Source organism: Pseudonocardia sp. N23, from assembly GCF_002583555.1.
Taxonomy (GTDB): Bacteria; Actinomycetota; Actinomycetes; order Mycobacteriales; family Pseudonocardiaceae; genus Pseudonocardia.
The window spans coordinates 104,065-160,811 of record NZ_BEGX01000061.1 but is presented as its reverse complement, the minus strand read 5'-3'; the positions used below and the strand labels follow the sequence as shown (position 1 = coordinate 160,811).

Below are 56,747 nucleotides of genomic sequence, written 5' to 3'. Positions count from 1 at the left end.
GGAGGCAGGCTCACGTCGAGCTCGGCGGAGTTCTTCGTGCCTACCGGTCAGGTCAGGGCGCCGGTCAGGTCAGGGCGCCGGTCAGGTCAGGGCGTAGGCCGCGTCGGGCTCGACGACCCGGAAGGAGAAGCTCTCCTCCAGGTAGAGGTGGACGGTGTCGGCGTCGTGGTGGGAGTAGCCGATCGACAGGTCCTGCCCCATGTCGAGGCGGAAGTCCCCACCCCGGGTGCTGACGACGATCGCGCCCTCGGCGCCCGGTGCCCAGATGATCGAGCCGCCCAGGATGCGGGCGAGATGGTCGAACAGCAGGTAGCCGCCGTGCTCGGTGGTCTCGATGATCCGCGTGTAGCCCTCGGGGCCGATCACCAGCGAGTAAGGGCCCTCGATGCCGTTGCGGCGCAAGGTGTCGACGGCGCGGGCGACGGTGCCCGGGTAGGTGTTGCAGTCCACACCCAACGCGATCGACGGGTACGGCGACACGGCGCCGATCCCCTCGATGCCGGCCGCGGCCCAGCCGTGCAGGATCGCACGGTTCTCGATCTCGGCGGCGGCACGGGCGGCGCGGGCGAGGTCGTCGAACTCGGGGTCGGCGGCACCACGCTGGATGTCGTCGATCTCGGCACGCGCGACCGTGAACGGCACCCGCACCTCGGCCAGGGGCAGGACACGGCGGCGGCGGGTCCGGACACCGTCGGCGGAGACACCCTCGGGCGGGCCGAGGAGGTCCTCGGTGCGGCCCAGGCTGGTGGCGGAGTGGAACCAGCCGCCGGGGCCGTCGAAGTCGGCGATGCGACGTCCGGCCAGCAGCGGCGTGAGGCGCTCGCGGGCCTCGTCGTCGATCCGGGTCCAGGCCTCGGCGGGGACGGGAGCGAGTCCCCGCAGGAGGTGGTCGGCGGGTGTGGTCATGGGCGTGCTCACTTCCCCTTCAGGCTGCCGATGCCGAGCGACCCGTCGAGGCGCCCGGCCTCGTCGACGTCGCCCGGGGTGTCCTTGTTGCGTTCCTCGACCTGCGCGACGTAGGTCTCGGGGTCCTTGTCGGCGACGTCGACCCCGCGCGCGCCCTTGTGGCGGGCCATGAACGCGGTGAACTGCCGCCCCAGCGACTCGCGCAGCCCGAAGGCCGAGTGCAGCCGGAAGTCGGGCAGGCCCTCGTTCTCCTCCTCGGACATGTGCTCGTCGTTGGCGTCGCGTGCCGTCTGCACGGCCTCCCACCAGGCGTCGGTGCCGATCGGGTGGCGGGCGGCGGCGTGCACACCGTCGCGGATGTCGTTGTGGTCGCCGATGGCATCGAGGGTCTCGTCCTCGGCCTCGCCGCCGCCGCGGCGCAGCAGCTGCGGGTAGAAGATCTCCTCCTCGGCCACGGCATGGACGTCGAGGTGGTCGGCCAGCGGCTGCCACACGTCGCGCAGTGCGGTGGAGTCGACGGGTGTCGACCTGCGCAGCTCGTCGAGAGCAGCGAACTGGCGACGGAACCAATCGTGGTCGTCGAGTATCAGTTCGGTGATGTCGGGCACGGCCCGCGACGCTACGCCGGATCGGCGCCGCGGTCGCGCCGGGACACCACTGTGGTCGGTCGCGGTCCCGCGGTCGGCCGTCATCCACCCGTGGCCCGGTGCAGCGCCCGCCGGCGGTGGTGCACGTGTACCCCCGGGTGGCGCAGGGGCAGCGCGATCGGGTCCCACGGCCGCATCCGGCTCGTCGACGGGGCCAGCACGACGTCGCCGGCGAGCCGGGACGGGTGCGGCAGCGGCTCACCCGTGCGGTGTGCGGCGAGGACGTCGTGCATGCGCCGGCCCACGCGCCGGTAGAAGTCGAGCTGGGTACGGCGCCCGAACACCCGGAACCCGGTGCGCAGCAGCGGGTTGCCGATCGGGGCGCGCCGGGAGTAGGCGTCGATGCAGAAGGTGACGACGCCCGTCGTGACGTCCTTCGCCACCTCGTAGGTGAGTTTTCCCTGCTCCAGGTGGCCGTCGAGGGTCTGGTAGGTCCAGCCCCAGACCCGTTCCGGCCCACCGGGGCCCTCCCGGGTGCCCTCGACGACGGAGGTGATCCGCACGCCGAGGTAGAAACGCAGGAACAGGAACCGCCCCTCGAGGAGCATGTTCCGGCCCAGCAGCTCGTCGGCGGGGCGGAACACCCCCCGGACGAGCCGGTGGTCGGAGAACTCGTAGTCGCGTACGAGCGTGCACGCCGACTCGAAGATCCCTCCGGGGACGGGGTCGCCGGGCGGCTCGGCGCCGAGCTCGGCAGCGGCGACGTCGACGTGCCAGCCCGGGTGCTCGGGGCCGTTCGGGGCCTCGGACTCGTCGTAGTTCACGCCCAGCGCGGGCAGCCGGTCGAGCTCTGCGACGAGCCCCCGGGCTCTCATGCCCGGGGCCCCCGCAGCAACGAGCGGTCCTCGTTCTGACGCACCGACTCCCCGATGAGCCAGAACATGGGCGGCCAGAGTCCGACGAACAGGGCACGCCGCTCGGCGTTGCCGCGTTCCTCCTGGTCGACGGTCTTCGCGCGCAGCCACAGCGCGATGCACAGCACGATCGAGCCGAGCGACGCGATCTGCAGGTGCAGGGCCTGAAGTCCGATGCGGTGGAGCAGACGTCCGATGGTCACGACGAGCACGTTCCCCGGTGGACGTGTTCTCATGCGTCATGGCCCAGCTCAGTCGTAAGGCCGCCACCGGGGCGTACAGCCATCGTCGGGTCGCGGCCCTGGTGCGCTGGCCGATCGGGCTGGCGGCCGTGTCGTGGCGGTACATGTGGCGGACGATCCCGGTGCACCGTGACGAGGTCGCAGGCGACGCCTCCGACGAGCCCCCGGCGCTGGCCGGGCAGTTCCGCGACGACCGCGTCCAGGAGGCCGCGGACGGGCACGGCGACCTGCTGCACCGAAACTACAGTGTGCGTATCGGCGGGTCCGGGCTCGACGCGCGCCGGCTCGTCGCGTCGCTGGTCGACGACCTCAACGGCTGGTTCCCGACCGGGGTGGCGGTGTTCCTGCGCACCAGGGGACGGACCGGCGGCGTCCGCGAGGGCGACGAGTTCCTGATCCGGCTGCCGGGGCCGTGGGACGGCCCGGTCCGGGTCGTGCACGTCGACGACACCGGGTTCCGGTTCGCGACGCTGCGCGGGCACCTCGAGGCCGGCCAGATCGAGTTCCGCGCCCACGACGTCGACGGTGGGCTCGTGATGAGCATCGAGTCGTGGGCGCGCCCGGGAGACGCGTTCTCCCATCTGCTCTACGACAGGCTCCGCGCGGCCAAGGAGATCCAGTTCAACCTGTGGACCGAGGTGCTGCTGCGGATCACCACGCTCGCCGGTGGGCGTCCGGTCGGCGGGCTCACCGTCCACACCCGCAGGGTCGCGGCATGACCGCAGGCCCCGAGAGGAGCCCGATGTCCGTCTTCGCCCGTGTGCTCGGCGCGCTGACCACCGCCTACGGGGTGGCGGTGGTCGTCCGCCCGTCCGTCCTCACCGGCCCGACCGGGCTCGGTCCGCGTCACGGCGACCCGTCACCTCCGGTCGCGACGCTGGCCAGGGCCGTCGGTGTCCGCGACGCGGTGTCAGGGCTCGCGGTGGCGTTCGCGCCGCGGGGCGCGGCGATGCAGGTGGCGCTGGCGGTGCGGGTCGCGGCCGACATCGGCGACGCCGTCACACTCGGCGTCGCACTGTCGGACCGCGACGCCGCCCGCAGGACGATCGCCGTCGCGGGCGGCTGGGCGGCGCTCAACGCACTCGCCCTGGCCACCGCGTAGGGCCCTGCCTACCCCTTGATCTCGTAGACCGGGGTGGTTGTCGCCCGGGCCAGGGTGTGGGAGAACAGGGTGAAGCCGAGGAAGGCGTTGGTCGCCTCGGCGGGGATCTCCAGCGACGGCACGTCGACGGCGTGCACGACGAAGATGTAGCGGTGCGGGCCGTGCCCGGCCGGCGGGGCGGCGCCGAGGTAGTTCTTCAGGCCGGCGTCGTTGGCCAGGGTGAACGCGCCCCCGGGCAGCGGCCCGTCGCCGGCCCCGGCGTCGAGCGAGGTCACCGACGCGGGGAGGTCGACGACCGCCCAGTGCCAGAAGCCCGAGCCCGTGGGGGCGTCGGGGTCGAAGCAGGTGACCACGTAGGACCGGGTGCCCTCGGGCGCGCCGCTCCACGACAGCTGCGGCGAGCGGTCCTCACCGCCGGCGCCGAAGATGCCGCTGACCTGCGGCGTCGCCAGCGTACCGCCGTCGGTGAAGTCGGTGCTGGTGACGTCGAACGACGGCACCTGGGGAAGATCGGCATAAGGGTCGTGCGCCATCGCTGCTCCTCCGGGTCGACGCCCGCCGCGTCGCGGGCGCAGTCATGGACGGTCGGCGCCCCGGGGCCGGCGGGACCGGTCCGGGCGACGCCTGAGGATCTCCGGCCACCGTAACCACCCGGGCCGGTCGTCCGCAGCGTGCACCCGCGCGGCAGGCTGTCGCCGTGGAGCTGCTGCTGCTCGTCGTCGGTCTCATGCTGGCCGCGGTCGTGCTCGTCGGCATCGGCGACCGGCTGCACCTGCCGTGGCCGGCGCTCATGGTCGTGCTGGGCGCGGGCGTCGCGTTCGTCCCGGGGCTGCCCGACAGGTTCGAGCTCGAACCGGACCTGATCCTGCCGCTGTTCCTGCCACCGCTGCTGTTCGCGACGGCGCAGCGCACCTCCTGGGCGTTGTTCCGGGCGCGGTGGCGCAGCATCCTGGCCCTCGCGATCGCGCTGGTCGGGGTCACGATCGCGGTCGTCGCCGGGACCGCGATGGCGCTGGTCCCGGGCATCGGGCTGTCGGCGGCGGTGGCGCTGGGCGCGATGGTCGCCCCGCCCGACCCGGTCGCGGTCGAGGCCGTCGCCGGCCCGGTGCGGATGCCGCGGCGGCTGCTGGCGGTGCTGCAGAGCGAGGGCCTGTTCAACGACGCCACCGCGCTCGTCGTGTTCCAGGCGGCGGTGTTCGCGACGGTCAGCGGCGACGACCTGAGCCTTCCCCTCGTCGCGGGGCGGTTCCTGCTGGGTGCGGTGCTGGCCGTCGTGATCGGGATCGTCGTCGCGAAGATCGCCCGCTGGGTGTCGACGAAGGTCACCGACACCACCGGCCGCAGCGCGCTGACGGTCGTGCTGCCGTTCGCGGTGTACCTGCTGGCCGAGGAGGTGCACGCCTCCGGTGTCGTCGCCGTCGTGGTGGTGGCGCTGCAGCTGCGCGCGCACGCCGACGCCGACGAGGCCGCCGAGCGCCTCGTGCAGCGGTCGTTCTGGGACGTGGTCGAGCTGCTCGTCACCGGTGTGGCGTTCGGGCTGATCGGGCTGGACCTGCGCCAGGTCGTCACCGACGCCGGGGCCGAGCTGCCCGGGATGCTCGTGCACGCGACGATCGTCTGCGGCGTCGTGATCGCGTTGCGGGTCCTCTGGATGAGCGGGGCGCTGCTGGCCGTGCGCCGCCGCGACGACCCGGCCGGTGCCCCGCGCACCGGGCGCGAGGCGGTCGTCCTGGCGTGGTGCGGTATGCGCGGCCTCGCGACCCTCGCGCTCGCACTGGCGCTGCCCACGGTCACCTCGACGGGTGCGGCGTTCCCGGGGCGGACCGAGCTCGTCGTCATCGCCTGCTCGGTGCTGGTCGTGACCCTGCTGCTCCCGGGGTTCACCCTGCCGATCGTCGTGCGGATGCTGGGGGTGTCCGAGGACGCCGACGCCGAGCGCGCCGCCGAGCGGGTGCTGGCCCGGCGCGCGTGGCACGCGGCGCTGACCCGGCTCGTCGAACGCGAGCGTGCCGACGACCTTCCCGACGAGGTGTCCGCGATGCTGCACCAGAGCATCGGGCGGCTCGAGGCGGTCCTCGCCGGTGACACCTTCACCGACGAGGAGCGCGACCGGTTCGCCACGCTGCGTGCCAGCCGTGCCACGCTCGGTGCGGTGCAGGCAGAGGCCCTGGCGGCGGCCCGTGCGGAGATCCTCACCGCCCGCCGCGAACCCGGCGTCGACCCGGAGGCGGCCGACCGGGTGCTGCACCGGCTCGATCTGCGTACGGTCCTCCTCGACTGATCTTGCAGGTCAGCGCGGTGGAAGTGGCTCCGGCGAACCGTTGACGTGACATGGGTCACCGGGTAGCGTTCGGGCCCGACAAGCTCCGGGACAGAGCTTCCCGAGCAGGGCGCGCACCGGCGCTCGCCACCGTCTTCGTCACCCATCCGGCGCCGTCGGCTCACTCGTGAGCCGGCGGCGCCGTGCCGCGTCCGGGTGCCCGTCCGACCGCCGGGTCGTTGTGACGTCACGCCGCCCCGGGAGACCGGTACGCCGCCCGGATGCGACGATCCCCGTGGCACGAAGTGGTGACAGCAGCGAAGGGACATCTGGCATGGCTGAGGCGCGCGTCGCGATCGTCACGGGATCGGCACGGGGGATCGGGGCGGCCACCGCCACCCGGCTCGCGGCCGACGGGTTCGCCGTCGCGGTCCTCGACCTCGACGAGGCCGCGTGCAAGGCCACCGTCGACGCCATCGACGCCGCCGGCGGCCGGGCGATCGCCGTCGGCGCCGACGTGTCCGACGCCGACGCCGTGACCGCCGCGGTCGAGCGGGTCGCCGCCGAGCTCGGCGCCCCGACCGTCCTGGTCAACAACGCCGGTGTCACCCGCGACAACCTGCTGTTCAAGATGAGCGAGCTCGACTGGGACACCGTCATGAACGTGCACCTGCGTGGCTCGTTCCTGATGGCCCGCGCCGTGCAGAAGCACATGGTCGACGCGAGGTACGGGCGCATCGTCAACCTGTCGAGCACCTCGGCGCTGGGCAACCGCGGCCAGTCCAACTACTCCACCGCGAAGGCCGGGCTGCAGGGCTTCACCAAGACCCTCGCGATCGAGCTCGGCAAGTTCGGCGTCACCGCCAACTGCATCGCGCCCGGGTTCATCGTCTCCGACATGACGAAGGCGACCGCCGAGCGCATCGGCGAGGACTGGGAGTCCTACGTCGCGGCCCGCGCCGCTGCCATCCCCGTCGCCCGCGCCGGGCAGGTCGAGGACATCGCCCACACGGTGTCGTTCCTCGTCAGCGAGGGTGCCGGGTTCGTGTCCGGGCAGGTCATCTACGTCGCCGGCGGCCCCAAGGCGTGACCGCCGCCGCGGGGGTGCCGGGTAACCTGCGCCGATGACCTCCGCAGCGAGGCCCGACGGGGGCGCGGCCGACGGGCGCGACACCCGGTCGCGGCTGCTCACCGCGGCCGAGGAGCTGTTCGCCGAGCGTGGCAGCGACGCGGTGTCGCTGCGCGAGATCGGCCGGGCCGCGGGCGCGCGCAACGTCATCGCCGCCCAGTACTGGTTCACCGACCGCGACGGGCTCGTGCAGGCGCTGCTCGACCGGCACGCCCCGGAGGTCGAGGCGCACCGCCACCGGCTGCTCGACGCGTTCGCCGCGGGCGAGCTGGCCGGCGCGGTCGTCGGTGGGCCGGATGCCGGTGAGGCGGTGCACGAGCTGGCCGCCGCCCTGGTCGAGCCGCTCGCGGTGAAGCTCGGTCAGGGCGCGGCGGGCGCCGGCTACCTGCGCACGGTCGCCGACCTGCTCACCCGGCCCGTGCCGTCGATGGCCCCGCTCGCCCTGGACCGGCCCGACGGCAGCATCACCCGCTGGCGCGCGCTGCTCGAACCCCTGCTGGAGCCCGACGCGGTGGAGCTGCACCGCCGGTTCCTCACGGTCCGGTTCGTCGCCGTCGAGATGGCGCAGCGGGCCCGGTCGGGCCGCGACGACCAGCGGTTGTTCGTCAGCCAGCTCGTCGACGCCGCCGCGGGCCTGCTCGGCTCGCGGGTGTCCACCCGCACCCGCGCCCTGCGGGCCGAACGCCGCGGTTCCTAGCTGCCGGGCACCGTGGCCGCGAGCGGGGCGAGCCGGTGCGCCGACCGGTACCAGCCGTCGCGGGCGAGCAGATCCGCGTGCGTGCCGTGCTGCACGACCCGCCCGCCGACGACGACGTGGATCGCGTCCATCGTCTCGAGCCGGTCGAGGTCGTGGGTCACCAGCAGCACCGCCCGCCCGCCTGCGGCGGCCAGCAGGTCGGCGAGCACCGCGTCGCGGGTGTCGGGGTCCAGGTGCGTCGTCGGCTCGTCGAGGACCAGCAGCGACGCGTCGGTGAGCAGCGCCCGGGCCAGCGCGAGCCGTTGGCGCATCCCACCCGACAGTCGTATCCCGTGCTCGCCGACGTCGGCGTCGAGCCTCCCGGGCATGGCAGCGACGTCGTCGGCGAGCCGGACCCGGCCCAGCACGTCCCACAGCGCGTCGTCGGTGGCGTCGGGGCGGGCCAGCCGCAGGTTCGCCGCGACCGAGCCGGTGAACATGTGCGGCTGCTGCGGCACCCCGCTCACGACGCCGCGGGCCGTGTCGGCCGACACCTCGGTGAGCGCGGTGCCGCCGATGGCGACGGTCCCGGAGTCGGCGTCGAGGAACCGGAACAGCACCGCGGCGAGTGTGCTCTTGCCCGACCCGCTGGGGCCGACGACGGCGACCCTCGTCCCCGGTGCGACGTCGAGGTCGAGGCCGTCGAGCGCCCACGGCTCGCCGGGGGCGTAGCGGACCCGCAGGTCGCGGACCTGCAACGCCCCCGGCGCGAGCACCCCCGCACCCCCGGGGTCGCGCACCGCGGGTGGGGTGTCCAGGACGTCGAAGAGCCGCTCGCCCGACGCCCGCACCGCGCCGAGCCGGGCGGCCGCGGCGGGCAGCGGGGCGACGATCTCGAACGAGGCGAGCGCGGTCAGCACGAGCACCGCGAGCGGCACGGTGCCGAGGCTGCCGTCGGTCACCGCGGCCACGCCCAGCAGCAGCGTGCCCCACAGCGTCAGGCCGGCGACCAGCGCCGATGCGCCCGCGCCGAGCCCGAGCAGCCCGGCGTCGCGACGGGCCGTCGCGGTCAGCACCGCGTCGGCGGCCTCGACGCGGGCCACCGCCCGCCCGGTCGCGCCGTAGGCGGCGAGGTCCTGGGCGCCGTGCAGCGCATCGACCAGCGCGGTGCTCAGCTCGGCCCGCGCCTCGGCCTGCCGCGACCCCGAGGCCCGGCTCAGTGCCGCTGCCACGACCGGGACGACGAGCCCGCCGACGAGCAGCCCCGCCGCGAGCAGCAGCCCGCCCGGCACGAGCAGCGCCGTCGCCAGGGTGACCGCGCCCGCGCCGGCGACGACCGCGGCGAGCGGCGGGGTCAGCCCGCGCACGAGCAGGTCCTGGGTGGCGTCGGTGTCGCTGACGAGGCGCGTGACGAGGTCGGGGGAGCGGAACCGGCGGACGGGTTCGGTCCGGGCGAGCCGCTCGTAGACGCGGACGCGCACGTCGGCGAGCGTGCGCAGAGCGGCGTCGTGGGTGACGAGCCGTTCGAGGTAGCGGGTCACGCCGCGGGTGACGCCGAGGGCGCGGGTGAGCACGACCGCGACCGACAGCGCGGTCACCGACGGGTGGGTCGCCGCGGTGGCGATGAGCCAGGCCGCGAGGCTGAGCAGGCCGGCCCCGGACGCGGTGGCAGCGGCCCCGGCGAGCACCCCCAGTGCGAACCGCGCGCCTCGCGGCCGTGCCAGCCCGACCATGCGGCGCAGCGGCCCCCTCACGTCGCCACCCCCTGTGAGCGGCGATGGTCGCTGGGGCGGCAATCGCGACCCACGAGCGCCGCAGGCGTGCCCTTCGTGGTCCCGGCCGGAGACGCGCCGGCGCAGCCGTCGGTGAGAACGACCGTCTCGTCGACCACGTCGGACCAGCCCCTGTCGTGGGCGACGACGATCCCGGTGCGGCCCTGCAGGAGCCGTGCCGTCGAGGCGCGGACGGCGCGGGCGTTGTCGGGGTCGAGATGGGCGGTCGGCTCGTCGAGCAGGACGAGGTCGGGGTCGCGCAGGAACGCCCTGGCCAGGGCGACGCGCTGGCGCTGCCCGGCCGAGAGCCGGGCGCCGCGCTCACCGACCCGCGTGGCCAGGCCGTCGGGCAGGGCCTCGACCACGTCGGTCAGCTCCGCGGCCGCGACGGCGGCGGCGATCTGCACGGCGTCGGCGTCGGGGGCACCGAGCGCGATGTTGGCGGCGACGGTGTCGTCGAACAGGTGCGGGTGCTGCGGCACCCAAGCGACGCGGGCGCGCCAGGCGTCGGCGTCGAGCTCGTGCAGGGGCACGCCGTCGGCACGGATCGACCCGGCCTGCGGTTCGGCGAAGCGCAGCAGCAGTGCCAGCAGCGTCGACTTGCCCGCGCCGCTGCGCCCGGTCAGCAGCACACTGCGGCCGTCGGACACGGTGACGGTGAGGCCGTCGAGGACCGGGACGTCGCGACCCGGCCAGGTGAACCGCACGTCGTCGACCTCGAGCGAGACGCTGCCGCGGCGGGCCGTGGCGCCGGTGCCGGGCACCTGTGGCCGGGGAGCCTCCAGCACCGCGAACGCCGACTCGGCCGCGGCGATGCCTTCCATGCTCGCGTGGAAACGGGCGCCCACCTCGCGCAGCGGCAGGTAGGCCTCGGGGGCGAGGACGAGCACGAGCAGCGCCGTCGTCAGGTCGAGCTGTCCGTAGAGCAGCCGGAACCCGACCTCGACGGCGACGAGCGCCACGGCGAGGGTGGCGAGCAGCTCCAGCACGAACGCCGAGAGGAACGCGACCCGCAGGGTGCCCATCGTCGCGTCGCGGTGCTCGTCGGTGACCCGGCGGACCAGTGCGGCCTCGGCCTTGGCCCGGCGGAACAGCGCGAGCGTCGGCAGGCCTTCGACGACGTCGAGGAAGTGTCCGCCGAGGCGCTGCAGCAGCGTCCACTGCCGGCGGGTGCGGGCCTGGGTGTGCATCCCGACGAGCGCCATGAACAGCGGGATCAGCGGCAGGGTCACGGCGATGACGACGGCGGAGACCCAGTCGGCGGAGGCGACGACGACCAGCACCGCGATCGGCACGAGCGCGGCGAGGACGAGCTGGGGCAGGTAGCGGGCGAGGTAGTCGTCGAGGGCGTCGAGCCCGCGGGTGGTGAGGGTGGCGAGCTCACCGGCGGTGGCGGGGCCGCGGCCGGGACCGTCACTCACGTGCGCGACGATGCGGCGCCGCAGCTGCGACTTGGCCGCAGCGGCACTGCGCAGGGCCGCGGCCTCGGCGCCGTAGGCCAGCACGGCCCGGCCGATCGCCACCCCCGCGACGGCGGCGACGAGTGGGCCGAGCTCGTCGAGCCCCTGTCCGTCGGTGGCGCCGCCGACGATGTGCGCGACGAGCCAGGCCTGGGTGAGGATCAGCCCGGTGAGCGCGAACCCGCAGGCCACGGTGACGGCGAGGTGCGTCCGCACGGCGCGCGCCGCCCGCAGCAGCCGCGGGTCGAGGGGTTTCACGGTGCTTCCGATGGTCCCGTGCTCAGTGTGCCGGTGCGATGTGTGCGCGGGTGACGCGGCGCCGGAACACCCAGTACGACCAGGCCTGGTAGCTGATGACCAGCGGCAGCAGCACCAGCGCGATCCAGCTCATGACCTCGAGGGTGTAGGCGCCGGAGGCCGCACCGGCGACGGTCAGCGAGAGCGCGGCGTCGGTCGTCGACGGGATGAGCACCGGGAACATCGACCCGAAGATCGTCACCGAGGTGCCCAGCACCGACACCGCCGTCGCCGCGAACGCCCAGCCCTCGCGCCCGCGCCCGGCGAGCCCGGCCCCGGCGACGAGTGCGACGACGGTGAGGACCGCGACCGGCAGGGTCCAGCCGGTCGGGCGGTGAACGAGCGTCCAGCCGAGGAAGCCGACGAGCGCGGGGACGGCGACGAGTGCGGTGCGCAGCGCGACCGCGCGGGCCAGCACCCGGACGGGGCCGTCGGTCTTGAGTGAGAGGAACACAGCGCCGTGCAGTAGGAACAGGCTGCCGGTGACGAGCGCGCCGAGCAGGGCGAAGGGGTTGAGCAGGTCGCCGATCCCGGCGTCGACGACGTGTCCGGCACCCATCGGCAGCCCGCGCAGCAGGTTCGCGAAGATCAGCCCCCACATCAGTGCGGGCACGGTGCTGCCGACGACGATCGCGACGTCCCAGCGTCGCCGCCAGCGGTCGTCGTCGACCTTGCCGCGGTACTCGAACGCGACGCCGCGCACGATCAGCGCGAGCACGATCGCGAGGACGGGAAGGTAGAAGCCTGAGAGCATCGACCCGTACCAGGCGGGGAACGCGGCGAACGTCGCGCCGATCGCGGTGATCAGCCAGACCTCGTTGCCGTCCCAGACCGGGCCGATGGAGTTGATCATGACGCGGCGGTCGGTGTCGTCGCGGCCGACGACGGGCAGCAGCATGCCGACGCCGAAGTCGAAACCCTCCAGGACGAAGTAGCCGGTCCACAGCACGGCGATGGCGAGGAACCAGATGGTCTGCAGGTCCATGTCGCGCTCCTCAGTAGACGAACGCGGGGACGCGCTCGTCGGCCGGTTCGGGTGTGGCGGCACCGGTGTCGTCGGTGTCCGGCTCGTCGGGCGGGTACGGCATGACCGCGGCGGGACCGGCGAGGACGTAGCGGAACAGGAGCTTCGCCTCGACGACGGCCAGCGCAGCGTAGAGCAGGGTGAACGCGGTCAGCGAGATCGCGACCTCGGTGAGGCTGACCCCGGGCGAGACGCTGGCGGCGGTGAGCAGCTCGCCGACGACGGTCCAGGGCTGGCGGCCCATCTCGGTCAGGATCCAGCCGAAGACGTTGGCGGCCAGCGCCGCGGGCAGTCCGAGGATCGCGACGCGGTACATCCAGCGCTTGCCGGGCAGCCGGCCGCGGCGGGTGAGCCAGAGCCCGAGGACGCCGATCCCGACCCCAGCCATCCCGAGGCCCATCATCAGCCGGAACGACCAGTAGAGGACGGCGATGTCCGGCCGGTAGTCGCCGGGGCCGAACTGCTGCTCGAGCCGCTGCTGGACGTTGTTGATGCCCTGGACGTCGCCGGAGAAGTCACCGGTGGCGAGGAAGGACAGCACGTTCGGGACCTGGACGTTGATGTGGTTGCGGCCCTCGCGGATGTCACCGACGGCGAACAGCGAGAACCCGGCGCCGTGCTCGTCGGTCCACAGCGCCTCGGCGCCCGCGAGCTTCATCGGCTCGTACTGGGCCATGAGCTTGGCCTGGTGGTCGCCGGAGAAGACGACGAGCGCGCCGGCGATCGCCGTGACGGCGAGGCCGAGCCGCAGCGTCTTGCGGAACAGCCCGTCCTCCGACGGATGCGGTGCGACGGCGTCGGCCCGCTTCGGCCATCGGGCGCGCATGAGCTTGAAGGCGCTCACGGCGACGACGAACAGTCCGGCGGCGATGAACGCTCCCGACACGACGTGCAGGTAGGTGGACCATGCCTGCGAGTTGGTCAGCACGGCCCAGATGTCGGTGAGCCGGGCGCGGCCCGTGGACTCGTCGACGGTGAAGCCGACGGGATGGCGCATCCAGGCGTTCGCGGCGATGATGAAGTAGGCCGAGAAGTTGGTGCCGATCGCGACGATCCAGATGCAGGCCAGGTGGATGCGGCGGGGGAGCCGGTCCCAGCCGAAGATCCACAGGCCGATGAACGTCGATTCCAGGAAGAACGCGAGCAGCGCCTCCATCGCCAGCGGGGCGCCGAAGACGTCACCGACGAACGTCGAGTAGCTGCTCCAGTTCATGCCGAACTGGAACTCCTGGACGATCCCGGTGACGACGCCCATGGCGAAGTTGATCAGGAAGAGCTTGCCGAGGAACCGGGTGGCGCGCAGGTACTCGACCTTGCCGGTGCGGTGCCACGCCGTCTGCAGGATCGCGACGATCGCGGACAGTCCGATCGTCAACGGGACGAACAGGAAGTGGTAGACGGTGGTGATCCCGAACTGCCAACGGGCGAGGTCGAGCGCGTCCATGTGGGCCTCCGGCCGGATCTTCTACGTTCTGTAGTAGTTCTACACCACGTAGAAAGTCGCGAGTGGACGTTGTGCTGTGCGACACCGGGTCCGGCGCGTGAGCCCGGTGACACACACCGTGCCGGGGTCACGCGAACCGACCTAGACTCCGCCCATCGCGGACACGGCCATTGGCGGCCGGTGAGGAGAGCTGATGAGTTCGCCGCAGGTGGACCCCGATGTTCTGGATCGGGACGCCCCCGAGGAACCCGACGAGCTCGTGCTGGCGGGGGAGTTCCCGCAGGCCTCCCGCGAGGAGTGGGCCGCACTCGTCGACGGGGTGCTGCGCAAGGCGCGCCGCCTCGCCGAGGACGCCCCCACCGGGTCGGGCGTCGACACGCTCGTCCGTGACACCCTCGACGGCATCGGTGTCCACCCGCTCTACACCGCCGACGACGCCCCCGCCGCCCAGGCCGGTGTCCCCGGCGCCGCCCCCTTCGTCCGCGGCAGCCGCGCCGCCGGTCACGTGCCCGACGGCTGGGACGTCCGCGCCCGGCACACCGCCGCCGACCCGGCCGCGGTCGCGGCTGCCGCCGCCGAGGACCTCGACAACGGGGTGACCTCGCTGTGGCTCGGGGCCGGCGTGAACGGGGTCGCCGTCGCCGACCTGCCCGCCGCCCTCGACGGCGTGCTGCTCGACCTCGCCCCCGTCGTCCTCGACGCCGGTGTCGACGCCGAGGCCGCCGCCGAGGCGTTCCTCGCCCACGTCGACGCATCCGACGTCGCCGCCTCCGAGGTCCGCGCCAACCTCGGGCTCGACCCGATCGGCCTGCGCGCCGCCACCGGCGACGGCCCGCCCGCCGACTCGGTCCTGCCGCTGGCCCGCCGCGTCGCCCAGGACTACCCGGGCATGCGCGCGATCGTCGTCGACGCGCTGCCCGTGCACGGCGCCGGCGCCTCCGACGCCCAGCAGCTCGGCTGGTCGCTCGCCGCGGGGGTCGCCTACCTGCGCGCGCTCACCGACGGCGGCCTCGACATCGCCACCGCTGCCCGGCTGCTCGAGTTCCGCTACGCCGCCACCGGCGACCAGTTCGCGACGATCGCGCTGCTGCGTTCGGCGCGGCGGCTGTGGTCGCGGGTCATGGAGGCCTGCGGCGCCGCCGACGCCCCCGGGCAGGCCCAGCACGCCGTCAGCTCACCGGTCACCGCCACGCGGCGCGACCCCTGGGTGAACATGCTGCGCGGCACCGTCGCCGGATTCGCCGCCGGCGTCGGTGGCGCCGACGCGGTCACGATCGCCCCGTTCGACGAGGCCGTCGGCATCGCCGAGCCGTTCTCACGGCGCATCGCCCGCAACACCCAGTCGCTGCTGATCATGGAGTCCCACCTCGCACGGGTCGTCGACCCCGCGGGCGGGTCCTGGTACGTCGAGAACCGCACCGACGCCCTCGCCCACGCCGCGTGGACGTTCTTCCAGGGGATCGAGGCCGCCGGCGGCGCCGTCGCCGCACTCGACTCCGGCTTCGTCGCCGACGCCACCGCCGCGGTGCGGGAGCGCCGCGAACGCGATGTCGCGACCCGCCGCACCCCGCTCACCGGGGTGAGCGAGTTCCCCGACCTCGACGAGAAGCCCGTCGAGCGCGCACCGCACCCCGCCCCGACGGCTGCGGGCGGGCTACCGGTGTACCGCGCCGCGGCGCCCTTCGAGGACCGCCGCGACCGCTCCGACGTGCTCCTCGCCGAGACCGGTGCCCGGCCCGCGGCGTTCCTGGCCACGCTGGGCCCCGTCGCCGCGCACAGCGCCCGTGCCGGGTTCGCGCGCAACCTGCTCGGCGCGGGCGGCATCGCGACCCCCGAGGCCGGGCCGACGGAGTCCGCGGCCGACGTCGCCGCCGCCTTCGCCGAGACCGGCACCCCGGTCGCGGTGCTGTGCGGCACCGACAAGGCCTACGCCGACCGCGCCGCCGAGACCGTCGCCGCCCTGCGCGCCGCCGGCGCCACCCGCGTCCTGCTCGCGGGCCGCGCCGAGGTCGACGGCGTCGACGCGACGCTCCACGCCGGCTGCGACGCGCTGGCCGTCATCGACGACGTGTACGCCGCGCTCGACGCCGCGAAGGGACAGGACGCCCGATGACCGTTCCCGACTTCACCCGGATCGACCTGGACGGCGGCGCCGCCCCGTCGACCGACTGGTCCGCCGCCCTCGGCGGGGCCGCGCCGGAGCCGTGGGAGTCGCCCGAGGGCATCCCGGTCAAGGCGCTCTACACCGCGGGCGACCTCGACGACGTCGACTTCCTCGGCACCTACCCGGGCATCGCGCCCTACCTGCGCGGCCCCTACCCGACGATGTACGTCACCCAGCCCTGGACGGTGCGTCAGTACGCCGGGTTCTCCACCGCCGCGGCGTCCAACGCCTTCTACCGCCGCAACCTCGCCGCCGGCCAGAAGGGCCTGTCGATCGCGTTCGACCTGGCCACCCACCGCGGCTACGACTCCGACCACCCGCGCGTCTCCGGTGACGTCGGCATGGCGGGCGTCGCGATCGACTCGATCTACGACATGCGCCAGCTCTTCGACGGCATCCCGCTGGACAAGATGTCGGTGTCGATGACCATGAACGGCGCCGTTCTGCCCGTACTCGCCCTCTTCATCGTGGCGGCGGAGGAGCAGGGGGTGGCGCCGGAGCAGCTCACGGGGACGATCCAGAACGACATCCTCAAGGAGTTCATGGTCCGCAACACCTACATCTACCCGCCGCAGCCGTCGATGCAGATCATCTCCGACATCTTCCGCTTCACGTCGGAGAAGATGCCGAAGTTCAACTCGATCTCGATCTCCGGCTACCACATCCAGGAGGCCGGGGCCACCAACGACCTCGAGCTGGCCTACACGCTCGCGGACGGTGTGGAGTACCTGCGGGCCGGGATCGACGCGGGTCTCGACGTCGACAGGTTCGCGCCGCGGCTGAGCTTCTTCTGGGCGATCGGCATGAACTTCTTCATGGAGGTCGCCAAGATGCGGGCCGCGCGCCTGCTCTGGGCGAAGCTGGTGTCGCAGTTCGACCCGACGAACACCAAGTCGCTGTCGCTGCGGACGCACTCCCAGACCTCGGGCTGGTCGCTGACGGCCCAGGACGTCTACAACAACGTCGTCCGCACCTGCGTGGAGGCGATGGCCGCCACCCAGGGCCACACCCAGAGCCTGCACACCAACGCCCTGGACGAGGCCCTCGCGCTGCCGACGGACTTCTCCGCCCGGATCGCCCGCAACACCCAGCTCCTGCTGCAGCAGGAGTCGGGCACGACGAACGTCATCGACCCCTGGGGCGGCAGCTACTACGTCGAACGCCTCACCTACGACCTCGCCCGCCGCGCCTGGGCACACATCAGCGAGGTCGAGAAGGCCGGCGGCATGGCCCAGGCCATCGACGCCGGCATCCCGAAGCTGCGCGTCGAGGAGGCCGCCGCCCGCACCCAGGCGCGCATCGACTCCGGCCGCCAGCCCGTCATCGGCGTCAACAAGTACCTCACCGAGACCGACGAGCAGATCGACGTGCTCAAGGTCGACAACGCCGACGTCCGCCGCGAGCAGCTGGAGAAGCTGGAGCGGCTGCGCCGCGAGCGCGACTCCCGCGAGGTCGACGCCGCGCTGGACAGGCTCACCGGCGCCGCCGCCGCCATCGCGGAGGGCACCGCCCGCGACGCGTCGCAGAACCTGCTGGCCCTCGCCGTCGACGCCGCCCGCGCGAAGGCCACCGTCGGGGAGATCTCCGACGCGTTGGAGAAGGTGTTCGGGCGGCACTCCGGCCAGATCAGGATCATCTCCGGCGTGTACTCCGAGGAAGCCGGGCGCAACCCGGCGATCGCCCGTGCCCGCGAGCTCGTCGACGAGTTCGCCGAGGAGGAGGGCCGCCGGCCCCGCATCCTGGTCGCCAAGATGGGCCAGGACGGCCACGACCGCGGCCAGAAGGTCATCGCGACCGCGTTCGCCGACCTCGGGTTCGACGTCGACGTGGGCCCGCTGTTCCAGACCCCCGGCGAGGTCGCCCGCCAGGCCGTCGAGGCCGACGTGCACGTCGTCGGCGTCAGCTCCCTCGCCGCGGGGCACCTCACGCTGGTGCCGGAGCTGCGCTCGGCGCTGGCCGAGCTCGACCGCGAGGACATCATGGTCGTCGTCGGCGGCGTCATCCCGCCCGCCGACGTCCCCGAGCTGCTGGAGATGGGCGCCGCTGCGGTGTTCGGGCCCGGCACCGTCATCGCGGAGGCGGCGATCGACCTCGTCGGGAAGCTGACGGCCGCCCTGCACGGGGAGCCCACCGACGAGCCGGGGACCCCGCCGAGCTCGACCTGAGACCGCCGGGGAGCATGATCGAAACAGTCCGACGTCGAGCCCGGCGCGGATCCCGCGTCGACAGGGGAGGAACGCACGTGGCCCGGCGGATCGACGTCGACGCGCTCACCGACGGCGTGCTCGGCGGCTCACGCTCACTGCTGGCCCGGGCGATCACCCTCGTCGAGTCGACCCGGCCCGACCACCGCGTCGCGGCCCAGGACCTGCTCTCACGGCTGCAGCCGCACGCGGGCGCCGCCGTGCGGGTCGGCATCAGCGGGGTCCCCGGTGTCGGCAAGTCGACGTTCATCGAGGCGCTCGGCACCCGGCTCACCGGCGACGGGCACCGGGTCGCCGTCCTCGCCGTGGACCCGTCCTCGACCCGCACCAAGGGTTCCATCCTGGGCGACAAGACGCGCATGGCCCGCCTCGCCACCGACGACCACGCGTTCGTCCGGCCCTCGCCGAGCGCCGGCACGCTCGGCGGCGTCGCCCGCGCCACCCGCGAGACCATCGTGCTGATGGAGGCGGCGGGCTTCGACGTCGTCCTCGTCGAGACCGTCGGGGTGGGGCAGTCCGAGGTCGCCGTCTCGGAGATGGTCGACACCTTCCTGTTCCTCACGATCGCGCGCACCGGCGACTCGTTGCAGGGCATCAAGAAGGGCATCCTCGAGATCGCCGACGTCGTCGCCGTCAACAAGGCCGACGGCCCGCACGAGAAGGAGGCCCGCGCCGCCGCCGCCGAGCTGCGGTCCGCGCTGCGACTCATGACCCCGGCCAGCGAGGCGTGGCGCCCGCCCGTCCTGCCGTGCTCCGCGCAGACCGGTGCGGGGCTCGACGACGTCTGGGATGCCGTCGAGAAGCACCGGGCCACCCTCGACGGGACCGGTGAGCTCGCCGGTCGGCGCGCGACCCAGCAGGTCGAGTGGATGTGGGCGATGGTGCGCGACCAGCTCATGGACCGGCTGCGGTCCGACCCCGGCGTGCGGGAGAAGCTCCCGGCCCTGGAACGCGAGGTCCGCGACGGCGAGGTGCCGCCCAGCGTCGCCGCCCGGACGGTCCTCGATCTCCTCGGCTGAGCCCCGCGGTACGGGCGGTTCACCCGTTCCGGCCGGTCACGGCCCGGCCACGGAACCGGCGCGACCCGCTGCGGGAGAGCATCCTGGACCCGTGACCGAGCTGCATCCGGGGAAGGACGGGGCCACGACCCCGCCCGAGCCGTCGACGGCACCGGTCGGGCAGGACGTCGACGCGACCGAGGATCTCCCGCCCGGCGCCGAGGTGGAGGACGGGAGACGCCGCCGCGAGCCCGGGGCGCGACGGCTGCTCACCCGCACCGTCGGCGGCGCCTGGGACGACAACATCTTCTCCGAGTCCGCGTCGGCGGCGTTCTGGCAGACGCTGTCGCTGCCCCCGCTGCTGCTGGGGCTGCTCGGCGCCCTCGGCTACATCGGCGGCTGGTTCGGCCCCGACACCGCCGAGGTCGTCGAGAACCGGATCGTCACCGCCACCAGCGGCATCTTCAGCCGCAACGCCGTCGACGAGATCATCGCCCCGACCGTCTCCCAGATCCTCACGACCGGCCGCAGCGAGCTGATCTCGCTCGGCTTCGTCATCTCGCTGTGGTCGGGGTCGTCGGCGATGTCGTCGTTCGTCGACGCCATCACCCGCGCCCACGGCCAGTACGGCATCCGCAACCCGGTGTGGCAGCGCATCCTCGCGCTGCTGCTGTACCTGGTGGGCCTCGTCGGCGGCATCATCTCGCTGCCACTGCTCGCGCTCGGCCCCGACCGGCTGCCCGGCATCCTGCCCGAGTCGTGGCGGCCGACGGCGATGACGCTGATCTCCAACCTGTACTACCCGGTCATCGGGATCATCCTCGTGTTCGCGCTCACGACGCTCTACAAGGTCGCGCTGCCGGCCAAACCGCCCTGGTGGCGGGGGCTGCCCGGGGCGCTGCTCGCCGCCGTCGTGTTCCTGGTCGGGGTGACCGGGCTGCGCGTCTACATCGACTGGCTGACCGGCACCGGCTACACCTACGGCGCGCTGGCCGCGCCGATCGCGTTCCTGCTCGCCGCGTTCTTCATCGGCTTCGCGATCGTGCTCGGCGCGCACCTCAACGCCGCCATCCAGGAGCTGTGGCCGGCCCGGCTCAACGACCGCCGGGGCGCGCTGACGACGCGGGAGCCCATCGACGGCCCCGACGGCCCCGACGGCCCCGACGGCCCCGACGGCCCCGACGGCCCGACCGAGGATCCCGAGCCCGGGAAGGGCGGGGGAGCGGTCATCCGCGCCTGAGCGGCTCCGCGCCGCCGGGCCGGCTCGCCGCCAGCTCCGCCGCCGCCATCTCGGCGAGCAGCGCCCCGTCGCCACGCACGAAGAAGTACGTGAACCCCAGCTCCCGGAACCGCTGCACGTGCCCCGCCGACGCGCAGAAGATGCCGACGGGCATCTCGCGGGCCTTGCACGCCCCGAGCACGGTGGCGAGCAGCGCGTCGTACTCGTCGTCGCCGTCCTGCGCCGATGTCGGCCTGCCCATGCTCAGCGCCAGGTCCGACGGGCCGACGAAGACCGCGTCCACCCCGTCGACCGCCACGATGTCGGCCACCGCGTCGACGGCGGCGACCGTCTCCACCATGACCGCACACACCGGGTCGCCGGGCGGCGACGACATGAACCCGTGCCGCGTCGGCCCGTAGCTGCGGGTGCCGTTCGGGGGCCACCGGCACGCCGCCGCCGCCGCGGCGGCCTCCTCGGCGGAGTTCACCATGGGGACGACGACACCGGCCGCGCCACGGTCGAGCGCCGCCGTGATCGGGGTGGGGGTGTTCCACGGGACCCGCACCATCGACGGGGTGCCGGTCGCGGCGAGGGCCTGCAGCATCGGGAGCAGCGCGTCGTCACCGATCAGGCCGTGCTGGGTGTCGACGCACACGACGTCGAACCCCACCGAGCCGATCACCTCGGCCGTGGCCGACCCGGGAAGCTGCAGCCAACCCCCGACGGCGTCGCCGCGCAGCACGTCCACCAATCCGCTGTCGCTCATGATCCCCACCCTGCCGCACGCCCGTCCCGGCGCGCCTGACGATCCGTGCACAGCTGCCCGAATAGAGTTTCCCCGACCGTCCGCGCGCAAGGCCGGGCGCGGTGGGAAGTGGTGGGGCGCAAGGTGCTTGGGGTCAGTCATGCCCTCTCCGGGGCGGCGTTGGGACTCGCCGTCGCCGGGTTCGCGGCGGGATGGTCGGGGGCGCCGCTCGACGCCGGCGGAGTGCTCACGTTCGCCGCGGTCTGCGCGGGCGCGGCGCTGCTGCCCGACCTCGACCATCCGTCGTCCATGGCGACGACCCGGTTCTCCTGGGCGTCGGCGGTGGCCTCGAAGGTCGTGCGCCCGCTGTCCGGGCTGGTGTACCGGCTCACCCGCGCACCGCGCGACACCGGCCGCGGCACTCACCGCGGGCTCACCCACACCGCGCTGTTCGCCGCCGGCCTGGGCGTCGCGCTCAACGCCGCCTCGGTGGCCTGGGGCGCACCGGTGCTGCTCGCCACCCTGTTCGTCTGCATCGCGCTGGCCATCAAGGGCCTCGACGCGCTCGTTCCCGGCCCGCCGTCGCTGCTGATCGCCGCGGGCCTGACCTACGCGATCGACGCCTGGATGCCCGGTGGGGTCGACGGCACCGCCGGCTGGCTGGGGACCGCCGTCACCCTCGGGGTGCTCGTGCACTCGGTCGGCGACGCGGTGACCGAGTCCGGGGCGCCGCTGCTGTGGCCACTGCCCATCAGGCGACGGCGCTGGTATCCCGTCGGCGGGCCGCGGCCGCTGCGGATGCGCACCGGCGGGCGGGTCGAGACCCTGCTGGTCGCGCCCGCGCTGGCCGTCGCGGTCGTCGTGCTGGTGCTGCTCGTCGTGCCCGGGGCGGGCGCCGTGGTGCTGGACCTGCGGGACCGGGTCGGTGACCTCCTGGCGGTCCGCGAGCCGGGCTGACGGCGACACCGGGCATGGGTGATGATGCCGGGGTGAGCAACGCAGCCGCTCTGCCCGACCGGCCCGTCGTCGGCATCCTGCATCCCGGCGCCATGGGCTCCGCCCTCGGCTCGGCGCTCAAGCCCCGCGCGAGCGCAGTGGTGTGGGCGGCCGCCGGCCGCAGCGACGTCACCTCCAAGCGTGCCGAGATCGCCGACCTCGTCGGGGTGCCCGACGTCGCCGAGCTCGCCCGGCGCAGCGACGTCGTCATCTCGATCTGCCCGCCGCACGCGGCGCTCGACGTCGCCGGCCAGGTCGCCGACGCCGTCCGGGGCCGCGACCAGGCACCCCTCTACGTCGACGCCAACGCGGTCTCGCCCGCGACCGTGGAGAAGATCGCGACGCTGTTCGACCAGGACCGGGTCGTCGACGGGGCCGTCATCGGTCCCGCGGCGTGGGAGGCCGGCCGGACAGTGCTGTGGCTCTCCGGGACGGCCGCGCCCGCGGTCGCCTCGCTGTTCGACGGGTCGCCGTTCGCGGCGAAGGTCCTCGACGGCGAGCTCGGCGCGGCGAGCGCCCTCAAGGCGTGCTTCGCGCTGCACACCAAGGCGTTGCCGACGATCTGGGCGGTGATGACGGCCGCCGCTCGCGGCTACGGCGTGCTCGACGACCTGCGTGCCGAGGTGTCGCGGATGGGAGGTGACCTCGACGCGTCCCTGGCGGCGCTGGCCGGGAAGTCGGGCGACCGCGCGTGGCGGTGGGCGGGGGAGATGGACGAGGCCGCCGACACGATCGCCGCGCAGGGCCTGCCCGACGGGATGTCGCGCGCGGCGGCGGAGGTCTACCGCCGGCTCGCCGACGGCAGCCTGGAGCTCGGCTAGCCGTCCGCGCTCATCCGGGACGTCTCGAAGGCGTGCCCGGCGTCCCAGCCACGGTTCGCCGCCGCCGGGTCCGTGGACGCGACCCAGCCGGCCGCGAGCGTCGCCACCAGGGCACCCATCGCGACCGCCGACGTCGCCCGCCGGGGATCCGGCCGGCGCCGTTCCTGCCCGTCCGAGTGTTCTCCGTCCGGGTGATCGTCGGCCCGACGCGTCCGCAAGCGCATGTGCCCAGCGTGGCCACATCGCCCGCCGGAGTCGCGTCCGGCGCGCGGAACTCACCCGAAAGTGTGGGCTGTGCTCACGTGGGCTGGGGGCTCGGCGTCAGCCGGACGGGCCGAACCGCTCCACCCGCACCCGGGTCGCGGGGACCCCGAGGCCGGCCAGCAGATCGGTGACCGCGTCGCAGAACGGCGGCGACCCGCACACGAACACCGTCCGGCCCTCGTCGCCCTGTCCGCCGAGCACCGCCGCCAGGTCGGTGGCGCGCAGCCGCCCCGGCTCCCGGGTGGTGCCCGGCGGCGCCTCCCGGGTCCAGACGACCGTCACCTCCGGGCCGGGCAGCTCGCCCGCGTAGTACAGGTCCTCGGGCCGGCGCGCCGACACCAGCAGCCGCACCAGCTCCGGACGACCCGCTGCCCGGGCCTGGCGCAGCATCGCCATCAGCGGCACCGTGCCCGAACCCCCGCCGACGCACACGACCGGCTCGTCGCCCTGCCACACGAACCAGCGCCCGATCGGGCCCCGGACCTCCAGCTCGTCACCGACCCGCACCTCGTCGCAGAGGAACTCCGAGACCTCCCCACCCGGCAGCCGCTCGACGGTCAGCTCGACGACCCGCGAGCCACCGGGCACCGCCGTGGCCGGCGGGGACGACGGGGCCGGCGCAGGGGAGGGGGCCGATGCGATCGAGTACGACCGCTGGGCGGTGTAGCCGTCGGGCGCGGTGAGTCGCAGCAGCACGTGTTGCCCGGCGAGGAACGCGACGCCGCCACCGAGGTCGCCGACGTCGAGGCGCAGCGTCCGCGCCCGCGGCGTCTCCCACCGCGTGTCGACGACGGTCGCGATCCGCCACCGCCCGGGCCGGCCCACCCCGACGGGCACCGACGCGCCCTGCCCCGGCATCAGTCGTCGCCCTGGTAGCGCTGCTCCCGCCACGGGTCGCCGCGGTCGTGGTAGCCGTTGCGCTCCCAGAACCCCTGCTCGTCCTCCGCGGACAGGCGCAGCCCCGACACCCACTTGGCGCTCTTCCAGAAGTACAGGTGCGGCACCAGCAGCCGTGCCGGCCCGCCGTGCTCAGGCGTCAGCGCGCTGCCCTGCGCCTCCCACACCACCCACGCCTTGCCGTAGCGGACGTCGGCCAGCGGCAGGTTCGTCGTGTAGCCGGTGTGCGACACCGCCGTCACGAAGGCCGCCGCCGGATCCGGCACCGCCGCCTCCAGCAGCACGTCCACCGACACCCCGGTGAAGGTCATGCCCAGCTTCGACCAGCTCGTCACGCAGTGGATGTCGCCCTCGTAGCGCGACGTCGGCAGCGAGCGGATCTCGTCCCACGTCCACGTCGTCTCGCGAGCGACGAGCCCCTCGACGGTGAACGTCCAGCGGTCGGTGCCCAGCCTCGGTGTCGGCTCGGCGTTGAGCACCGGCCAGTCGTCGCGGGCGTCGTACTGACCGGGCGGCAGCCGTGGGTCGCGGCCCGCGCGGCCGCGTCCGGTGAATCCACGGGTCACGTGCATGGGCACCTCACCAGAGGTCGAGGGGGCATCGGGGAGCCCGATCATCCCCGCCGGGCGCCGGCCTGCCCAGCGCCGGGGGGAGTGGATCAGGACGTGACCGCCGGGGATCGGCGGCATACGGTGCGGCAGTGACCCACGACGTGCCCGCACCCCGTCCCCGAACCGGCGCGCACCGAGGGGAGGGGTGCTGAGCATGCCGCTGGACCCTCAGTTCCGGACCCTGCTGGACACCCTCGCCACGAACGGCGCGGTGCCGCTCGTGCGTGGCTCGGCCGTCGACACCCGGGAGCACTACCGGACCCTGTCGCTGGCCCGCCGCGGAGCCGACTACGTGCCGTTCCCCGTCGCCGGCGTGGAGGACGACGAGATCGACGGCCCCGCCGGGCCGATCCGCATCCGCGTCTACCGGCCGCTCGAGGACCGCGGCGGCGCGGTCACCTACCTGCACGGTGGCGGCTGGGTCCTCGGTGACCTCGACACCCACGACCCGGTGTGCCGCAAGGTCGCGGGGGAGACCGGTGCGGTCGTCGTCGCCGTCGACTACAGGCTCGCGCCCGAGCACCCGCACCCCGTCCCGCTGGGCGACGCCATGGCGGGGCTGCGCTGGACCCACGACGCCTTCCCCGACCGGCCGCTCGCCGTCGCCGGGGACAGTGCCGGGGCAAGCCTCGCCGCCGGAGCGGCGATCGTGGCCCGCGACGACGCCGTCCCGCTCACCGCGCAGCTCCTGTGGTACCCCTCGACCGACCCGACGCAGAGCTCGCAGTCGGTGCGCGACAACGCCGAGGGCTACTTCCTGACCGCGTCGGACATGCGCTGGTTCTACGAGCAGTACCTGCCCGATGGGTCCACCGACCCGCTGGTCGACCTGCAGCACGCCGACGTCGCGGGGGTCGCGCCGGCCGTCGTCGCCACCGCGGAGTTCGACCCGTTGCGCGACGAGGGCGACGCCTACGCCGACCGGCTGCGTGCGGCCGGCGTCACGGTCACGCACGTCCCCGGTCCGGGCCTGATCCACGGGTACGCGGCGTTCATCGGGCTCGTCGACGCCGCCGACGCGGCCGGTGCCACCGCCCTGGGTGCGCTGGCCGATCTCCTGGCGCAGGCCCGAACGCCCTGACGCCGAACGCCCTGACGCCCAACGCCCTGACGCCGGCCCTGGTCCCACCCCGCGGACTCAGGACCGGGGCAGGGTGTCGCGCCAGGCGATCCAGTCGCGCAACAGCGTGAGGTCGTAGTCCGGGCCGCCGACGCCGATCGTGAACAGGGTGACCCCCGCGGCGAGCAGGTCGTCGGCGACCTTCTCCGGTGCCGACTGCACCCCCGCCGACCGCTGGATCGCGGCCGGGTCCCGGCCCACGTCGGCGCAGTGCCCGTCGAGGACCCGGCCCTTGTGCGCGATGGTCTCGGCGTCGCCGAACCCGTGCCAGATGTCGGCGTGCTCGGCGGTGTAGCGCAGCGTCTTCCGCTCGCCGCCGCCACCGACGAGGATCGGGATCGTCCGGGTCGGCGGCGGGTTGAGCTGTTCCCAGCGGGCCTGGATGCGTGGCAGCGCATCGGCCAGGGTCGCCAGCCGCGACCCCGGGGTGCCGAAGTCGTAGCCGTACTCGTCGTAGTCGCGGCGGAACCAGCCCGCCCCGATGCCCAGGATCAGCCGGCCGCCGCTGATGTGGTCGACCGTGCGGGCCATGTCCGCCAGCAGCTCCGGGTTGCGGTACCCGGCGCACGTCACCAGCGCGCCGATCTCGACGCGCGACGTCGCCTCCGCCCAGGCGCCCAGCATCGTCCAGCACTCGAAGTGCTTGCCGTCGGCCTCACCGCGCAGCGGGAAGAAGTGGTCCCAGTTGAAGACGACGTCGACCCCCGCCTCCTCCGCCTCGGCGACGGCGTCGCGGATACGCGCGTAGTCGGCGTGCTGCGGCTGCAGTTGCACCCCGATCCGCACGGATGGGCGGGCAGCCTCGCCCACGCCGGCCGCGGCGGAGGGATCGGTGCGCGGCGTCGCGCTGCCGCCCGTCCTCCCGGCCGGGAGTGCGGCAGCGGCGTCGGGATGGAAGCGCCGGGTCAGGAACCGGTCGAGTGCGAGTGCCCCGAACGCGAGCCCGAGGAACAGCAGCGCGATCACCACGCAGTTGATCGCGACGCGGCCGTAGCCGAGGGCGGCGACGTCGACGAACGGGTACGGATACCACGGCGGGTTCGGGCTCCAGTCGGTCACCGCCCCGCGGACCAGCGTGAACGCGAGCCAGGCGACCGGGTAGATCGTCGACAGCAGGACCGTCGTGGTGTCGACGAGACCGCGCGGCCCGAACACCAGCCAGCCCAGCACCGCCATGATCGGCACGACGACGTGCAGCAGCAGGTTCGCGAGCCACGCGGCGCCGGTGAGGGAGTAGAGCTGGGCGAGCACGAGGTTGTAGACGATGCCCGTCACCGCGATGCCCAGCACCGCGTCGAGGTGCAGGACACGCAGCAGCCGCGGGTGGGGGCCCTGCCGCACCGCGAACGCGGTGAACGTGACGCCGACGAGCACGTTCGACAGGATCGTGAAGAACGCGAAGATGTTGGCGAGCCGCTCACCGGGAGTGTCGAACACCGAGTACGGCGCGCCCCCGACCGCCACGACCGCCTGCACGACGATCGCGACCACCACCACGAGCGCCGTAGCGGCGAACCAGAGGCGTCCGACGGTCGAGGTGCGGATCATGCGCGCAAACTACTTGGCCCACGCCGTCGCGGACAGTGTGGCGCCCGGTGCGCCGGAGCCGGTCTCCGCCCGACCTCCCGGCACGCCCGGCACCCGCCCCCCGCCCGCGCCGGGGGAATCGTCATGGCGGCGGAACACCGTCGTCACGGCCGCGCAGCACCCGTCACGTCCGATGGCGTGAGGAGGTGGGTTGTGGCGGAGGCGGAACCGGGCGACGCCGGGGAACCGGTCGTCGGGCGCACCGGCGCACGGTTCGGCGGGGCGCCCCGGCGCCGCAGACCGGCCCGCGAGTCCCCGGCGCAGCGCGGGGACGAGCCGGCCGTCGAATCCGTGACGGACGTGATCCCCATTGCCGCCCCGCCGGCGGCCGCCTTCCCCGCGGCGGAGCCGAAGCTGACGGTTCGGCCCTACGTGCTCACCGGCGGCCGGACCCGGTCGGCGGTCGACCTGGGCCTGGAGACCCTGGTCAGTGCCCGGCCCGGTACCGATGCCGAGACCTCCTCGCCCGCACATCGCGCCGTCCTCGCCCGGTGCGCCGTCGCCTGCTCGGTCGCCGAGGTGGCCGCGACGGCCGGGGTGCCGTCGGGGGTGGCACGGGTGCTGATCGGGGACCTCGTCGCCACCGGGGCCGTGCAGGTCCACGGCTCGGCGACGGCGGGAGCGCCCGACCAGGCGTTGCTGGCCCGGGTCCTCGACGGCCTGCGCAAGCTGTGAGGCGGGCCGTCACTCCGGTCAGGTGAGGGGACCTCCCGGGGTGCGCCGGGCGGGTGGGTGTGGCAGAACCGGCGGATGAGCGCAGCACCGACCGACGACGACGATCTGCTCCGGCCCCCGTTGCCCGACGTGCCGCCGCAGTACCGGACCGACGTCCGGGTCGAGCTGCAGGCCGCGGCGCGGCGGTTCGCGATGGAGCGGGTGCTGCCCGTCGCGAACGAGCTCGACCCGCAGAAGGGCGAGATCCCGCGGTCGCTGCTGACGGAGATGGGGGAGCTGGGGTTCTTCGGGATCACCGTCGGCCCCGAGTACGGCGGCCTCGGGCTGGGCGCCTACGAGTACTGCATGGTGGCCGAGGAGCTGGCGCGGGCGTGGATGAGCGTCGGCAGCATCATCGCCCGCGCGCAGGGGGCGGGCACCGGTGTCGACGACGCGCAGCGGCGCGCGGAGCTGCTGGCGCGCAGCGCGCGGGGGGAGTGGATCGGGGCGATCGCGCTGTCGGAGCCCGACGCCGGGTCGGACCTCGCCGCGGTCGCGACCCGGGCAGAGCGCGACGGCGACGACTTCGTGGTGACCGGGCAGAAGCGCTGGATCGGCAACGCGAAGGCAGCGGACTTCATCCAGGTGCTGGTGCGCACCGCCGACCCGGAGCCGGGGGAGAAGCGGTCGGCCGGGCTGGCCACGTTGCTGGTCGAGAAGAAGCCGGGCGAGTTCCCGGACGGTCTGACCGGGTCGCCGATCGACAAGATCGGCTACCACGGGTTCGTCACGTGGGACCTGGAGTTCGACGGGCTCCGGGTCCCGGTGGCGAACGAGATCACGGCGGGCGGGTTCGCGGAGACGCAGAAGTGGCTGACGATCGCCCGCGTGCACACCGCGGCGCGCGCCGTCGGGCTCGCGCGGGCAGCGGTCGAGGACTGCATCGTCTATCTGCAGCAGCGCCGCCAGTTCGAGCGCCCGATCGGCGACTTCCAGGCGGTGCGGTTCACCCTCGCCAGGATGGCGGCGCGGGTGGAGCAGGCGCGGGCCTTCTACCAGCACGTGGCCCACCTGATCGATCTCGGTGAGCCGTGCGGGCGTGAGGCCGCAATGGTGAAGCTGCTGGCGACGGAGATGGCCGCGGAGGTCACCGGCGACGGCATCCAGCTGCACGGCGGCAACGGCTACACGACCGAGCACCAGGTGGAGCGGCACTGGCGCGACGCCCGGCTGACGACGATCTTCGAGGGCACCAGCGAGATCCAGGCGAAGATGATCGCGGACCGGCTGCTGCCGCGTTCCGGGATCGGCTGACGGTGGGCTGTGAGCTCGGGCGGAACCGCTCATGCCCATTCTGTAAACGTATGATTGACACGACGCGTCGACCTGCGGCACAGGTGCGGCGGGGGAGTGGTCGACGGGCAGTCGTGACGAGGGTCGACCTCCTCGACGCGCTCCTCACCGCGTGCTGGTCGCACGCCCGGTGACGCGGCCCGCGCGGCGCGCGGGCCGCGACAGCCCAGCAGGGCCCTGAGGACGCACACGCCCCGCAGGGCCCGGTCACTCGCCGGGGGAGAGGGCGGGCGGGTCCTTGGGGCGGCCGCCGCGGCGCATGTCGCCGGTCGTCGTGCGGCGGCCGGGGTCGATGAGGCGCTTCCACTTGGCGTGCGCGGCCTGCCGGCTCGACAGCTGCGCCTCGACGGCGTGCGCGACCTGCGCCCAGGTCATGCCGTCTCCGCGCAGGCCGCGGATGAGGTCGCGCTCGTAGTAGTCGGCCAGCCGGCGCATCTCCTGCACCAGCGCGTACCAGACCGCGATCCCGCTGTGCGGCAACGCGTCGTCGGCGGCGAGCTCTTTGAGCCGGTCGAGCTGCTCGACCAGTGACGGCGCGCCGGAGTCGGGAAAGGGACCGGCCTTGGCCAGCCAGCGCTGGGCCTCCTCGTACTTCATCGGTAAACCATACATTGACACGTCGGACGCGAAAACTCGCCACGCCACGGCCGGGACCGCACGCTGCGGTCCCGGCCGACAAGTACAGCTACGACGCGGCCCAGTCCGCCGCGTCGGAGACGCCGGTGATCCAGACGACGGCCTCGCCGGCCTCGTCGGACGCCGCGAGGTCGACCTCGGCGGTGACGGCCCAGTCGCGGTCGCCCGCCGGGTCGTCGAGGACCTGGCGGACGCGCCAGCGTTCCGGCTCGACCTCGATCGTGACCAGCTGCGGGCCGCGGGCATCGGGACCGGTGCCGATGTCGTCGTGCAGCTCCCAGTACGGGTCGAACGCCTCCCGCCAGGCGGCGGCGTCCCAGCCGTTGTCCTTGTCCAGCTCGCCGAGGAGGTCCCAGCGGCGCAGTGCCGCCAGCTCGACGCGGCGGAACATCGCGTTGCGGACCAGCACGCGGAACGCCCGCACGTTGCGGGTGACCCCGGCCGGACCCTGGTCCAGCGACGGGGGAACGGGCTCGTCGCCCGTGCCGGCGCCGGCGGCGAGGGCCTCCCACTCGTCGAGCAGGCTCGAGTCGACCTGGCGGACCAGCTCGCCGAGCCACTCGACGATGTCGGTGAGCTCCTCGGTCTTGGCCTCGTCGGGCACGGTCTGGCGCAGGGCCCGGTAGGCGTCGGCGAGGTAGCGCAGGACGAGCCCTTCGGAGCGGGCGAGCTGGTAGTGCCCGACGTACTCGACGAACGTCATCGACCGCTCGGACATGTCGCGCACGACGGACTTGGGCGAGAGCCGGGCGTCGGCGACCCACGGGTGGCCGCGGCGGTAGGTCTCCAGCGCGGCCTCGAGGTTCTCGGCCAGCGGCTTCGGGTAGCTGACCTCCTCGAGCAGCGCCATCCGCTCCTCGTACTCGATACCGTCGGCCTTCATGGCCTGGACGGCCTCGCCGCGGGCCTTGTTCTCCTGCGCGTGCAGGATCTGGCGCGGGTCGTCGAGGGTCGACTCGATGGTCGAGAGCACGTCGAGCGCGTAGGTCGGCGACGTCCGGTCGAGCAGCTCCACGGCGGCCAACGCGAAGGGGGACAACGGCTGGTTGAGCGCGAAGTCGAGCTGCAGGTCGCCGACGACGCGTACCCGGCGGCCCTCGGCATCCGGCTCGGGCAGCTCCTCGACGACGCCGGAGTCGCGCAACGCCCGGTAGATCGCGATGGCACGCAGGATGTGCTTGCGCTGCCGGTCGCGCGGCTCGTGGTTGTCCTCCAGCAGGTGGCGCATGGCCGCGAAGGCGTCGCCGGGCCGGGAGATCACGTTGAGCAGCATCGCGTGGGTAACGGTGAAGTGGCTGGTGAGCGCCTCGGGCTGGGCGGTCTGCAGCCGTTCGAACGACTTGTCGCTCCAGCCGACGAACCCGTCGGGCGCCTGCTTGCGCACGATCCGCTTGCGCTTCTTGAGGTCGTCGCCGGCGCGGGCCAGCAGCCGGGCGTTCTCGACCTCGTGGTCGGGGGCCTCGGCGACCACGGTCCCGACGGTGTCGTACCCCGCCCGGCCGGCCCGGCCCGCGATCTGGTGGAACTCGCGCGCCTTGAGCCCGCGCACCCGGACCCCGTCGTACTTGGCCAGTGCGGTGAACAGCACGGTCCGGATCGGGACGTTGATCCCGACGCCGAGGGTGTCGGTGCCGCAGATGACCTTGAGCAGCCCGGCCTGCGCGAGCGTCTCGACGAGCCGGCGGTAGCGGGGGAGCATCCCCGCGTGGTGGACCCCGATGCCGTGGCGGACAAGACGTGAGAGCGTGCGGCCGAAGCCCGCGGTGAAGCGGAACGCGCCGATGAGGTCGGCGATCGCGGCCTTGTCCTCCTTCGACGACACGTTGACGCTCATCAGCGACTGCGCCCGTTCGACGGCGGCCTGCTGGGTGAAGTGCACGACGTAGACGGGAGCCTCGTGCGTCGCGAGCAGCTCGTCGATCGTCTCGTGCAGCGGCGTCAGGACGTAGCGGTAGTGCAGGGGCACCGGCCGCTCCGCCGAGGTGATCACCGCGGTCTGCCGGCCGGTGCGGCGGGTCAGGTCGTCGCGGAAGAACGAGACGTCGCCCAGGGTCGCGCTCATCAGCACGAACTGCGCCTGCGGCAGCTCGATCAGCGGCACCTGCCACGCCCAGCCGCGGGAGGGGTCGGCGTAGAAGTGGAACTCGTCCATGACGACCGAGCCCACCTCGGCGCCGCGGCCGCCGCGCAGCGCGATGTTGGCGAGGATCTCCGCGGTGCAGCAGATGATCGGCGCGGTCTCGTTGACGGCGGCGTCGCCGGTGAGCATCCCGACCTTGTCGGCCCCGAACACCGCGCACAGCGCGAAGAACTTCTCACTGACCAGCGCCTTGATCGGCGCGGTGTAGAACGTCCGCTCCCCGCGGGCCAGCGCGACGGCGTGCGCGGCGATGGCCACGAGCGACTTCCCGGAGCCCGTGGGCGTCGACAGGATGACGTTCGCGCCGGTGACCAGCTCCAGCAGCGCCTCCTCCTGCGCCGGGTACAGCGACAGGCCCTGCTCGTCGAACGCCCACTCGGCGAAGGTCTCGACGAGGGCGTCGGGGTCGTCGGGGGAGGGCAGCCGGTCGGCGAGTGTGCTGGTCATGATGAGTCGATCGTCCCCCGCGCAGCGTCGTGGCGTGGCGTCGGGGTGTCCGGTGACCGACGATGCGCGACGAGCGGGTGAGCGGTGGCCGCGCCGGGCGGTGTCGAGGTCGGTTGCCGCAGGTCACAGCCATCCGTCGGGTCCGCACCGTCGTCGTGGGCCGGCGGGGCCGACCGTTCGGCGCGCGCCGGGCACCTGTTGATCTCCGTTCGTCCCGTTCCGTCGCCCGCACGGCCGACGCGCGACCGTCCGGGCCGGGTCGCGAACTACGCTGGTGAGGTGATGGTCCGGGCGGGCACGGGCGGGATGCCCGACCTGGTGCCGCCCATGCAGGCGGCCACCGGGGACATGCCGAGCGGCCCGGGATGGGCCGTCGAGTTCGCGTGGGACGGGCTGCGCGCCATCGCCTACGCGAGGCCCGGCCGGGTCCGGCTGCTCACCGCTCGGGACCGGTCGGTCACGTCGGCGTTCCCGGAGCTGCACGTGCTCGCGGCCAAGGCCCCCCGGAACGGCGTGATCCTCGACGGGACCGTCGTCGCCCTCGACGACGCGGGGGTCCCGAGCAGGCGGCTGCTGATGCGTCGCACCGCGACCCAGCGGCCGGGCGCAGGGCTGGTCGCCGACGTGCCGGTCGGGTTCTTCGTCAGCGACCTGATGTGGCTCGACGGGGAGTCGACGACGTCGTTGCCCTACCAGCGGCGCCGGGAGCTGGTCGACGACCTCGGCCTGGCCGAGCAGCCCGTCGTGCTCTCGCCGTCGTGGCCCGCGGGCGACGCCGGGCACGTGCTGGCCACGGCGCGGCGGTACGGCCTCGACGGCGTGTACGCGAAGCGGCTCGACTCCGCCTACCAACCGGGCAGGCGGTCGCGGAACTGGCTGCGGGTGCCGCTGCGGCAGTCACGGCAGGTGGTCGTCGGCGGCTGGACGCCCGCCTCGCCCGACCGGCCGGACACGGTGGCGGCGCTGCTGCTCGGGGTGCCGGGCCCGGCGGGGCTGCGCTACGTCGGCCGGGTGGGGCTGGGTGCCGGTGCGCCGCGGGCGGCGGTGACCGCTCTGCTGCCCGACCTGGGTACTGCGGAGTCGGCGTTCGCGGGCGGGGTGCCGGCGAGCGTGGCGCGCGACGCCCTGTGGGCGGTGCCGCGGCTGGTGGGGCAGGTCGAGTTCACCGAGTGGACCGTGGGCGGGCGGCTCCGGCTGCCGGTGTGGCGGGGCCTGGTCGCGCCGGAGGAGGTCGAGGACGGCCTGTGGGACGACGGTTTCGCCGACGACGAGCGCTGGGACTCCGGCGAAAGCGAGGTGCGCACCGTCGACCTCGACGGCCCGGAGGAGGCTCCGGCGCCCGCGGCGCCGCAGCCGCGCGTCCCGGAGCAGGAACCCGCGCCCCGGGTCGTTCCCGAGGAGCAGCGCGTGCAGGCGCGGCGGCTGGAGCAGCACTTCGTCTACAACTCGCTCAACACGATCGCGTCGCTGGTGCGCACCGACCCCGGCCGGGCCCGGGAGCTGCTGCTGGGCTTCGCCGACCTGACCCGTGCGGCCGACCGCCCCGCCGACGACACGATCACGTTGCGCGACGAGCTCGACTCGGTGCGGGCCTACCTGCAGCTCGAGCAGGCCCGGTTCGGCAAGCGGCTCACGGCTTCGATCGTGTGCGAGCCCGGTCTCGACGAGCTGCCGGTCACCCCGCTGGAGGTGCTCGCGCAGGTCAGGGCGATCGTGCAGGAGGTCGTCGAGCCGCATCCCGAGGGTGGCGAGGTCACGGTCGACGCGGCCGCCGACGGCGGCCACTGCGTCGTCACGATCACCGAGACCGCCACGGGCCGCACCTGGACGGTCCGCCCGGCAGGCGCCACCCTCTGAGGGGGCGCCCCGCGCAGTGCAGTGTTCAACAGCCCGTCGCGCGACCGTGATGATCGAGAGATACGGTGCCGCCATGTTGGGTCTGCCGGGTGCGACGCGCGCCTGCCTGTTCGATCTGGACGGTGTCCTCACCGACACCGCCAGTGTTCACGCCGCCGCCTGGAAGCAGATGTTCGACGACTTCCTGCGCGCGCGTGCCGACCGCACGGGTGAGCCGTTCCGGCCGTTCGACCTCACGGCCGACTACGGCCCGTACGTCGACGGGCGGCCGCGGATGGAGGGCACGGACGGGTTCCTGCGTTCCCGGGGCATCGAGCTGCCGCAGGGAGGGCCGGACGACGACCCCACCGCCGACACGGTCTGGGGCTTGTCGACCCGCAAGAACGACATGGTCCAGGAGAAGATCCGGACCAACGGTGTCGACGTCTACCCCGGCTCGGTGCGCTACCTGAAGGCCGTGCGCGCGGCCGGGCTGCAGACGGCGGTGGTGTCGTCGTCGGCCAACGCCGAGCAGGTGCTGGAGGTCTCCGATCTCGCGCAGTACGTCGACCACCGCGTCGACGGTGTCGTCGCCAAGCAGCGGTCGCTGCCGGGCAAGCCCGCCCCCGACACGTTCCTCGCCGCCGCCGCGGACCTCGGGGTCGGCACCGAGGAGGCCGTCGTCTTCGAGGACGCCCTCGCCGGCGTCGAGGCGGGCCGCGCGGGCGGGTTCGTCGCGGTCGTCGGGGTGAACCGGCTCGACCAGGCCGCCGCCCTGCGCGAGCACGGCGCGACCGTCGTCGTCGACGACCTGGCCGAGCTGCTGGAGGAGGGCCGATGACCGCGTCGGACACCGGGCGGCCGTTCACGGTCGAGCCCTGGTGCGTGCGCGAGCCCGCACTGCACCTGGAGGCGATGGGGCAGACCGAGTCGGTGTTCGCGCTGTCCAACGGCCACATCGGCATGCGAGGCAACCTCGACGAGGGCGAGCCGCACGCCATCCCCGGCACCTACCTGAACTCGCTGTACGAGCGGCGGCCGCTGCCCTACGCCGAGGGCGGCTACGGCTATCCCGAGTCCGGCCAGACGATCATCAATGTCACCAACGGCAAGCTCATCCGGCTGCTGGTCGACGACGAGCCGTTCGACCTGCGCTACGGCACCCTCAACCGGCACGAGCGGGTCCTGGACCTGCAGGCCGGGACGCTCACCCGGGAGGTCGAGTGGGCCTCGCCTGCCGACCGGACGATCCGTGTGCGCAGCACCCGGCTGGTGTCGCTGACGCAACGGGCGATCGCGGCGATCTGCTACGAGGTCGAGGCGGTCGACGCCCCGACGACGCTCGTCGTGCAGTCCGAGCTCGTCGCCAACGAGCAGCTCCCGCAACGCGCCAACGGCGACCCCCGCGTCGAGGCCGCGCTGGCCGAGCCGCTGGTGTCCGAGCAGCACCGCAGCGAGAACGCCGGCGCGACGCTGGTGCACCAGACCCGGCAGTCGGGTCTGCGCCTCGCCGCGGCGATGGACCACGAGGTGTACGGGCCGGAGTCGACGAAGACGTCGTCGGAGGCCACCGAGGACATCGGCCGCACCACGGTCATCGCCCGGCTCAAGCCGGGGGAGACGCTGCGGATCGTCAAGTACCTGTCCTACGGCTGGTCGTCGCGCCGCTCGCTGCCCGCGGTGCACGACCAGGTCCGCGCGGGGCTGGCCGCGGCCAGGTTCACCGGCTGGGAGGGCCTGCTCGCCGAGCAGCGCGCCTACCTCGACGACTTCTGGGTCACCGCCGACGTCGAGATCGACGGTGACGCCGAGCTGCAGCAGGCGGTACGGCTCGCGGTGTTCCACGTCCTGCAGGCCGGTGCCCGTGCGGAGCGCCGCGCGATCGGGGCCAAGGGGCTCACCGGCGACGGTTACGACGGGCACACGTTCTGGGACACCGAGACGTTCGCACTGCCGGTCCTGTCGCACCTGGCGCCCGACGCGGCCGCCGACGCGCTGCGGTGGCGGCAGTCGATCCTGCCGCTGGCCATGGAGCGGGCCGAGCAGCTCGGACTTGCGGGTGCGGCGTTCCCGTGGCGAACGATCCGCGGCCACGAGTGCTCCGGCTACTGGCCGGCGGGGACGGCCGCGTTCCACATCAACGCCGACATCGCCGACGCCGTGCGCCGCCACGTCGCGGCGACCGGCGACCTCGTGTTCGAGCGCGAGGTCGGGCTGGACATCCTGGTGCAGACGGCCCGGCTGTGGCGGTCGCTGGGCCACCACGACTCCGCGGGCCAGTTCCGCATCGACGGGGTGACCGGCCCCGACGAGTACACCGCGATCGTCGACAACAACGTCTACACGAACCTGATGGCGCAGCTGAACCTGCGCTACGCCGCCGACGTCGCCGCCCGCAACCCGCGCGCCGCGGCGAAGCTGGGCGTCAACGCCGAGGAGATGGCCAGCTGGCGCGACGCGGCGGCGTCCATGCGGATCCCGTTCGACGAGACACTCGGGGTGCACCCGCAGGCGGAGGGCTTCACCGACCACCAGATCTGGAACTTCGAGCACACGCCGGAGAAGAAGTACCCGCTGCTGCTGCATTTCCCGTACTTCGACCTGTACCGCAAGCAGGTCATCAAGCAGGCCGACCTGGTGCTGGCCATGCAGCTGCAGCCCGATGCCTTCACCCCCGAGCAGATGGCCCGCAACTTCGCCTACTACGAGGCGATCACGGTGCGCGACTCGTCGCTGTCGGCGGCCACGCAGGCCGTCGTCGCGGCCTGGACGGGCCACCTCGACCTGGCCTACGACTACTTCGCCGAGGCCGCACTCGTCGACCTGGGGGACCTGGCGGGCAACACCGACCACGGCATGCACATCGCGTCGATGGCGGGGACGTGGAGTGCCGTCGCGTCCGGGTTCGGCGGGATGCGCACCGACCGCGACGGCATCTCGTTCGCGCCGCGGCTGCCGGCGGCGTTGCCGCGCATCTCGTTCGGGGTGCTGTGGCAGGGCCGGTCGCTGCGCGTCACGATGACCTCCGACGAGGTCGAGTACCGGCTGGTCAGCGGTCCGCCGATGAGGCTGCGCCACCACGGCGAGGCGCTCGCGCTCGCCGACGCCCCGGTCGTGCGGGACATGCCGGCGGTGCCGCCGGTGGAGCCTGTCGAGCAGCCCCACGGCCGCGGCCCGCGGCGCCGTCACCCCGGCTGAGGCCCGCGGTCCGCAGCGGTGCCGCGGGAGGCGGAGCCGGTGTGTCAGCCGCCGCCCATCCGGCGGCGCAGCCGGGCCAGGGTGCGGGACAGCAGCCGGGAGACGTGCATCTGGGAGATGCCGACCTCGTCGGCGATCTGGGTCTGCGTCATGCCCGCGAAGAACCGCAGCACGACGATGGTGCGCTCCCGGGTGGGGAGCTCGTCGAGCAGCGGGACCAGCGTCTGGCGGTAGTCGACCGTCTCCATCTCGGCGTCGGCGACCCCGAGGGTGTTGCCGAGCTGCGAGTCCGACCCGGCGACGAGCTCGTCGAGCGACGTCGACCGGTACACCTGGCGGGCGTCGAGGCCCTCGATGACCTCGTCGACGGACAAGCCGAGGTTCTCGGCGATCTCCGTGGGCCGCGGCGCCCGGCCGAGGTCCTGGGCGAGCAGCCCCACGGCCCCGTTGATGGCGCTCTGCAGCTCCTTGAGCCGGCGCGGTACCCGCATCGACCACGTGCGGTCGCGGAAGTGCCTGCGCACCTCCCCGGTGATCGTGGGGACGGCGTAGGACAGGAAGTCGACGCCGCGCTCGGGGTCGAAGCGGTCGACGGCGTTGATCAGCCCGACGGTGCCGGCCTGCTCGAGGTCGTCGACGGGTTCACCGCGGCCCGCGAATCGGCGCGCGATGTGGCGCACCACCGGCAGGTGCCCGGTGACGAGCTGCTCGCGAAGATCGGGCCGGCGGGGGTCGCCGTCGTCGAGGCCGGCGAGCTGGTCGAACAGCGGGGTGAGGTGGTCGTAGCACTCGGACCTGCCTGCGGGCCCGTCCCCGTTCGACGTTTCCGTGCGGGAGGCGGGCTCGGTGCGGGAGGCGGGCTCGGTGCGGGAGGCGGGCTCGGCGGCCGCCCCGGGGCCGTGAGGGGCCGGGGCGTCGGACGACGGTCGGTCAGGCACAGGGACCCGGGCTGGGCCGCCGGCGCGACGTCGCAAGGATGCGCACGGAGCCGCTTACCCTCGGCGCCCGTCGCGGTAAACCCGTGCGCTGGTACGTTGGACAGTCGCCCGGCCGGGCCGCGTCAACCGGCGGGTGATCCGTCACGTCGCCCGCGAAGGTAGTCGCACTGGTGTCCAACAGCGTGTCTCACGACAGCGATCCCACCCCGGACGACCGTCCGGGTATGCCCGACACCGACCCCGCCGCCGCGCTGGAGCACGAGCGGGCCTACGTCGAGATGCTCTACGGGCGGCTCGACGCCCGGCGGGCGGAGACCGCGCGCCGGCTGCACGACGTGCTGCACGGCGAGACCGTCGGCACCCCGCAGGCCCTGACGGAGCGGGACGCGGCCGCCGCCATGTACACCGACCGGCTGGCCGCGCTGCGCGCCGCCGAGCACGGACTCGCGTTCGGCCGGCTCGACACCGACTCCGGTGAGGTCCGCTACGTCGGCCGGCTCGGGCTGCTCGACGAGGAGCGCGAGTACGAGCCGCTGCTGATGGACTGGCGGGCCCCCGCGGCGCAGCCGTTCTACACGGCGACGGCGGCGTCGCCGGAAGGGATGCGGCGGCGCCGGCACCTGCGGACGCGGCGCCGCGCGGTCCTCGCCATCGACGACGAGGTGCTCGACCTGGCCGACGCCGCGGCCCGGGGGAACCAGTCGGGGCTCACCAGCGAGGCCGCGCTGATGGCTGCGGTGACGCAGGCACGGACCGGGCGGATGGGCGACATCGTCGCGACGATCCAGGCCGAGCAGGACCGCATCATCCGGTCGAAGCCGTCCGGGGTGCTGGTGGTGCAGGGCGGGCCCGGCACCGGGAAGACGGCGGTGGCGCTGCACCGCGCCGCCTACCTGCTCTACACCCACCGCGACCGGCTGGCCCGCCGCGGCGTGCTCGTCGTCGGCCCCAACCCGACGTTCCTGCGCTACATCGGGCAGGTCCTGCCGTCGCTGGGGGAGACGAGCGTCGTGCTGGCCACGGTGGCGCGGCTGTTCCCCGGCCTGCACGCGCGGCGCACCGAGTCGGTGGAGGCCGCGGAGCTCAAGGGCGGGGTCGAGATGGCGGCCGTCGTCGCGGCCGCGGTGCGTGACCGCCAGCAGGTGCCGCGCAGGCCGGTGCACCTCGTCGTCGAGCAGCAGCAGGTGCGGCTCGACCGCGACGTCGCCAACCAGGCGCGGACGCGGGCGCGGCGGTCGCGCAAGCCGCACAACGAGGCCAAGCGCATCTTCCGGTCCGAGGCGATCAGGCTGCTGGCCCAGCAGGTCATGCAGACCCTCGGGGGGCGCGGTCTGCTCGGGCGGGCCGACCTGGAGGACATCCGGGAGGAGCTGGGCGAGAGCCCGGAGCTGCTGCGCGAGCTCGACGCGCTGTGGCCGACGCTGTCGGCCGAGCAGCTGCTCACCGATCTGTTCGCCGACCGGCGCCGGCTGGGCTCGGTGGCGCGCAGGCTGTCCCCGGCCGACCGGGAGCTGCTGTACCGGCCCGTCCCGGCCGACGACGTGCCCGCCGACGAACGCTGGACACCCGCCGACGTGCCACTGCTCGACGAGGCCGCGGAGCTCCTCGGCGACGACGGCGCGGCTGCGGCGGCCGCCGCAGCCGCCGCGCTGCGCGAGGAGGTCGAGTACGCCCAGGGGGTGCTCGACGTCCTCGACCTCGAGGAGGACCTCGACCCGGAGCTGTTGCGCGCCACCGACATCGTCGACGCCGACCGGCTCGCCGAGCGGCAGCAGGTGAGCCGCTACGACACGACGGCCGACCGTGCCGAAGCAGACCGTGAATGGACCTACGGGCACGTGATCATCGACGAGGCGCAGGAGCTGTCTGCGATGGCGTGGCGGCTGGTGATGCGTCGCGTCCCGAGCCGGTCGATGACGATCGTCGGTGACATCGCCCAGACCGGGGACAGGTCCGGGGCGCGGTCGTGGGACGAGGTGCTGGGCCCGTTCGTCGCCAAGCGGTGGCGGCTGGAGCAGCTGACGGTCAACTACCGGACGCCGGCCGAGATCGCCGACATCGCCGACGACGTGCTCGCCGAGATCGAGCCGTCGCTGGCACCGCCGCGGTCGGTCCGCAGCACCGGGGTCCCGCCGCGGGCGGTGCGGGTCGCCGCGGGGTCGCTCGACGGCCTCGACGGCGTGCTCGCCGACCTCGTCGCCCAGGAGCGGGCGGCCGTGGGGGAGGGCCGCGTCGCGGTCCTGGTGCCGACGGCCCGGGTGGCGGCACTGCGCGCGGCGCTCGTCCCGCAGGCCGTGGAGGCCGCCGTGGACGACCCCGAGACGGCCGACCTCGACGCCCCCGTCGTCGTGCTGACGATCAACGCCTCGAAGGGACTGGAGTTCGACTCGGTGCTGCTCGTCGAGCCGGGTGAGGTGCTCGCGGAGTCCCCGCGCGGCGCGAACGACCTCTACGTGGCCCTGACGCGGGCGACGCAGCGGCTCGGCGTCGCGCACGCGGGCGAGCTGCCGCGGATGCTCAAGCGTCTGCAGCAGCGCTGACGGGCCCGTTGTCCGGTGCGCGGGCCGGCCGCGGACCGGGATCCGCGCGCCCGTGATCGCATCCGTGCACCGACGTCACGCCGGGCCGGCCGCGAGTGTCTCCAGGATCTGCTCGCCGTAGCGGGCGAGCTTGGCCTCGCCGACGCCGTTGACCTGCCCGAGCTCGGCGAGCGACGTCGGGGCGCCGGTGGCGATCTCGCGCAGCGTTGCGTCGTGGAAGATCACGTAGGCGGGGACGCCCTGTTCCTTCGCGGCGGCGCCGCGCCAGGCGCGCAGCCGCTCGAACACCTCGGCGGCCGCGGCGGGCAGCGCCACGGTGGCGGCGGCCGAGCGGTTGCGGGAGGCGCGGGCGGGGCGCTCGGGATCGCGGCGCAACGCCACCTCCCGGTCGCCGCGCAGCACCTCGCCGCTGGACTCGGTGAGCGACAGCGTCTGGTAGGCGCCGCCGACGGTGAGCAGCTCGCGGGCCAGCAGCTGCCGGATGACGGTGCGCCACTCGACGTCGCGCAGCTCGGTGCCGACGCCGAACACCGACAGCTCCTCGTGGCGGTGCTGGGTGATCTTCGGGGTCTGCTTGCCCACCAGGATGTCGACGATCTGGCCGGCCCCGAAGCTCTGGTTGCGCTCCTTCTTCAGGCGCCACACCGTCGACAGCACCTTCTGCGCAGCGACGGTGCCGTCCCACGTCTGCGGCGGGGTCAGGCACGTGTCGCAGTTCCCGCACGCCTCGGCGCCGGCCTGGCCGAAATATGCCAGCAGGTTCACCCGCCGGCACTCGACGGTCTCGCACAGCGCGAGCATCGCGTCGAGGTGCTGGGAGAGCCGGCGGCGATGGGCGAGGTCGCCCTCGGAGTCGTCGATCATCTTGCGCTGCTGCACGACGTCGCCCAGGCCGTAGGCCAGCCACGCCGTCGACGGGAGCCCGTCGCGACCGGCGCGGCCCGTCTCCTGGTAGTAGCCCTCGACAGACTTCGGCAGGTCGAGGTGCGCGACGAACCGCACGTCGGGCTTGTCGATGCCCATGCCGAACGCGATCGTCGCGACCATGACGATGCCGTCCTCGCGCAGGAACCGGGCCTGGTTGGCCGCGCGGACCGGTGCCTCCAGCCCCGCGTGGTAGGGGAGTGCGGTGATGCCCTGCGCGGTGAGGAACTCGGCGGTCTGCTCCACCGACCGCCGTGACAGGCAGTAGACGATCCCGGCGTCGCCCGCATGCTCGGCGCGCAGCAGGTCCAGCAGCTGACGGCGCGGCTCGGCCTTCGGCACGATCCGGTACTGGATGTTGGGCCTGTCGAAGCTCGCGACGAAGTGCTTCGCGCCGGTGAGGTCGAGCCGCTCCGCGATCTCGGCGTGCGTGGCCCGCGTCGCGGTGGCGGTGAGTGCGATGCGCGGCACGTCGGGCCAGCGCTGGTGCAGCTCAGAGAGCATCAGGTAGTCGGGCCGGAAGTCGTGGCCCCACTGGGAGACGCAGTGCGCCTCGTCGATCGCGAACAGCGCGACGGTGCCGCGTCCGAGCAGGTCGACCGTCGACGGCACCCGCAGCCGCTCCGGGGCCAGGTAGAGCATGTCGAGCTCGCCGTCGAGGAACGCCGCCTCGGTGTCGCGGCGCTCCTGCGGGCCCTGCGTCGAGTTGAGGAACCCGGCCCGCACCCCGACGGCGCGCAGCGCGTCGACCTGGTCCTGCATCAGCGCGATCAGCGGCGAGATCACCACGCCCGTCCCGTCGCGGACCAGCGAGGGAATCTGGTAGCACAGCGACTTGCCGCCACCCGTCGGCATCAGCACCAGGGCGTCGCCGCCGCCGGACACGTGCTCGACGATCTCGCTCTGGTCACCACGGAAGGCGTCGTAGCCGAAGACCTGGTGCAGCACCTGCGCGGGATCCCGGGGAGCCATGCCCCGATCCTAGGAGCCGTCCCCGTCCCCGGTTCCCCGCGTTGCCGGTACCGGTCACGGGTGCGATCGTCGCGACGTGGCACCGGACCCGCACGACGGTGACCTCTTCGGATGCCTCGACGACCTGACCGACGACGAACAGAAGGTCGTGGGCCGGGTCCGGGAGATCCCGCGCACCGACGTCGCCCCGATCACCGGCGACTTCTGGCTGCGCGGCGAGTTCCCGCACAGCGCCTCCGTGCAGCGGCGCACTATGGCGTTCGTCCGGCTGCGCCCTGCCGGGAGGCGCGGCGGTGTATCAATTTCGATGAGCGCGGCGTCACCGCTGGGGTGGATGCCGGGAAGGACACGCTGACGTGAGCCTGAAGATCGGCTACAAGGCATCGGCGGAGCAGTTCGGGCCGCGGGACCTGGTGGAGTACGCCGTACGCGCGGAGGAGGTCGGCCTCGACAGCGTCTGGACCTCCGACCACTTCCTGCCGTGGCGCGACACCGGCGGGCACGCCCCGTTCGCCCTGACCTGGATGGCCGCGGTGGGGGAGCGGACGACGCGGGTGCAGATCGGCACCAGCGTCCTCACCCCCACCTTCCGCTACAACCCGGCCGTCATCGCGCAGGCGTTCGCGTCGATGGGGCTGATGTTCGACGGCCGCGTCGCGCTCGGCGTCGGCACCGGTGAGGCGCTGAACGAGATCGCCGTGTCCGGTCGCGAGTGGCCGGAGTTCAAGGAGCGCTTCGCCCGTCTCCGCGAGGCCGTCCGGCTCATCCGGGCACTGTGGACGGAGGACTCCGTCTCCGTGGAGGGCGACTACTACACCCTCGTCGACGCCCGCATCTACGACCGGCCCGACACCCCCGTGCCCGTGTACATCGCGGCGGGCGGGCCCGTCGTCGCCAAGTACGCCGGCCGCGCGGGCGACGGATTCATCTGCACGTCGGGCAAGGGGATGGACCTCTACACCGAGAAGCTCATCCCGGCGGTGGAGGAGGGTGCTGCGGCCGCGGAGCGCGACGCCGCGGGCATCGACCGCATGATCGAGATCAAGATGTCCTACGACCGCGACGCCGACCAGGCGCTGGAGAACTGCCGCTTCTGGGCGCCGCTGTCGCTGACGGCCGAGCAGAAGCACAGCGTCGGGTCCGCCGCGGAGATGGAACGCCTCGCCGACGAGCTGCCCATCGAGCAGGTCGCCAAGCGGTGGATCGTCGCGTCGACACCCGACGAGGCGCTCGACCAGATCAAGCCCTACGTCGATGCCGGGCTCGACCACCTGGTGTTCCACGGCCCCGGTCACGACCAGGAACGCTTCCTGTCACAGTTCGCCGAGGACATCCTGCCGCGGCTGCGCGAGCTCGGCTGACGCCCGGCCCTCCGGCCCCGACCGATCGGTGCCGCCCGGCGTGACGTACACCCCGTCGGGCGACGCCGACGTTTGGGTCTGTCACATCCTGGCCACCCCGGACGAAGAACACTGCGTGGATCGGCCTACGGACGCGACGCGGTCGGCCGCACGCGGTGCCGACGGAACCGGGGCCGGGTGCTCCGGGAAGGGGCGGTTGCCGGTGGCGGACACGGTGGACGAGCAGGAGCGCAGCGTGCGGCTGCGCGCCCTGGCCGACCCCGGGCCCCGCACCGGCGCCACCGAGCTGATGCTCGAGGTCCCGTCCGACCCCGCGCGGCTGGCCCCGATGCGCCGCGCCGTCGTGGCATGGGCGCGTGCGCTGGACCTCGACGAGGAGATGATCGCCGACCTGCAACTCGCCGTCGGTGAGGCGGCCGCCAACAGCGTCGAGCACGCCTACCCCCTGAGCGCCGACGGGCGCGTCGAGATCACGCTGCGGCTGCGCCGCCGGCGTGGGCACCGGCTCGTCGACGTCCGGGTGTGCGACCACGGCCACTGGCGGCGCCCACCCGCCGATCCCGGCTACCGCGGCCGCGGGCTGGAGATGATCCGCGCGGTGGCACACGACGTCGCGATCAGTCCCGGCTCCGCCGGCACCGAGGTCACCTTCCACCTGCCTGCCGACCGGGCGAGCTGACCGACCGTTGGGCGATCCGGGTGATCCCCGACAGCGCCGGGTGTTCGGCACGCCGTGGGTGGGGTAGACCCCGGAACGATGTCGCCCGATCCGCGTGTCCCGCAGCCCTCCGACCGGTCGCCCGGCGAGCCCGTCGAGGGCGGTTCCGGCGGCCCCACACCTGAGCGCACCTTCACCGCACGGACCTGGGTGTCGACGATCGTGCTGGTGGTGCTCGTCGTCGGCGCCGGTCTGGTGTTCCTGCGGGGCTTCCCGTTCTTCGGGGTCGTGCTCGTCGTCCTGGCGGTGTTCGCGGCCGTCGACATCACCTGGGTGCTGCGCCGCAACATGCGCTCGCGTTGACCGCGGGCCGACCACACGGCGTCGACCACACGCGTCGACAGCACGGCGTCGACCACACGGCGTCGACAGCACAGCGCCCCCGGCCGACTCGGCCGAGGGCGTGTGTGGAGTGTGTGGTGCGGTCAGCGACCCGAGGGGATCGAGCCACCGGCGACGAGGCGGCGCGAGCCGGGGGTGCGCACGGCACGCAGGCCCGGCAGCGCGACGGCCGAGCGCGGCGCCATCGGGCGGAAGCCGCGGACGACCGGCCACGCCGGTGACGGCGGGAACAGCATGTCGAGGTTGGAGCCGATCGGCCCGCCGACGCTGGAGCGCAACAGCTCCTGGTAGTCGTCGTACTCGGCGACGGCGGCCGCGAGGTCGCCCTGGGCGAGGTGGGCCTCGATGAGGGCGCGGCGGGCGTTCTCCCGGCTCGGCGCAGCCTTGACGGCGACGGAGGCGAGGCCGACGGCCTGCTCGTGGTCGCCCGCGGCGCTGAACCGCAGGCTGAGGTCCTCCAGGGCGTTGAGGCGCAGCTGGCGGAAGCGCTCGCGCTCGACCGCGATCCACGGCGCCGTCCACGACGGCAGCACGTCGGCCCGCAGGAGCTCGGTGTCGGTGACCTCGGTGGCCGGGACCTCGGGGATCATGCGGACCAGCGCCATCGCCTCGTCGAGGTCGACAGCCACGGCGGAGTCGAGGACGACGGTGCCCGCAAGGGTGTCGACGACGAGGAGCCCCGGTACGTCGACGTCGGCGAGTGCCTCGTCGAGCAGCCCCAGGGCCGCACCGGACTCGACGCCGGGCCACAGGTCGGTCGCGAGCGTCGACAGCGGCTGCGAGCGGTGGTGGATCGACAGGTACGCGACGACGCGGCGGGCATCGACACGCAGCGCCACTGCCACCCCGTCATGAGTCAGGGTGAAGGATCCCAGTACACAGACCTGATGCCCGGGTCCGGTTGTACGAGATCGGCGCTGATCGTCAGACATGTCTGTCCCCGCGAAGAATGTCGATGTTGTCAACCATGGCAGGCCCTGAGGGCGCCCGGCGCGGAACCGAGTGTTCTCCCGCGCAGCGGACTTGCCAAGGGGCTTGTGTCAGTCGTTTCGTCACAGTTTCCGGCTCATGACGGACGGCCGGCACCGCAACGCATAACGATGTTAGCTCAGGGCGCTGCGTGCATCCGCACGTGGGTCCCCGAACGATCACGCCACACGTGCAGCACGTCACACAGCTGCCGCGCGATCCACACGCCCCGGCCCCGCGGATCGGCCGGATGCGGGGCCCGCAGCCCCGGCAGGGGCTCGGTGAGTGCCTCGCCGGTGTCGTGCACCTCGGCGACCAACCCGTCGCCCGCGATCCACAACGCGATCCGCGCCTCGCCGGCGCCGTGCTCGACGGCGTTGGTGGCGATCTCGTTGACCGCCAGCACGACGTCCTCGCTCCGTGACACGTCGAACGCCGTGGCCGACGCCAGGTCCGACACCGCGGCCCGCACCTCGTGCAGCTGCCAGGCGGAGAACACCATGTCGAGATCGGGCGCGCCCAGCAGCACCGGCGGGGACGCGGGCATCCCGGCCAGCACATCGCGCGGAGCCCGGTGCTCGGGGTTGACGTGCAGCCTGCCCCGCTCGAACAGCAGCGGGTGGTTGGCGATCGCGCCGTCGAGGATCTCCGAGTGCAGCGGCAGCTCCGGGTAGAAGCAGAACATGCTGACCGGCAGGTCGGTGAGCGCGACGTTGAGCGCCGCGTCCAGCTCGGTCCAGTAGCGGCCGTCGATCCCGTCGAGTGCGCTGTCGTGCTCGGAGACGGCGAGGACGGCACCGGCCTGTGAGGTCAGCTCACGGAGCTCGCGGGCCAGCCGGGCGGCGGTGGTCTGCCCGGAGCTGCGCGCGGGGGTGTCGGGGCCGAGCGCGACGACGCGCGCCGAGCCGGCCGCGTCGCGCAGCCGGGCCTCGGACTCGGGGCGCACCGACAGCACGACGGCCTCGCCGCGGCGGGAGGCGTCGGCGACCAGCGGCGTCGCCTGGGTGACCAGATCGGCCGACGAGGAGTACATCGCGCAGGCGTGCTGCAGCCGGACCGGCGCAGCGGTCCGCGTGGTCTCGATCCTCACCGTGCCTCCCGCAGATGGGGGTAGCCGTCGCCGTGGCCGTCGGTGGTCCAGGGCGGGCCGCCGCCGTTCCCGGTGGTGCCGCCGTTCCCGGTGGTGCCGCCGTTTCCGTGTCCCGGCCCGCCCCCGTGCCGGCCGGGCCCGACGACCGGGCCCGGACCCGTGCGGCCCGCATCGGTGGTGCCGTCGAACTCGTGGACGGTCAGCTGCGCCGCGAACGGCGCGCCGCACCGGTCGAGCACCCGCAGCACCCCGGGCCGGACGTCGGACAGGACGAGGCGGTGGGTGTCGGGGAAGCCCTCCGCGGCGTGCACGAGGCTGACGGCGGAGGCCACGTCGATGAAGCGGAGCGAGGCCAGGTTCAGCACGATGTCGGTGGGGGCGGAGTGCGACCGCAGCGCGTCGTCGAGCGTCGTCTCCAGGAGCCTGGCGATCGCGGGCCGGTTGCTGTGGTCGACCTCGCCGGCCAGCCGCGCGCTGGTCGGACCGGTGCGGACGACGCGCAGCAAGCCGTCGTCGTACGCCGTCGGCACGCTGAGCTCCTTCCGGTGGACGTCGCGCATCCGCTCGATCTGCTCGTCGGAGTAGCGGCGCCGGTCGTACAGGCACAACGCGGTGATGCCACGCTCGCGGACCAGGGCGTCGAGCTCACGGTCGTACTCGGCGAACGGCGCGGGCCACCGGCGGTCGACGCCGTGGCTCATCTGCCCGGTCATCCGGAAACCCGTGTAGCCGGCGGCCTTCGAGCCCTCGATGTGCTCGAGCATCATCGCCCGGGCCTCGGGCAGAGGCGTGTGGAAGACGGCGCGGGTGGCCTCGGCCGGCACGATCGCGAGCTGGCCGGTGCGCAGCGGCCGCTCGAACGCGACGTGGTCGTCGGCCAGCCGGTCCAGGACGCCCTCGGCTGTGCCGTCGTCGAAGTAGAGGACCCGCTCATGACGGTCGAGTCCGTCGGCGACGAAGTCGGCCGACACCTCCCAGAGCTGTTCCTCGCTGAGCGGGACCGCGCACACGTGATCGCCGGGCGACACGTCTCGCGTCGATCTCGTCATCTGCACCCAACCGGAAGCCTTCGGTGACCGCTCTCCACTGTATGGCGGACTACCCGCTGGTCACCGCCGTCGAACGGACTACCGCGCGCCGAAGTGGCACGCCAGGGCGTCGAACGGACCGTGAGCGGCCGATCGGCGGCAGCCACCCGGTCGAGTGGCCCCCGGATGTACCCGCCGGACGTACCAGTGACCGCGACGAACGGCCCAACTCCGGTTCCGCCGGTCAGCGCACGACCGGCGGAACCATCGCCTCGACCAGGTGCGGACCGGGCTCGGCCGCCGCGGCGCGCAGTGCGTCGGCGAACTGGTCGGCGGTTTCGGCCCGCCGCGCCGGCACACCCATGCCCTCGGCGATGCGCACGAAGTCGAGCGTCGGGTCGTCGAGGTCGAGCAGCCTGCGCGCGACCGCGCCGGACCCGTCGCCGGTGAACTCGGCACCCACCTGGGCGAGTTCCGCCCGCAGGACGGCGTACGCGGCGTTGTTGTAGACGACCGTCGTCACGTCGAGGCCCTCGCGGGCGTGGGTCCACAGCGCGGAGATCGTGTACATGGCGGCGCCGTCGGCTGCCAGGCACCACACCGGGCGGTCCGGACAGGCGACGGCCGCGCCCGCGGCGGCGGGCATGCCGTAGCCGATCGCGCCGCCGGGCAGGGTCAGCCAGTCGTGGCGCGGCCCGCCCGCCGTCGCCTGCCCGAGGCCGACACCGGAGGTGTTGGCCTCGTCGACGACGATCGCGCCGTCGGGCAGCAGCGCCCCGATCACCGCGGACGCCGACGCACCGGTCAGCTCACCCGTCGGCAGCGCGGGACGCCCGGCCGGTCCGGCCGGGGCCCGGGTGCCGGGGGCGACCAGGTCGGCCAGCGCCTGCAGCGCCGTCGACGCCGGCCCGTACTTCTCGGCGATCGTGACGACGTCGCAGCCCTCGGGCAGCAGGTCGCCGGACTGCCGGGGGTAGCCGAAGAACGCGACCGGGCTGCGGGCCCCGGCCAGCACGATGTGCGCGGCGCCGTCGAGCTGACGCCGGGCGGCCGCCGCGACGTAGCTGAGCCGGGGGACCGCGGGCAGCCCGCCACCGCGTTCGGACCGCGACGGGAACGTCTCGGCCAGCAGCGTCGCCCCGGTGGCGGCGGCGATCCGGGCGGCGGCCCGGGCTCCGTCGGCGAGGGCGGCGTCGCTGCCGATCAGCAGGACGCAGGGCTCACCGCCGGTGAGCGCCTTGGCCGCGGCCTCGAGTGTGTCGGCGTCGAGCGCACCGCGACCCGCCGCCGCTGTGGGCTCGACCCTCGCGGGTGCGGCGCCGTCGTCCCACGACGCGTCGGCGGGCAGGATCAGGGTCGCGATGCCGGCGGGTGGGCCGAGCGCGGCGGCGACCGCCGAGGCGGTGTCGGGCCCGACGTCGGCGGCGGTGGCGCTGCGGCGCACCCACCGCGACACCGTGCCTGCGACCGAGTCGATGTCGGAGTCGAGCGGGGCGTCGTGCACCTTGTGCGCCGTCGAGTGGTCACCGACGACGGTGACGACGGGGGTGCCCGCGCGTCTCGCGTTGTGCAGGTTGGCCAGGCCGTTGCCCAGCCCCGGGCCCAGGTGCAGCAGCACCGACGCCGGCCGCCCGGTCATCCGGCCCCAGCCGTCGGCGGCGCCGGTGGCGACGCCCTCGAACAGCGTCAGCACCGGGCGCATCGCGGGCACCCCGTCCAGCGCCGCGACGAAATGCATCTCCGACGTGCCGGGGTTGGCGAAGCAGACGTCGACGCCGCCGTCGACGAGCGTGTGCAGCAGTGCGTGGGCGCCCCTCATCGGCTCGCCCCCTCCGTCGTGACCTCGACGGCCGTGGTGGGGGAGGAGCGCAGCGTCTGCAGCACGACGCAGTAGCGCTCGGTCAACGTCACCAGGGTGGCGACCTTCTCGGCGTCGGCGTCGGTGACCAGCTCGAAGCGCAGCCGCACGTCGCGGAATCCGACGGGTGCCTCCTTGTCGACGCCGAGCGTCCCGCGGAAGTCGAGGTCGCCCTCGGCGTGCACGGTGCCCGTCGCCTCGATCCCCAGCGACGTCGCGACCGCCCGCAGCGTGACGCCGGCGCACGCGACCAGCGCCTCGAGCAGCATGTCGCCCGAGCACAGCTGGGTGCCGTCGCCGCCGGTCGCCGGGTGCAGCCCGGCCTCCGCGAGCGTGGTCGCGGTCCGGACACGGCAGGCGACGCCGGAGCCGTCGAGCTCGCCGTCGGCGTGCAACGTGACCAGCGCGCTACCGGGGTCGTCGCGGTAGCGCTGCTTGAGGGGGGCCTGTGTCCGGCGGAGCGTCGTCGCGTCCATGCCGCCCATCGTGCCGCGCCGGACCGACCGTCCGCAGCCCCGCCCGTCGGGAGCGACGTAGGCTCCCGGCGTGGCCGACCCCTCCTCCGCGGACCGGGTGCTCACCGTCCCCAACGCCCTGAGCCTGCTGCGCCTGCTCGGCGTACCGCTGTTCCTGTACCTGTTGCTGGGCCCGCACGCCGACGGCTGGGCGATCGTGGTGCTCGCCGTCGGCGGGTTCACCGACTGGCTCGACGGCAAGCTGGCACGGCTGCTGAACCAGTACTCGCGCCTCGGCGCGCTGCTCGACCCGGCGGTCGACCGGCTCTACATCCTCGCCGCGCTCGTCGCGCTCGGGGTGCGTGAGGTGGTGCCGTGGTGGGCGGTGATCGTCCTGGTGGCGCGCGACCTGGTGCTGGGGGTGTGCCTGGCGATCCTGCGCCGCCGCGGGTACGGGCCGTTCGTCGTCACCTACCTGGGTAAGGCCGCGACGTTCCAGCTGCTGTACGCCTTCCCGCTGCTCCTGCTGGGGCAGGGGCACAACTGGTTCGCCGATCTCGCCCGCCCGTTCGGCTACGCGTTCGCGGGCTGGGGCGTCGCCCTCTACCTGTGGACCGGGCTGCTCTACCTGGCCCAGTTCGTGGCGGCGATGCGCACTCCGGCACCCGTGCCCGGCGAGATCCGCGACGGGGCCGGCGCCGAGATCGTCGACGGGGCCCCGGCCGACGCCGCGGACGGGTCCGGCAGCGTCCGGAACCCGCGTCCGGCCGGGCCCGCCTGAGGTCTAGGCTCCGTCACGAGCCGAACGAAGCCGGCGGCGCCACCGGGACCCGATTCGGCCCGGCCCGCGTCGGTCCGGCACGGTAGGTTCCCCGCGACGCAGGCCACCTCGGTCGGCGTCCCGCACACCGCAGGAGGAGAGCCCGAGGTGACCACGAACGACGGCCCCGGTGTCCCGCCGGAGCGCGCACCGGAGACGACCTCGGTCTTCCGTGCCGACTTCCTCGCCGACGTGGAGCAGCCGGTGGCGGACCAGCCGGTCTCCGGTCTCGACGCGCTGCCCCCGGGCTCGGCGTTGCTGGTGGTCAAGCGCGGCCCGAACGCCGGGTCGCGGTTCCTGCTCGACCGGCCGACGACGAGCGCGGGCCGCCACCCCGACAGCGACATCTTCCTCGATGACGTCACGGTCTCCCGCCGGCACGCGGAGTTCCGCCGTGACGGCGAGTTCGTGGTGGTCGACGTCGGCAGCCTCAACGGCACCTACGTCAACCGCGAGCCGGTCGACACGGCAGTGCTCGCCGACGGCGACGAGGTCCAGATCGGCAAGTTCCGGCTGATCTTCCTCACGGGGTCGAGCGACCCCGGACGCGCCTGACGGCGCAGCTCGACGCATCCGAGGGGTGCCGGCCATCGCGGCCGGCACCCCTCGTCGTGTCCGCGGCGCGCGCGGCACGTCCGGCCGCTGCGGAGGTGGGGGCACCCGGACGGCGGTGCCGGGGCGGGGGGTGACGAGCCACGGAATCCGCAGGTGGACGCGACCCGACCGGCACGGGTCCGGGGATGGCCCATCCGGAGGCGCGCGGCGGCGAGGTGGCCCGTGTAGCGTCATCATGGTCAGACGCCGCGCGGTTCGACGGACGACGGAACCGGTTCCCCCGGCCCGGTCCTCCCACCGTGCGGAGTGGCGACGCACGACGGTCAGGAGGCGACGTATGAGCGAGATGCGCGTCGTGGGAGTCAGGGTCGAACTTCCCGCCAACCAGCCCATCCTCCTGCTGCGGGAGACGAGCGGCGACCGCTATCTACCGATCTGGATCGGGTCGGTCGAGGCCACGGCCATCGCGCTGGAGCAGCAGGGTGTGAAGCCGGCCCGCCCGCTCACCCATGATCTGCTCAAGGACGTGATCGGCGCGCTGGGCAGGCGGCTCGAGCAGGTGCGGATCACGGACCTGCAGGAGGGCACCTTCTACGCCGAGCTGATCTTCGACGGCGGCGTGAAGGTGTCGGCGCGGCCGAGCGACTCGGTCGCCCTCGCGCTGCGCATCGGGGTGCCCATCCATGCCGACGAGAGCGTGCTCTCCGAGGCGGGTCTGGTCATCCCCGACGAGCAGGAGGACGAGGTCGAGAAGTTCCGCGAGTTCCTCGACTCCGTCTCGCCCGAGGACTTCAGGGGCGCCCAACCCGGGTGACGGGCAGGTCACGATCCAGGCGACACGCCCATGATCGGGTGACCTGGTCGGCGCGGCGCGTTGACCCAGCGCAGGGACTTGCTTACGGTCAGCATCGTTCGGATGGGTGAAACACGGGGCTTCGCGGTCTACCGCGACCCGAGGGAAGGAGAGCCGTGGACGCGTCGCCGCCCGACGCGCCCGAGCAGGGCGAACTCTTTCCCGACCCGCTCGTCGGCGAGGGCCTCGACGGTATGCCCGACCAGCTGGTCGGCTTCCGTGGTCCCACCGCGTGCCAGGTCGTCGGCATCACCTACCGGCAGCTCGACTACTGGGCCCGTACCGGTCTCGTCGTCCCCTCCATAAGGGGTGCGGCCGGTTCCGGCAGCCAGCGGCTCTACTCCTTCAAGGACGTCCTCGTCCTGAAGGTCGTGAAGCGGCTGCTCGACGCAGGCGTCTCGCTGCAGAACATCCGCGTCGCGGTGGAGCATCTGCGCCGCCGCGGGATAAGAGATCTGGCGGGCATCACCCTGTTCAGCGACGGTACGACCGTCTACGAGTGCTCCTCGGCCGAAGAGGTCGTCGACCTGCTCCAGGGTGGCCAGGGTGTGTTCGGGATCGCCGTCTCCGGCGCGATGCGCGAGATCAGCGGCTCGATCAAGGACTTCCCGGTCGAACGCGCCGACGGCGGCACCGTCGACGACTCCCCGGAGGACGAGCTCTCGCGCCGCCGGGCCCGTCGGGCCATCAGCTGACCCGGGTCACGGCCTCGCAGCAGCCCTGGACGTCACCCTCCGGGGCCCAGGATTCTGCGGCTGGTCGCCGATCCCGCGCCGGCGCGACGCCGGGCGTGCACGACCGCTCGGTGTGGCCGCCGGTGCGGAGCCCACGGCGAACGCACCCCGATGCGGCGCCGGCCGGTCTCGGCCTACGCGTGACCGAGTGAGTGCGTCAGGGTCTCGCACAACGTGATCAGCCGTGCCCGCAGCGGGGCGGCGCGCTCAGCGAAGCACGCCTGCGCCCGCGCGTACTCGGCGCGTCCCGCCGGCGTCTCGATACGGACCGGCGCGTAGCCGTGCGCCGCCAGGTCGTAGGGGCTGGCCCGCATGTCGAGCTCGCGGACGTCGACGGCCAGCTCCAGGCAGTCGGCCAGCAGCTCCGACGGGCACGCCGGGGCGAGCTTGTACGCCCACTTGTAGAGGTCCATCGTCGCGTGCAGGCAGCCCGGCTGCTCCAGCTCGACCTGCGACTCCCGGGTCGGGGTGAGCGCGTTACGGGGCCGGGCGTCGTCGGTGAAGAAGCGGAACGCGTCGTAGTGGGTGCAGTGCACCGGCAGGGACTCGACGACGGCGTCGGTGCCGGCGGGCCCCAGCCGCAGCGGCACGGCGCCGTGGCGGGGGGCCCCGGACCGGTACACCATCGCCCACTCGTGGAGCCCGAAGCAGCCGAACCGCGCCGGCCGCGACAGGGTCGCGGACAGCAGGCCGCCGACGAACCCTGCGGTCCCGGCCAGCCGTGGCAGCGACGCCGGGTCGAGCGCGACGCCGTCGGCGGTCCCGGTGTAGCCGGGGCGACCCACGTACTCGCCCGCGTCGCGCAGCACGACACCCGGCCCCGGGTCCCAGCGTTCGAGCTGCGCGGGGCGCAACGAGTAGTAGGTGAACAGGAAGTCCAGCACCGGATGGGCCTCACCGCGGCGGCGCCGCTCCCGGTGCGGAACGGTCCAGCGGGCGACGCGGTCGCGGTGCGCCGCCGCCCGCTCCCGCCACCGGGGACCGTCGAGCACCTCCGACGCAGGCGTCGATGTCTCGGGCGGGGCGGTCACCCGGCGACGGTACCGGCCGCGTCGTCGGTGCCGGGGCGGTGGACCCGGCGCCTGCCCGGCCCGTCCTCCTCGATGCCGAGAGCGAGGACCCAGGAAGGGTGCTCCCTGAACCCGGGTCGAGTCAGTCCCCGGATCGTCCCGCCGGGCGCGGGGTGTGGGTGGAGTCGCGGACCGTGCCGACGTAGGCCTCCAGCAGGTCCTCCATCGCGACGAGCCCCACGGTGCGGCCGGCGGGGTCGACCGCCCGGGCCAGGTGCGCCCGGGAGCTGCGCAGCGCCGCGAGGGCCTCGTCGAGGCGGGCGTCGGCCGGGACCTCGGGCAGCCCCCGGAACCGGGACGCCGGGACGACCGCCGCCGGGTCGTCGACGACGTCGAGGATGTCCTTGACGTGCAGGTACCCGACGAGCCGCCCGTCGTCGCCCCGCAGCGGGAACCGGGAGAACCCGGTCTCCGCGACGGCCGCCGCGACCTCCCCGACCGTCGGCTCGGGCGACAGCGTCACCAGCTCTGCGAGCGGGACGACGACGTCGGCGACGGTGGCCTCGGCCGAGCCCAGCGTGCGCGAGAGCCGGCTGGACTCCTCGTCGTCGAGCAGGCCCTCGCGCCGTGAGTCGGAGATCATCTCGGCGATCTCGCCGCGGGTGAACGCCGACTCCAGCTCGTCGCGCGGCTCGACGCCCAGCAGCCGTAGCACCGAGTTGGCCATCCAGTTGAACATCGAGACGATCGGGCCGGCGATGCGCGTCCACACCAGGAACGGCGGCACCAGCAGCGCCGCGGTGCGCTCGGGTCCCGCGATCGCGATGTTCTTGGGCACCATCTCGCCCAGCACCATGTGCGCGACGACGACGACGGCCAACGAGATCGCGAACGCGATCGGGTGCAACAGCCCCTCGGGCAGCCCCAGGAGCTGGAACGGGCGTTCGATGAGGTGGGCGACGGCGGGTTCTCCGAGCCGGCCCAGCAGCAGCGACGCGATCGTGATGCCGAGCTGGGACGCGGCGAGCATCCGCGACAGGTCGGCGGAGGCGGCCAGCACCGTGCGCGCGGCCGCGTCCCCGCTGTGCGCCATGGCCTCCAGCCGGTCGCGGCGGGCCGAGATCAGCGCGAACTCGGCGCCGACGAAGAACGCGTTGGCCAGCAGCAGCAGGATCGCGGCGAGCAGGGAGAGCAGGTCACCGCCCATCAGGAGCCTCCCCGTCGCGACCGCTGCCGGCACGACCGAGGTCGTCGGCCAGCCGGGCGAGGCGCAGTTCGGCGATCCGGTGGCGGTCGCGGCGCATCACGGTCAGCCGCCAGCCGCCGACGACGAGGTCGTCACCCACGTCGGGGATGCGCCCGAGCCGGGACAGGACCAGCCCGGCGAGCGTCTCGTAGTCGCCCTCGGGCATCTCGAAGCCGGTGGCATCGGCGACCTCGTCGGCCCGCAGCAGCCCCGACACCACCCAGGAGTCGCGGCCCAGCGGGCGCACGGTGGGCGCCTCGGCACGGTCGTGCTCGTCGCGGACGTCGCCGACGATCTCCTCGACGAGATCCTCCAGCGTCACGATCCCCGCGGTGCCGCCGTACTCGTCGACGACGACGGCCATCTGCAGGCCCGAGTCGCGCAGGCGGGTCAGCAGGGCGTCGCCGTCGAGGGACTCCGGGACCGTCGGCGCCACCTGCACCAGCTCCCGCACCGGGGTGTGGACGCGGTCGGCGGCGGGCACGGCGAACGCCTGCTTGACGTGGACGAGCCCGAGCACCGAGTCGGGGTCGCCGTCGTGGACGGGGAAGCGGGAGAACCCGGAGGTGCGTGAGAGCAGGACGAGGTCGGCGACGGAGTCGTCGGCGGCCAGGGCCTCCATCCGGAC

At 73.7% G+C, this 56,747-nt stretch carries 51 protein-coding genes and 1 pseudogene (1 of these 52 running past the window's edge); 26 read left to right on the top strand and 26 right to left on the bottom strand.

Features of this window, described 5'->3' with window-relative positions; translation table 11 throughout:
- Nucleotides 1-81: 81 nt before the first annotated feature.
- The 4 genes from TOK_RS18860 to TOK_RS18845 all read right to left on the bottom strand — a co-directional run bounded on the left by TOK_RS18860 (nt 82) and on the right by TOK_RS18845 (nt 2,610).
- Nucleotides 82-906, bottom strand: a complete 825-nt coding sequence (locus TOK_RS18860) for a family 1 encapsulin nanocompartment shell protein (RefSeq protein ID WP_098959344.1) — start codon at nt 904-906, stop codon at nt 82-84.
- An 8-nt stretch (nt 907-914) separates the two neighbouring features.
- Complete coding sequence (locus TOK_RS18855; protein ID WP_098959278.1) at nt 915-1,514, bottom strand: hemerythrin domain-containing protein; 600 nt, start codon at nt 1,512-1,514, stop codon at nt 915-917.
- A gap of 80 nt (nt 1,515-1,594) precedes the next feature.
- Nucleotides 1,595-2,368, bottom strand: a complete 774-nt coding sequence (locus TOK_RS18850) for a DUF1990 family protein (protein WP_098959276.1) — start codon at nt 2,366-2,368, stop codon at nt 1,595-1,597.
- Nucleotides 2,365-2,610 carry a hypothetical protein gene (locus TOK_RS18845; protein WP_253258478.1) on the bottom strand — a complete coding sequence of 82 codons (246 nt, stop codon included), beginning with the start codon at nt 2,608-2,610 and terminating at the stop codon, nt 2,365-2,367. Before TOK_RS18845 ends, TOK_RS18850 begins: the two co-directional genes overlap by 4 nt.
- Before the next feature lie 38 nt (nt 2,611-2,648).
- Between TOK_RS18845 and TOK_RS18840 the strand changes: the two genes are divergently transcribed.
- Entirely contained in the window at nt 2,649-3,368 is a 720-nt protein-coding gene (locus tag TOK_RS18840; protein WP_098959273.1) for a DUF1990 family protein, read from the top strand.
- 23 nt (nt 3,369-3,391) lie between these two features.
- Nucleotides 3,392-3,751: a hypothetical protein gene (locus TOK_RS18835; protein ID WP_098959271.1), complete on the top strand. Its 360-nt coding sequence runs from the start codon at nt 3,392-3,394 to the stop codon at nt 3,749-3,751.
- Nucleotides 3,752-3,759: 8 nt separating this feature from the next.
- Here TOK_RS18835 and TOK_RS18830 read toward each other — a convergent pair whose 3' ends face one another.
- The gene (locus TOK_RS18830) at nt 3,760-4,284 is read right to left on the bottom strand and encodes a YbhB/YbcL family Raf kinase inhibitor-like protein (RefSeq protein WP_098959269.1); all 525 of its coding nucleotides are present in this window, start codon (nt 4,282-4,284) and stop codon (nt 3,760-3,762) included.
- A gap of 164 nt (nt 4,285-4,448) precedes the next feature.
- Between TOK_RS18830 and TOK_RS18825 the strand changes: the two genes are divergently transcribed.
- From TOK_RS18825 to TOK_RS18815, 3 genes are all read left to right on the top strand, one after another.
- Nucleotides 4,449-6,032, top strand: coding sequence for a Na+/H+ antiporter (locus TOK_RS18825; RefSeq protein WP_098959267.1), 1,584 nt, complete (start codon nt 4,449-4,451; stop codon nt 6,030-6,032).
- Between the two features lie 313 nt (nt 6,033-6,345).
- Nucleotides 6,346-7,101 carry an SDR family oxidoreductase gene (locus tag TOK_RS18820; protein ID WP_098959266.1) on the top strand — a complete coding sequence of 252 codons (756 nt, stop codon included), beginning with the start codon at nt 6,346-6,348 and terminating at the stop codon, nt 7,099-7,101.
- A gap of 34 nt (nt 7,102-7,135) precedes the next feature.
- Entirely contained in the window at nt 7,136-7,837 is a 702-nt protein-coding gene (locus TOK_RS18815) for a TetR/AcrR family transcriptional regulator (RefSeq protein WP_098959264.1), read from the top strand.
- Here the strand turns inward: TOK_RS18815 and cydC are convergent.
- Genes cydC through TOK_RS18795 form a run of 4 tightly spaced genes read right to left on the bottom strand, consistent with a single transcriptional unit; the run spans nt 7,834 to nt 13,813 of the window.
- Entirely contained in the window at nt 7,834-9,570 is a 1,737-nt protein-coding gene (gene cydC / locus TOK_RS18810) for a thiol reductant ABC exporter subunit CydC (RefSeq protein ID WP_216362011.1), read from the bottom strand. The two genes, TOK_RS18815 and cydC, sit on opposite strands and share 4 nt — an antisense overlap.
- Nucleotides 9,567-11,306 (bottom strand): thiol reductant ABC exporter subunit CydD, encoded by a 1,740-nt coding sequence (cydD, locus tag TOK_RS18805; protein ID WP_098959262.1) that lies wholly within the window; start codon nt 11,304-11,306, stop codon nt 9,567-9,569. Before cydD ends, cydC begins: the two co-directional genes overlap by 4 nt.
- Before the next feature lie 22 nt (nt 11,307-11,328).
- Nucleotides 11,329-12,330, bottom strand: coding sequence for a cytochrome d ubiquinol oxidase subunit II (gene cydB, locus TOK_RS18800; RefSeq protein ID WP_098959260.1), 1,002 nt, complete (start codon nt 12,328-12,330; stop codon nt 11,329-11,331).
- A gap of 10 nt (nt 12,331-12,340) precedes the next feature.
- Nucleotides 12,341-13,813: a cytochrome ubiquinol oxidase subunit I gene (locus TOK_RS18795; protein ID WP_098959258.1), complete on the bottom strand. Its 1,473-nt coding sequence runs from the start codon at nt 13,811-13,813 to the stop codon at nt 12,341-12,343.
- A 193-nt stretch (nt 13,814-14,006) separates the two neighbouring features.
- Between TOK_RS18795 and TOK_RS18790 the strand changes: the two genes are divergently transcribed.
- From TOK_RS18790 to TOK_RS18775, 4 genes are all read left to right on the top strand, one after another.
- The gene (locus TOK_RS18790; RefSeq protein ID WP_098959257.1) at nt 14,007-15,926 is read left to right on the top strand and encodes a methylmalonyl-CoA mutase family protein; all 1,920 of its coding nucleotides are present in this window, start codon (nt 14,007-14,009) and stop codon (nt 15,924-15,926) included.
- Nucleotides 15,923-18,142: a methylmalonyl-CoA mutase gene (gene scpA, locus TOK_RS18785; protein WP_098959255.1), complete on the top strand. Its 2,220-nt coding sequence runs from the start codon at nt 15,923-15,925 to the stop codon at nt 18,140-18,142. The genes TOK_RS18790 and scpA overlap by 4 nt, the downstream gene beginning before the upstream one ends.
- Before the next feature lie 77 nt (nt 18,143-18,219).
- Nucleotides 18,220-19,200, top strand: coding sequence for a methylmalonyl Co-A mutase-associated GTPase MeaB (gene meaB / locus TOK_RS18780; RefSeq protein WP_098959254.1), 981 nt, complete (start codon nt 18,220-18,222; stop codon nt 19,198-19,200).
- Nucleotides 19,201-19,402: 202 nt separating this feature from the next.
- Nucleotides 19,403-20,419, top strand: a complete 1,017-nt coding sequence (locus TOK_RS18775; RefSeq protein ID WP_253258489.1) for a YihY/virulence factor BrkB family protein — start codon at nt 19,403-19,405, stop codon at nt 20,417-20,419.
- Here TOK_RS18775 and TOK_RS18770 read toward each other — a convergent pair.
- Entirely contained in the window at nt 20,406-21,167 is a 762-nt protein-coding gene (locus tag TOK_RS18770; RefSeq protein WP_098959343.1) for an HpcH/HpaI aldolase/citrate lyase family protein, read from the bottom strand. The two genes, TOK_RS18775 and TOK_RS18770, sit on opposite strands and share 14 nt — an antisense overlap.
- A gap of 123 nt (nt 21,168-21,290) precedes the next feature.
- Between TOK_RS18770 and TOK_RS18765 the strand changes: the two genes are divergently transcribed.
- A complete protein-coding gene (locus tag TOK_RS18765; protein ID WP_172457639.1) occupies nt 21,291-22,103 on the top strand; it encodes a metal-dependent hydrolase in 813 nt (270 codons plus the stop codon).
- A 32-nt stretch (nt 22,104-22,135) separates the two neighbouring features.
- Nucleotides 22,136-22,963, top strand: coding sequence for an NAD(P)-dependent oxidoreductase (locus TOK_RS18760; RefSeq protein WP_253258477.1), 828 nt, complete (start codon nt 22,136-22,138; stop codon nt 22,961-22,963).
- 321 nt (nt 22,964-23,284) lie between these two features.
- Here the strand turns inward: TOK_RS18760 and TOK_RS18755 are convergent, their stop codons facing one another.
- Entirely contained in the window at nt 23,285-24,085 is an 801-nt protein-coding gene (locus TOK_RS18755; RefSeq protein WP_172457638.1) for an FAD-binding oxidoreductase, read from the bottom strand.
- Entirely contained in the window at nt 24,085-24,696 is a 612-nt protein-coding gene (locus TOK_RS18750; protein ID WP_098959247.1) for a sulfite oxidase-like oxidoreductase, read from the bottom strand. The genes TOK_RS18755 and TOK_RS18750 overlap by 1 nt, the downstream gene beginning before the upstream one ends.
- A 193-nt stretch (nt 24,697-24,889) precedes the next feature.
- On the opposite strand from TOK_RS18750, the gene TOK_RS18745 reads away from it, so the two are divergent.
- A complete protein-coding gene (locus tag TOK_RS18745) occupies nt 24,890-25,816 on the top strand; it encodes an alpha/beta hydrolase (protein WP_098959342.1) in 927 nt (308 codons plus the stop codon).
- 57 nt (nt 25,817-25,873) lie between these two features.
- Here TOK_RS18745 and TOK_RS18740 read toward each other — a convergent pair whose 3' ends face one another.
- Complete coding sequence (locus TOK_RS18740) at nt 25,874-26,665, bottom strand: LLM class F420-dependent oxidoreductase (RefSeq protein WP_172457645.1); 792 nt, start codon at nt 26,663-26,665, stop codon at nt 25,874-25,876.
- 114 nt (nt 26,666-26,779) lie between these two features.
- A pseudogene (locus TOK_RS32725) lies at nt 26,780-27,403 on the bottom strand (Pr6Pr family membrane protein); the annotation flags it as partial.
- A 192-nt stretch (nt 27,404-27,595) separates the two neighbouring features.
- Here TOK_RS32725 and TOK_RS18735 point away from each other — a divergent pair.
- Both TOK_RS18735 and TOK_RS18730 read left to right on the top strand, forming a co-directional pair.
- A complete protein-coding gene (locus tag TOK_RS18735; RefSeq protein WP_253258476.1) occupies nt 27,596-28,117 on the top strand; it encodes a DUF742 domain-containing protein in 522 nt (173 codons plus the stop codon).
- Nucleotides 28,118-28,192: 75 nt separating this feature from the next.
- Nucleotides 28,193-29,410, top strand: a complete 1,218-nt coding sequence (locus tag TOK_RS18730; RefSeq protein ID WP_098959340.1) for an acyl-CoA dehydrogenase family protein — start codon at nt 28,193-28,195, stop codon at nt 29,408-29,410.
- A 246-nt stretch (nt 29,411-29,656) separates the two neighbouring features.
- Here TOK_RS18730 and TOK_RS18725 read toward each other — a convergent pair whose 3' ends face one another.
- Nucleotides 29,657-30,046 carry a hypothetical protein gene (locus TOK_RS18725; RefSeq protein ID WP_098959244.1) on the bottom strand — a complete coding sequence of 130 codons (390 nt, stop codon included), beginning with the start codon at nt 30,044-30,046 and terminating at the stop codon, nt 29,657-29,659.
- 88 nt (nt 30,047-30,134) lie between these two features.
- Nucleotides 30,135-32,672 (bottom strand): RNA helicase, encoded by a 2,538-nt coding sequence (locus tag TOK_RS18720; protein WP_098959243.1) that lies wholly within the window; start codon nt 32,670-32,672, stop codon nt 30,135-30,137.
- Between the two features lie 282 nt (nt 32,673-32,954).
- Between TOK_RS18720 and TOK_RS18715 the strand changes: the two genes are divergently transcribed.
- The 3 genes from TOK_RS18715 (at nt 32,955) to TOK_RS18705 (ending at nt 37,706) form a co-directional block, all read left to right on the top strand.
- On the top strand, nt 32,955-34,529 hold the full coding sequence (locus TOK_RS18715) for a histidine kinase (RefSeq protein ID WP_253258488.1): 1,575 nt from the start codon (nt 32,955-32,957) through the stop codon (nt 34,527-34,529).
- A gap of 73 nt (nt 34,530-34,602) precedes the next feature.
- The gene (locus tag TOK_RS18710; RefSeq protein ID WP_098959339.1) at nt 34,603-35,349 is read left to right on the top strand and encodes an HAD family phosphatase; all 747 of its coding nucleotides are present in this window, start codon (nt 34,603-34,605) and stop codon (nt 35,347-35,349) included.
- Nucleotides 35,346-37,706: a glycoside hydrolase family 65 protein gene (locus TOK_RS18705; RefSeq protein ID WP_098959241.1), complete on the top strand. Its 2,361-nt coding sequence runs from the start codon at nt 35,346-35,348 to the stop codon at nt 37,704-37,706. The genes TOK_RS18710 and TOK_RS18705 overlap by 4 nt, the downstream gene beginning before the upstream one ends.
- 44 nt (nt 37,707-37,750) lie before the next feature.
- Here TOK_RS18705 and TOK_RS18700 read toward each other — a convergent pair whose 3' ends face one another.
- Nucleotides 37,751-38,473, bottom strand: a complete 723-nt coding sequence (locus tag TOK_RS18700) for a SigB/SigF/SigG family RNA polymerase sigma factor (protein WP_216362014.1) — start codon at nt 38,471-38,473, stop codon at nt 37,751-37,753.
- 395 nt (nt 38,474-38,868) lie between these two features.
- Here TOK_RS18700 and TOK_RS18695 point away from each other — a divergent pair, with 395 nt between their 5' ends.
- Nucleotides 38,869-41,184, top strand: a complete 2,316-nt coding sequence (locus TOK_RS18695) for an AAA family ATPase (RefSeq protein ID WP_172457637.1) — start codon at nt 38,869-38,871, stop codon at nt 41,182-41,184.
- A 75-nt stretch (nt 41,185-41,259) separates the two neighbouring features.
- Here the strand turns inward: TOK_RS18695 and recQ are convergent, their stop codons facing one another.
- On the bottom strand, nt 41,260-43,080 hold the full coding sequence (recQ, locus tag TOK_RS18690) for a DNA helicase RecQ (RefSeq protein WP_098959237.1): 1,821 nt from the start codon (nt 43,078-43,080) through the stop codon (nt 41,260-41,262).
- Nucleotides 43,081-43,156: 76 nt separating this feature from the next.
- Here recQ and TOK_RS18685 point away from each other — a divergent pair, with 76 nt between their 5' ends.
- The 4 genes from TOK_RS18685 (at nt 43,157) to TOK_RS18670 (ending at nt 45,462) form a co-directional block, all read left to right on the top strand.
- On the top strand, nt 43,157-43,435 hold the full coding sequence (locus tag TOK_RS18685; protein WP_098959236.1) for a hypothetical protein: 279 nt from the start codon (nt 43,157-43,159) through the stop codon (nt 43,433-43,435).
- A gap of 1 nt (nt 43,436) precedes the next feature.
- Nucleotides 43,437-44,441: a glucose-6-phosphate dehydrogenase (coenzyme-F420) gene (gene fgd, locus TOK_RS18680; RefSeq protein ID WP_098959235.1), complete on the top strand. Its 1,005-nt coding sequence runs from the start codon at nt 43,437-43,439 to the stop codon at nt 44,439-44,441.
- 202 nt (nt 44,442-44,643) lie between these two features.
- Complete coding sequence (locus tag TOK_RS32720) at nt 44,644-45,120, top strand: ATP-binding protein (protein WP_172457636.1); 477 nt, start codon at nt 44,644-44,646, stop codon at nt 45,118-45,120.
- Nucleotides 45,121-45,198: 78 nt separating this feature from the next.
- The gene (locus tag TOK_RS18670; RefSeq protein ID WP_098959232.1) at nt 45,199-45,462 is read left to right on the top strand and encodes a hypothetical protein; all 264 of its coding nucleotides are present in this window, start codon (nt 45,199-45,201) and stop codon (nt 45,460-45,462) included.
- 122 nt (nt 45,463-45,584) lie between these two features.
- Here the strand turns inward: TOK_RS18670 and TOK_RS18665 are convergent, their stop codons facing one another.
- The 5 genes from TOK_RS18665 to TOK_RS18645 all read right to left on the bottom strand — a co-directional run bounded on the left by TOK_RS18665 (nt 45,585) and on the right by TOK_RS18645 (nt 50,922).
- Nucleotides 45,585-46,340, bottom strand: a complete 756-nt coding sequence (locus tag TOK_RS18665; protein WP_216362010.1) for a BTAD domain-containing protein — start codon at nt 46,338-46,340, stop codon at nt 45,585-45,587.
- Nucleotides 46,341-46,609: 269 nt separating this feature from the next.
- A complete protein-coding gene (locus tag TOK_RS18660) occupies nt 46,610-47,560 on the bottom strand; it encodes an ATP-binding protein (protein WP_098959230.1) in 951 nt (316 codons plus the stop codon).
- On the bottom strand, nt 47,557-48,588 hold the full coding sequence (locus tag TOK_RS18655) for an MEDS domain-containing protein (protein ID WP_253258475.1): 1,032 nt from the start codon (nt 48,586-48,588) through the stop codon (nt 47,557-47,559). Before TOK_RS18655 ends, TOK_RS18660 begins: the two co-directional genes overlap by 4 nt.
- 244 nt (nt 48,589-48,832) lie before the next feature.
- The gene (locus TOK_RS18650) at nt 48,833-50,407 is read right to left on the bottom strand and encodes an acetolactate synthase large subunit (protein WP_098959228.1); all 1,575 of its coding nucleotides are present in this window, start codon (nt 50,405-50,407) and stop codon (nt 48,833-48,835) included.
- Nucleotides 50,404-50,922 (bottom strand): OsmC family protein, encoded by a 519-nt coding sequence (locus TOK_RS18645; protein WP_098959227.1) that lies wholly within the window; start codon nt 50,920-50,922, stop codon nt 50,404-50,406. The genes TOK_RS18650 and TOK_RS18645 overlap by 4 nt, the downstream gene beginning before the upstream one ends.
- Before the next feature lie 70 nt (nt 50,923-50,992).
- On the opposite strand from TOK_RS18645, the gene TOK_RS18640 reads away from it, so the two are divergent.
- The 4 genes from TOK_RS18640 (at nt 50,993) to TOK_RS18625 (ending at nt 53,824) form a co-directional block, all read left to right on the top strand.
- Nucleotides 50,993-51,682: a CDP-alcohol phosphatidyltransferase family protein gene (locus tag TOK_RS18640; RefSeq protein WP_098959225.1), complete on the top strand. Its 690-nt coding sequence runs from the start codon at nt 50,993-50,995 to the stop codon at nt 51,680-51,682.
- A 147-nt stretch (nt 51,683-51,829) separates the two neighbouring features.
- The gene (gene garA, locus TOK_RS18635) at nt 51,830-52,276 is read left to right on the top strand and encodes a glycogen accumulation regulator GarA (RefSeq protein WP_098959224.1); all 447 of its coding nucleotides are present in this window, start codon (nt 51,830-51,832) and stop codon (nt 52,274-52,276) included.
- A 337-nt stretch (nt 52,277-52,613) separates the two neighbouring features.
- Nucleotides 52,614-53,090 (top strand): bifunctional nuclease family protein, encoded by a 477-nt coding sequence (locus TOK_RS18630; RefSeq protein ID WP_098959223.1) that lies wholly within the window; start codon nt 52,614-52,616, stop codon nt 53,088-53,090.
- A gap of 155 nt (nt 53,091-53,245) precedes the next feature.
- Nucleotides 53,246-53,824, top strand: a complete 579-nt coding sequence (locus tag TOK_RS18625) for a MerR family transcriptional regulator (protein WP_098959221.1) — start codon at nt 53,246-53,248, stop codon at nt 53,822-53,824.
- Between the two features lie 173 nt (nt 53,825-53,997).
- Here TOK_RS18625 and TOK_RS18620 read toward each other — a convergent pair whose 3' ends face one another.
- The 3 genes from TOK_RS18620 to TOK_RS18610 form a co-directional block, all read right to left on the bottom strand.
- On the bottom strand, nt 53,998-54,894 hold the full coding sequence (locus TOK_RS18620) for a 3-methyladenine DNA glycosylase (protein ID WP_374754908.1): 897 nt from the start codon (nt 54,892-54,894) through the stop codon (nt 53,998-54,000).
- Nucleotides 54,895-55,015: 121 nt separating this feature from the next.
- A complete protein-coding gene (locus TOK_RS18615; RefSeq protein ID WP_098959337.1) occupies nt 55,016-56,080 on the bottom strand; it encodes a hemolysin family protein in 1,065 nt (354 codons plus the stop codon).
- A protein-coding gene (locus tag TOK_RS18610) for a hemolysin family protein (RefSeq protein ID WP_098959220.1) crosses the window boundary here: on the bottom strand, nt 56,070-56,747 show its 3' portion. The gene runs 687 nt beyond the window's last position; 678 of the gene's 1,365 nt are visible here — the last part of the coding sequence; its start codon lies off the right edge, out of view; its stop codon occupies nt 56,070-56,072. The genes TOK_RS18615 and TOK_RS18610 overlap by 11 nt, the downstream gene beginning before the upstream one ends.

What these genes read in the sequence shown, in the direction of transcription:
- TOK_RS18860 (WP_098959344.1), bottom strand. Translation starts at nt 906, where the DNA reads ATGACCACACCCGCCGACCACCTCCTGCGGGGACTCGCTCCCGTCCCC.
- TOK_RS18850 (WP_098959276.1), bottom strand. Translation starts at nt 2,368, where the DNA reads ATGAGAGCCCGGGGGCTCGTCGCAGAGCTCGACCGGCTGCCCGCGCTG.
- TOK_RS18840 (WP_098959273.1), top strand. Translation starts at nt 2,649, where the DNA reads ATGGCCCAGCTCAGTCGTAAGGCCGCCACCGGGGCGTACAGCCATCGT.
- TOK_RS18835 (WP_098959271.1), top strand. Translation starts at nt 3,392, where the DNA reads ATGTCCGTCTTCGCCCGTGTGCTCGGCGCGCTGACCACCGCCTACGGG.
- TOK_RS18830 (WP_098959269.1), bottom strand. Translation starts at nt 4,284, where the DNA reads ATGGCGCACGACCCTTATGCCGATCTTCCCCAGGTGCCGTCGTTCGAC.
- TOK_RS18820 (WP_098959266.1), top strand. Translation starts at nt 6,346, where the DNA reads ATGGCTGAGGCGCGCGTCGCGATCGTCACGGGATCGGCACGGGGGATC.
- TOK_RS18815 (WP_098959264.1), top strand. Translation starts at nt 7,136, where the DNA reads ATGACCTCCGCAGCGAGGCCCGACGGGGGCGCGGCCGACGGGCGCGAC.
- cydB (WP_098959260.1), bottom strand. Translation starts at nt 12,330, where the DNA reads ATGGACCTGCAGACCATCTGGTTCCTCGCCATCGCCGTGCTGTGGACC.
- TOK_RS18795 (WP_098959258.1), bottom strand. Translation starts at nt 13,813, where the DNA reads ATGGACGCGCTCGACCTCGCCCGTTGGCAGTTCGGGATCACCACCGTC.
- TOK_RS18790 (WP_098959257.1), top strand. Translation starts at nt 14,007, where the DNA reads ATGAGTTCGCCGCAGGTGGACCCCGATGTTCTGGATCGGGACGCCCCC.
- scpA (WP_098959255.1), top strand. Translation starts at nt 15,923, where the DNA reads ATGACCGTTCCCGACTTCACCCGGATCGACCTGGACGGCGGCGCCGCC.
- TOK_RS18770 (WP_098959343.1), bottom strand. Translation starts at nt 21,167, where the DNA reads ATGAGCGACAGCGGATTGGTGGACGTGCTGCGCGGCGACGCCGTCGGG.
- TOK_RS18755 (WP_172457638.1), bottom strand. Translation starts at nt 24,085, where the DNA reads ATGCCGGGGCAGGGCGCGTCGGTGCCCGTCGGGGTGGGCCGGCCCGGG.
- TOK_RS18750 (WP_098959247.1), bottom strand. Translation starts at nt 24,696, where the DNA reads ATGCACGTGACCCGTGGATTCACCGGACGCGGCCGCGCGGGCCGCGAC.
- TOK_RS18745 (WP_098959342.1), top strand. Translation starts at nt 24,890, where the DNA reads ATGCCGCTGGACCCTCAGTTCCGGACCCTGCTGGACACCCTCGCCACG.
- TOK_RS18730 (WP_098959340.1), top strand. Translation starts at nt 28,193, where the DNA reads ATGAGCGCAGCACCGACCGACGACGACGATCTGCTCCGGCCCCCGTTG.
- TOK_RS18725 (WP_098959244.1), bottom strand. Translation starts at nt 30,046, where the DNA reads ATGAAGTACGAGGAGGCCCAGCGCTGGCTGGCCAAGGCCGGTCCCTTT.
- TOK_RS18720 (WP_098959243.1), bottom strand. Translation starts at nt 32,672, where the DNA reads ATGACCAGCACACTCGCCGACCGGCTGCCCTCCCCCGACGACCCCGAC.
- TOK_RS18715 (WP_253258488.1), top strand. Translation starts at nt 32,955, where the DNA reads ATGGTCCGGGCGGGCACGGGCGGGATGCCCGACCTGGTGCCGCCCATG.
- TOK_RS18710 (WP_098959339.1), top strand. Translation starts at nt 34,603, where the DNA reads ATGTTGGGTCTGCCGGGTGCGACGCGCGCCTGCCTGTTCGATCTGGAC.
- TOK_RS18705 (WP_098959241.1), top strand. Translation starts at nt 35,346, where the DNA reads ATGACCGCGTCGGACACCGGGCGGCCGTTCACGGTCGAGCCCTGGTGC.
- TOK_RS18695 (WP_172457637.1), top strand. Translation starts at nt 38,869, where the DNA reads ATGCCCGACACCGACCCCGCCGCCGCGCTGGAGCACGAGCGGGCCTAC.
- recQ (WP_098959237.1), bottom strand. Translation starts at nt 43,080, where the DNA reads ATGGCTCCCCGGGATCCCGCGCAGGTGCTGCACCAGGTCTTCGGCTAC.
- TOK_RS18670 (WP_098959232.1), top strand. Translation starts at nt 45,199, where the DNA reads ATGTCGCCCGATCCGCGTGTCCCGCAGCCCTCCGACCGGTCGCCCGGC.
- TOK_RS18650 (WP_098959228.1), bottom strand. Translation starts at nt 50,407, where the DNA reads ATGAGGGGCGCCCACGCACTGCTGCACACGCTCGTCGACGGCGGCGTC.
- TOK_RS18645 (WP_098959227.1), bottom strand. Translation starts at nt 50,922, where the DNA reads ATGGACGCGACGACGCTCCGCCGGACACAGGCCCCCCTCAAGCAGCGC.
- TOK_RS18630 (WP_098959223.1), top strand. Translation starts at nt 52,614, where the DNA reads ATGAGCGAGATGCGCGTCGTGGGAGTCAGGGTCGAACTTCCCGCCAAC.
- TOK_RS18615 (WP_098959337.1), bottom strand. Translation starts at nt 56,080, where the DNA reads ATGGGCGGTGACCTGCTCTCCCTGCTCGCCGCGATCCTGCTGCTGCTG.